This is a genomic window from Paenibacillus sabinae T27 (genome assembly GCF_000612505.1).
GTDB classification, from domain to species: domain Bacteria; phylum Bacillota; class Bacilli; order Paenibacillales; family Paenibacillaceae; genus Paenibacillus_AQ; species Paenibacillus_AQ sabinae.
In genome coordinates this window covers 5,023,357-5,081,027 of sequence record NZ_CP004078.1, presented here as the reverse complement: position 1 = coordinate 5,081,027, position 57,671 = coordinate 5,023,357, and the positions used below count along the sequence as shown (strand labels likewise).

The window sequence follows — 57,671 nt, the reverse complement described above, 5'->3', positions numbered from 1 at the left end:
CAGTTTTTGTCGTCGGAAAAACGTTATACGCCCGCCAGCAGCGTCTCTTCGCCGGAATGCTCGTCCGTGTAATGTACGGTGAAGGTTTTTGCCGCAAGGTCGGCGCGCAGTACGGCCCGTAGCGGACCGTTCGTCCAGATCAATTCTAACTTAGAGGCCTCGCCTGTGTCCATTACGGTCAGGTCGCCGTCAAAAGCGCGATAGCTGTTGCGGAACTTCATCAGCGCGAACAGCCGTTGCAGCACGGGACGCTCCAGATTCTCTACGACTTCTTCCTTTGTATAATAGTGGCGGTTGATATTGCGGCCGACCTTTGTCTGCTCCAGCAACTCGATATCGTTCTTGCCGGCCAGCAGCCCGACGTAATACACCTGCGGAATCCCTGGCGCGAAGAACTGGATGGCGCGGGCCAGCACGTAGGCGTCGTCATCGTCGCCTAGAGCCGAATAGTAGGTGCAGTTGAGCTGGTAGATATCCAGGTTGTTGTATGCCATCGTATTGTAGACCCGCTTCACATTGGCGCCCTGCGAGAACAGGTTGTTCTTCGTTTCCTCGATTTCCTCGGGAGTCATCAGATCGGCGGCGTCGACCACGCCAATGCCGTCATGCGTGTCCAGCGTGGTGAACTGCTTGCGCGGGCAGATGTTCAGCCAGTGCTTTAGCCGTTCCGCTTTTCCGCTGTAGAGCGCATGGAGCACAAGCATAGGCAGCGCAAAGTCATAGACCCAGTAGCCCTTGTCCGCCAGCTTCAGCTGAATGCTGTAATGCTCGTGAATCTCGGGGAGAAGCTCGGTTCCGTACGGCTCCAGTATGGCTTTTACTTCATCAAGCATTTCCCACGTGTCCGGTTCGATGAAGAAGCAGCTTGTGCCCGGCTTTTTGGTAGCGTATGCAAAAGCATCCAGGCGGATAATCGAAGCGCCCCGCTCGGCCAATCCCTGAAGTTGTTCCCTCACGAACTTTTTCGTCGTTTCCGTATACAGATTAAGGTCGATCTGCTCCTCGTCGAACGTGCACCAGATTTTCTCGGCCGTTCCGTCCGCGAAGGTTACATCGATATAAGGCGCGCGCGGCTTGCGTTTATAGATCGCGTCCACATCTTCCTGCGTAGGCTCGCCGCCCGGCCAGAAGTCCTTGTAACGGATGAACAGGTCGCGGTAGGGAGAGGCATCCTTGTTCTGCTGAAAATCCTTGAAATACGCAGAGCTGCGCGAGATATGGTTGATCATGAAGTCGTACATCAAATAGAAACCGTTTGCAATCTTGGCGACGTCATCCCAGTTTCCAAACTCGGGATCGACCTCCTCGTAAGTAAGCGGAGCGAATCCCCGGTCGGCGGAGGAGGGGTAAAAAGGCAAAATGTGAACGCCTCCAACAATATCCTTGAAATGGGCGGAGAGCAGTTCGGCGGTCTCGTGCAGGTTCTTGCCTAGGCTGTCGGCATACGTAATCAGCATAATTTCGTTTTTGATGGTCAATTCAATCGGCTCCTGTTCAATTGGAATGGTGGGCAGATCGCAAGACTAATGAAGACATCTTCAGTATAAGAGCCGTATATTGCATATGTCAACCGGTTAGCATACCCTGATTTCTGGGTTGTTATAAATATTTTTCTCGCCTTCTCTCTACAAATATGTAAAATTACAGACTTTCTTCCGACAATAGAAGGAAGGGAGAGGTGAGCCTAGAATCTATATATTGTCGAAATTTACCGAAAAATTTTCGCAGCTGGATGCAGGCATTTCGAAGCGGGGTGAGGATATGGGATCAGAAATGGCATATATAACAAAGCAGGGAGTCTGGCGGTTATTACTGCTCGTTCTGTTCTTGATGGGCCTCTGCCCGCCATTGGCCGAAGGAGCGGCGGAAGCTCCCCAGCAGAATGTCCTGATCCTGCATTCCTACCATAAAGGATTCTCTTGGACGGACGACCAGAACAACGGCATTGAAGAGCGGCTCAAGAGCTCGAAGGTTCCTCCTGTCATTTATACGGAATACCTGGACTGGAAAAGGTATCCAAACGAGGAGAATCTGCAGCACTTTTACGAATTGATCAAAGGCAAATACGCAAAATTACATATCGACGCTATTATAACGACAGATGACCGCGCGTTCGATTTTGCAGCCAAGAACCGAAAAGAGCTGTTAAGCGACGCGCCCATTATTTTTAGCGGCATAAATGAGGTTGGCTACGATCAAATCAAGAACCAGAAGAACATCACTGGCGTCATCGAGAATATCGACCCTTCCGAAACGATAAAAATGGCGCTTTACATTAATCCCTCCATCCGAAATGTCTATCTTGTATACGATAACTCGGAGAGCGGCTTGTCTACTGCCCAACTAGTCATAAAGAAACTGAAATCGATGAACCTTGACTTGAAGCTCCATAGCATGAACCGGATGTCAGAAGAAGAAATCAAACGGACGGCATCGTCGCTTTCTTCCGACAGCATCCTGCTGGCGACAACCTTTTACAGCGATGTTACCGGCAAAATTACCGAGCTTGACCGGTTTTCGAGCGAACTTTCGGCCATTAGTACAGTACCGCTTTACTATATGTATGAATACGGACTCAATCACGGCGCATTCGGTGGAAACTTGCTCAGCGGGAAGCTCCTGGGGGAGAAAGCTGCGAATGTGGCGCTGAGTGTCCTGGGCGGAGAAAATCCGGACACCATCCCCGTCTCTTACGCCGGCACGAGCCGCAATGCGTTTGACTACAACCAATTGGAGCACTTTCATATTAAAGTGAAGGACCTCCCGCCGGGCAGCGAAGTGATTAACAAGCCGTTCTCTTTTTATGAGACCTATCGGAGCCTTGTGCTTATCCTTATCGCGGTGTTCTCCGTATTGATTGTATTCATCGCCATTCTGCTGTTCCATGCCGGGGTGGTCAGAAGAATCCGCAAACAGCTGATGGAGAGTAACGAGAGATTTTCCTTGGCGGCGTTCGGCGCCGACGCGGTCATCTGGGACCTGGACATGACGACGATGATCTATTACTTCTCGGACCGGTGGTACGAGCTTCTGGGCTATGAAATCGGGGAGATTGACGAGCATTATATCGGCTGGAGTAACATTATTCATCCCGATGACCTCGAGCAGGAGGAGCGGCAGCGGAAGGATCATCTGTCCGGAAAGACGGTCTATTATTACAGCGAATACCGGATACGCGCCAAGTCCGGGGAGTACAAGTGGTTTCAGGCCAGAGGCAAGGTGCAGCGGAACGAGGAGGGCGGTTACGTCCGGTTCGCCGGCTCGATGACGGATATTACGGACCGCAAAGGGTATGAGAGCAAGCTGCAGATGAGCTATCAGGAGCTGGAATCGACGTACGAGGAGCTGACCGCCCTTCAGGATGAACTGCTGGAGCAGTACAACAAGGTGGTCGAGAACCAGACGCTGCTTCAGGCGAGCGAGGAAAAATACCGGGTGCTAGCCTTCAATGACGAGCTCAGTGGATTGCCGAACCGGCTGTCGCTGACGGAGGAGCTGAAGGCGTTCATCGAGAAGAATGAGAGCGGACAGGCGGCATTGTTCTTCATGGACATCGACAATTTCAAATATATTAACGACACGATGGGCCATACATTCGGCGATCTGCTCCTTAAACAGGCCGGTGAGCGGCTGCTCGCGCTGTCCGCCGGCAACAGCAGGCGCTACCGTTTCGGCGGAGACGAATTTGTCATTCTGCTCAAGGACACGGAGCAGCCGGAGCAGACGGTTTTTTACGCGGAGGCACTGATTCAGAGCTTCAAAGAGCCGTTTCAGCTGGGCGACAGCACCGTGCATGTCTCCATCAGCGTCGGAATCGCCCAATACCCGCGTGACGGCAGGACCGCCGAGGCGCTGCTCAAGAACGCCGATATTGCCATGTACCGGGCCAAGCAGGCGGGCAAAGGGACATACATGCTGTATGGACAGAATATGCAGCAGTATTTTGACGAGCGGGTAATCATCGAGAAGCATCTGCGGGAGGCCATCGATAACAACGAGCTGTCTTTGCAATACCAGCCCAAGGTGACTCTTCCCAACGGAGAACTGTGGGGGTTCGAGGCGCTGATTCGCTGGAACAGCCCGGTACTGGGCTTTGTCTCCCCTTTGTCTTTCATTGGGATTGCGGAGGATTGCCGCCTGATTATCCCGATAGGGGAATGGGTGCTGCGCAAGGCTTGTCTTTTTCTTGCCGGACTTCATCGTCAGGGGCTGGGACCGTACCATATTTCGGTCAATATATCGGTCATCCAGCTGCTGATGGACGATTTCGCGGAAACCGTGCTGAAGATTTTACGCGAAACGGGGCTGAACCCCCGGTACCTGGAGCTGGAGATCACCGAGTCCATCATTATGGAGTCTTTTGAAGAGATCAGCATCAAGCTGGAGTATTTGAAGCAGCGGGGCATCGGCATCGCTTTGGACGATTTCGGGACAGGGTATTCTTCCCTCAGCTATCTGAAGCAGCTGCCGATAACGACGCTGAAGATCGACAAATCATTTATCGACGGCCTCCCGGGTGAAGGAAGCAGCATGCCGCTGGCCGGCTCCATCGTCGCAATCGGTCACGATATGGGGCTGATCGTTACGGCGGAAGGAGTCGAGACGAAGGAACAGCTCGAATTCCTAAGACGGGTGAACTGCGACAAGGTACAGGGCTACTACATCAGCCGTCCGATTGCAGAGGGCCAGGTACAGGCTTGGACCCGCCAATATGCCCGCCAAATGATCAATGTAGAAAAGTGTTGAAAAAATGCCTAATAATCCGTCGATTTATGCCCGTTCTTTAACGGATAAAACTGGTAAACGGCAACCTTCGATACTATAATTAAACTGAAATTCAACCCATTCGCGGAAGGAAAGTGGACATGGTAAAGAAGCTATTGGCAAGCGGCTTGATCTTTATGCTGGCTCTTCTTATGGTTACTGGCGCGGTCTTCGCATCGCCGGCGACCGACAATCTCACTCAAGATCAACAGACTGCACTCTCAATTATTGAGAAGGCCAACCAAGAAATTGACGAAAAGATTGAAAAAGCTGTCGCAGAAGCCGATAAACTACAAGAGGATTACTTGAAAGATATTCAGGCGATCAAACAGCTTCAGGCCGCGGCCGAGCTGAATCCGGACACTGCCCAAATCTCGGCTGAGGTTGCGGATGTAAAGACCGCTTCCGACGATCTGGTGGAACAGTTGTTCACCCCGGGCGGGGGAGATTCGAAAGCAGCGGATGATCAAATCGCCGAATTTAACGCGGACGCCGCTTCGGAAGGCACTTTGATTGCTGAACGCACCAAAATTTATACCAGCGCACTGGACAAGCTGGTTACGGATTTGTATAACGAAACCTTGCAAATTGCCGACACAGCGATCGCTCAAGCGGCCGAACTGGGTGTGGTTGCCGAACGTTTCTGGAAGCTTGTGAAGATTGCGGATCGCGAGGTTTGGATCGATCCTATCGCTGTGGAAATATAGGAGGGACTGAAAATTATGAAGGGCCTGAACTTGGGAAGGGAAGGAGACAACATTGCACAAGAACATCAAGGATCCTCTGAATTTTTCCTGTTGGCTAGAGGTGACGGCTCCGAAATAATTTTACAGACTATTCAGAAAGATAAAATATTCTATGTTTATCCCGGCGAAGAAGCCGATACGATGGAGTTCTTCTACATACTGGAGGGTGAGTGCAGTTATAAAGGCGATAATGGGCATATCATCTTGGGTAAAGGTGACTATTTCTACACCCATTATCTCCAGGAAGCCGTCTATTTCAGCACTCTGACAGAGATGAAGCTGCTGTGGCATACAACCAAGCCTGCGTTTCACCTCATCAGCCACCGATTGAGAAAGCTGGAGAATATTCTTAAACAGATAGAAGAAAAGGATAACTATACATTCAAGCACAGCGGCCGGGTACAGAAATACTGCCTGATGATTTCCAGGATGATCAAAATGCCAAAGGACAAGCTGGAAGATTTATATTTTGCGGCCGCATTTCACGATATCGGGAAGATTCATACCCCCGAAGAAATTCTGAACAAGCCGGGGCGCTTGACGGCAGAGGAATTCGAGATTGTGAAGCGTCATTGTTATGACGGCTATGTCATGGTTAAGGATTTATATTACAACAATATTAGCGATATCATTCTGCAGCATCATGAGCGCCTTGACGGTTCCGGTTATCCCTACGGGATTAAGGAAGAAGAGATTTTGCTCGAAGCCAAAATTATCGGCGTTGCCGATACTTTTGATGCGATGACCTCCGACCGGCCATACCGTAAGGGGCTTCCGGCGGAAGTCGCGATGGACGAGCTCAAGCGGCTGTCGGGCATCCATTATGACGCCGAACTGGTCCGGTTGTTTGAACAGGCTTTAATTGCTGACGGGATACTGAAGCCCGGAGAGAAATGACCTTCCTTATAAGGAGGGTCTTTTTTTCATCTCTATCGCATACTCGGCAAACGCCTGCGGCTGCTCGAAGCATTATTCTTCCCGCTCCATAATCCCCTCCAGCTTCTTCCGGTCCAGCAGCGTGACCGTGTTTCCTTTGAACGAAATCCAGCCATTGTCGCGCAGCAGCCCCATTTCCCGGGACAGCGAAGGACGCGCGGCATTCAGATGCTCGGCCCATTCCTTGCGGCTGAAGGGCAGCCGGAGGGTATCCGTCCCCTGCTGGTCCGCCTGTTGCAGCAAATCATGCACAACCCGGCGGCGCAGCGAACCGGCCGACAGGATTTCAAGCTTGCGGTTAACCATGACGAGGCGTTCAGACAGATTTTCCATATACCTGGACAGCATGTCGGTATCGGCGGCGAACAGGCGCAGCAGCTCCTGCTTGCCGATGAACATGACGGTGCTTCGCCCCGCTGAAATAATGGTGGCCGGATACACGTTCTCCCGCCGGAACAGCACCGCCTCCCCGAAGGTCTGCCCCCTCCCCAGCCTGGCAATGGTTATGCCGCCTCCGCCCTGATGGATTTTGTGAACTTCCACCACTCCGGATAGCACAATTCCCAGCCGGTCGGCGGTCTCGCCTTCGCTGATAATCATTTCCGACTTGCTGCAATCCCGGACGGTGTAGCGCATCGTATCCAGCATGGCGTCAAGCTCCTCGATGCTCTTTCCCCGAAAAAATAGACAGGTCTGCAGCACGGCAGGCTCCGGCTTCATGGAATTCCTCCAATTTTTAAAATAATTTTAGATAAACGGTAACATCCGTTACCGATTGTTCGACGTCAGTCTACTACAATCGGTAGTAACTAGTAAAGACACAGACGGCAGACGAATGACATGAATATTAAGGAGAGATGATTCAATGAGCAGTATGTTTTGTTTTCAGTGCCAGGAGGCGGCCAAAGGAACGGGCTGCACGATTCAGGGAGTCTGCGGCAAGACAAGTGATGTCGCCAATCTGCAGGACCTTCTGCTCTACACGGTAAAGGGCATCTCCATTTATGCGGCAAAGGGCCGCGAACTCGGAGTGACTGACATTGCTTCAGAGCATTTCATCATCAAGAGCCTGTTCGCAACGATCACCAACGCTAACTTCGACCGCGACGGATTTATTGCGAGAGTCAGAGAAGGGATCGTCATTCGTGACGGCTGGAAAAAACGGCTGGCCAGCTCGCTTGCAGACGTGGCGCTCGGAGGCCATGACGCCGCGCAATGGACGCCAGGCACGGACGAAGAGCTGGAAGCCAAGGCAGCGGCGGTTGGTGTGCTTGCAACCGAGAACGAGGACGTTCGCTCCCTGCGCGAGCTGCTTACCTACGGCCTGAAGGGCATGGCCGCCTATCTGGAGCATGCCGCGGTGCTCGGCTATCATGAAGCCGGCGCGCAGGCTTTCCTTGAGCGCGGACTTGCCGCTACGCTGAACGATGAGCTGACCGCGGAGGAGCTGGTTGCTCTCGTTATGGAATGCGGTAAGTACGGCGTTGACGTTATGGCGCTGCTTGACCGTGCCAACACGGAGACGTACGGCAACCCGGAAATTACGAAGGTGAACATCGGCGTCGGCGACCGCCCGGGCATTCTGATCAGCGGCCACGACCTGAAGGATATGGAAGAGCTGCTCAAGCAGACGGAGGGAACGGGCGTCGACGTGTACACGCACAGCGAAATGCTGCCAGCCCACTACTACCCGGCTTTCAAAAAATACAGCCATTTTGTCGGCAACTACGGCAACGCATGGTGGAAACAAAATGAGGAATTCGATAGCTTCAACGGTCCGATTCTGATGACGACCAACTGCGTGGTGCCGCCGAAGGACAGCTATAAGGACCGTCTGTACACGACAGGCAACACGGGCTATCCCGGCATCAAGCATATCGGGGAAGGTAAAGACGGCGCTCCGAAAGACTTCTCCGCCATCATCGAGCAGGCTAAGACCTGCGTGGCTCCGGTCGAAATCGAGAGCGGGGAGATTGTCGGCGGCTTTGCCCATGCGGCTGTGATGGGAGTGGCCGACAAGGTGGTCGACGCGGTGAAGACCGGCGCGATCAAGCGCTTCTTCGTAATGGCCGGCTGCGACGGAAGGATGAAGAGCCGGAACTATTATACCGATTTTGCTCAGGCGCTGCCTAGCGATACGGTAATCCTGACGGCTGGCTGTGCCAAATACAAGTACAACAAGCTTGACCTTGGCGACATCGGTGGCATTCCGCGCGTACTCGATGCGGGCCAGTGCAACGATTCCTACTCGCTGGCCGTAATCGCGCTGAAGCTGAAGGAAGTATTCGGCCTGGAAGACATCAACGACCTGCCGATTTCCTACAACATTGCCTGGTATGAGCAAAAAGCGGTCATCGTGCTGCTGGCGCTGCTCTACCTGGGTGTCAAGAACATTCACCTCGGCCCGACGCTTCCGGCCTTCCTGTCCCCGAATGTGGCGAAGGTGCTGGTCGAGACGTTCGGCATCGGCGGCATCACAACCGTGAATGAAGATGTGGAGCGTTTCCTGTCGGTGGTGTAATCGAACCGTCAAGGTTAGAAAAGAGTGGACCTCAAGTCCAAACCTAAGCAAAGCAGGCCAGCCGAAATTCCGGCTGGCCTGCTCCTGTTTTAGGACCTATAAATGATTTTATTCCCTCACCCGAAGAACCGTTCCATCACAATATAATCTTTGCCGCCTTTTGTAAACGTGCTTGCAGTTGGGATTAATCCAAACCTTTCATAGAACGAAACTTTTCCGCTCCTGGCATTGCAGTAAATCCGTTTCACGCCGGCCTGCTCTGCTTCTCCGAGGATATGGAACAATAATCGGCTCCCGCACCCCTGATTCTGATGCGAGGTTAACGTCGCAAACTTGCGGAACTGCGCTTCCGATCCATGTACAAAAAGAGAGACGGCTGAAATCAGCGCTTCCCCTTCAAAAAGCCCGAAGTGAGTCCCCTCATCATCGTCTTTAAGCTTTACATAATCGAGATCCTTTTCCGGCCACATGACTTCATGGCGCAGCCGCCAGGCTTGCTCTTTGTGAATGATCTTAATATCCAAAATATAGTATCCTCTCCAGGATTAATGGCTTAATGCATTGAAGATATTGGCTTCGCCCGAGCCGAACAGCGGGTCCTGCCCCGGCTTTCCTAAATCGCTGGCCGTCTGCTTGATGAGCGCTTGCACCTGGGCCGGTGTATATTCCGGATGCGCGGCCTTGATGACACCCGCAATGCCCGCAACCTTCGGTGCTGCCATCGAAGTACCGTGCAGCAGCGCATAGCCCCTCAGATTCGAGGTGAAGTAGGGCTCGAGGTAGGTTGGCCATGTGCTGAGCGTGCGGTAATGGAAGTCCCGCTCATCGAGATTTCGGCTTGCGTCATAGACCGGGCCGTTGTCCCCGCCGGGAGCCGCGACGTCGATTGTGCTGCCGTAGTTGGAATAGAACGCGATCTTGTCCGAAGACCACTTATTCGACGAAGATACGTTGATGACGCCCGGCAGTGTGCCCGGTACTTCTTTCACAGCGCTTTTGAAGGTCAGGCCAAGGTAGCCGTACGTTTGGTTCATATAGTCGACAACAGCATTCGAGTCATTTAGATTCAGCGACTCGTTGCCAGCGGCCGCGACTACTGTAACGTTGCGGCCAACGGCATACTGCAGCGCGCGCTTCCAGAGGAGCATGTCCGCCACATCATTGTATTTGAGGCCGTCATAAGTGTATCGGGCAATGCCGTCGTAACCCCCGATCGACATGTTGATGACGTCGACCTTGTCCTTGGCCGCCTGAACGACGGCTGCGGCGATCCATGAGGTCGGGGCGCCGCCCTCTGCCGCGAATACGCGGTACGACCGGATGCCGAGGCCGGGACCTACGCCTTTGACCTTGCCGTCCGCCGCTATGGAGCCGGCCACATGCGTGCCATGGCCTTCGCGGTCCCTGATGTCGCTTGGATCGCCTGTTTCACTGGCGTCGACACCTGCTGGGACAAAGTTCACGCCCCCGAGGAAGTTGGCCTTCAGGTCGGGGTGGTTGGCGTCGATTCCCGTATCGATGACGCCTACAACCGCCTTGTGCTTAACCGTTCCATCCGAATTAACTGTGCCGCCCGTTTCCAGCTTGTAGGAGGCTCCGTTATTCGTAATCCGCTGGATATCCCATTGATAGGGCCAATACGTATCGGCATCCTGCGGAATATCGGTTACCGGCTGGCCGTCGGCCGCCGCGGTATCTTCATCAAGCTTGTACTCCAATTCGGGATTAGCCGCTTGTATGCCGGAAACCCCGCTCAGATTCGAAAGAAAGTCCGCTCTTTCGGATTCTGCTTCGAGTCCGCCCAATTCCGGGAGGGCGCGAAGGACTTTGCCGCCCGCTTTCGTTATTAATGTTTCGTAGTTTGCCGGAAGTGAAGATTGAAACGCGATCACATACTTTTGCTTCTGACTCGCCTGACCCGCCTGACTCTGACTGGCTGGCTTGGCATACCCGGACCCGGCTAACAGGCTAGTGGCAATCAGCATAGAACCTACGACAGCGGCGACCTTTGTTCTCAAATTCTGTTCCTCCCCGAAATGGTATAAACCGGACAATAGCCGATTTTGACTTGTAGTATATCAGCTTTGGAGTAAATAACTTGTCCTAATTTGTCGATGGGAAAAGGGAATTTGTATCGGATTACCAATAAAGAATCCTTTGAACAGGTCGCTTAAACTGTGCAGCAGGCGAAGTATAAGCCCGGGCAGTTCGCTGATGCCCGCCGTTTACTCCGGCAGCCGATACACCGCAAACGGTTCGCTGTGGATAAAAGGTTGACTAATAGCGTCAAGCTTCTCCAGCGTCTCGCTGTTCAGGGCAAGGGAGACGCTCTTCAGGCTCTCTTCGAGCTGCTCCGCCCGGGTAGCGCCGACAATGACAGTGGACACTGCCGGACGGCTCATGAGCCAGGACAGCGACAGAGCGGCGGGAGTTGTCTGAAGCTCCGCCGCGAGCGACGCCGTCTCCCGCCCCAGGGCGATCCGTTCATCGGTCAGGAACCGGGCGAAGTTCGGATCGGTGTCGGCTCTTGAGCCTGCGGGGGCTTTATTCCCCTCGCCGTATTTGCCGGTCAGGATACCGCCGGCAAGCGGGAAGTAAGGGATGATGCCGACGCCCTGGTCCAGGCTGAGCGGAACGAGCTCCCGCTCCGGCGTGCGGTCGGCCAGCGAATAGCTGCACTGAAGCGATACATAGCGCTCATAGCCTGCCCGTTCGCTGATGCCGAGCGCCTTCATCAGCTCCCAGGCGGCATAATTGGAGGCGCCGATATAGCGCACCTTGCCGGAGGATACCATATCGTCCAGCGTGCGCAGCGTTTCCTCCAGCGGCGTATAGGGATCGAAGGTGTGAATCTGGTACAGGTCGACATAGTCCGTCTTCAGGCGCCGGAGGCTGTCCTCCAGCTCCCGCATGAGATGAAATCTGGACGAACCGCTGCCACCGGGGCCGGGGCTTCGTACCAGCCCGGCTTTGGTCGCGAGCACGGCTTCATGCCTTCTCCCCGCGAGCGCTTCCCCAATAATCCGCTCCGATTCCGTTCCGGCGTATATATTGGCGGTGTCGATGAAGTTGATCCCGTTATCCAGCGCGGTATGCAGCACCGCCGAGGAAGCGGCCTGGTCCGCCCGTTTGCCGAAGGCGTTGGTTCCAAGTCCCAGCTGCGATACTTGCAGCCCGCTTCCTCCAAGCCGTTGATATTTCATACCCCAATCTCTCCCTTTGTTCACATATGAATTCGGTCTATTCCCGCCTCCGGCTTAAGGTCTCCTTCTTCGCCTTCCGCAAACAGCTTCAGCGCCGTGTCGATAAAGAGCCTGACCGCAATCGAGCATCTGTCGGCCGAGTGCACTGCAAGGCGGATGTCCCGGTACGCCGGAGGCTCGAGCTCCCGGATGGCGACGCCGTCCGGTGGTGACAGCAGGGACAGCTGGGCCATAACGGCAGAGGCCAAACCCTCCCGCACCATATTGAGGGCGGTGTGATAGCTGTTGATCACGTATTTCACGTTCAGATTCACTCCCGTTCTCTCGAACAACTCGACGACGGGAGGCTCGTAGCCCGATTTGCAGATCAGCATCGATTCCTTCTCGAAATCCCGTACCTTGACGACAGACTTCTTCGCAAGCGGATGCCCGGCAGGAAGAACCGCGTACAGCTTCTCGCGGAACAAAGGAAACGAATCGAATTCGTCGGTGGGCGGTATCAATATACCGACATCGATCACTCCCGTCTCCAGCCATTCCTTCACTTCGGCAATCGTGCCCTCATGGAGACGGAATTCAAGCTGGGGATATTGCCGGTTAATGGCGCCGATAATTTTCGGAATGAAATAGGACGAGGCCGCGGGAAAAGCGCCGATGGTAATCAGGCCTTTTTCGAGCCCTTTTTCCGCTGCGATTTCCTGCTCCACCTTGCCGAATCCCTTGAGAATGTCGCGAAAGGCAACGAGAATCCGCTTGCCCACCTCCGTCAGCGAAATACCGCGCCGGTCCCGCACCAGCAGCTGCACATCCAGCTCGGCTTCGAGCGTAGAAATCGCCCGGCTGACCGCAGGCTGGGTCATGTTCATTTCCTGTCCGGCCCGTGTGAAACTGCCGCTTTCCGCAATTTTGACGAACAGCTCAATCTGCACTTTGTTCATAACAAATTTGATATGCTCCTTATAATAAAAATTCATTATATTTATGCTTGGAAGTATTGTATCATCAGGAAAGGTTCAAAAACAAGGGAGAGTACCATATGACACGTCAAAAATCGGGTGTTCTATTATTGGCTTTTCTCGTCCTCGTCTGGGGCATTAATTGGCCTTTATCCAAAATCGCGCTGGCTTACGCGCCGCCACTGCTATTCTCGGGTATCCGTACCGTAATCGGAGGTGTGCTGCTGATCCTGATCGCGCTGCCCAAAGCGCGGCTGCTCCGGTTTAAGACACTGTGGCCGGTATATTTGGGCTCGGCCCTGTTAAGCATAGCGCTGTATTACGGCGTACAAACGATCGGGCTGCAGTACGTGCCGGCGGGACTGTTCTCGGCGATCGTCTTTCTTCAGCCGGTGCTGCTCGGGATTTTTTCCTGGTTGTGGCTTGGGGAAGAGATGCATGGGCAAAAAATTGGGGGGCTCGTGCTCGGTTTTCTGGGCGTGGCTTGCTTGAGCGCGGGCGGCCTGACCGGCAGCATTTCGCTTCTTGGTATCCTTCTCGCGCTGGCTACCGCCTTGTGCTGGGCACTTGGGACGGTGTATATGAAGCGAAATGCGGTGCGGGTCGATATGCTGTGGATGACGGCCATGCAGATCACACTCGGGGGGCTGATCCTGCTTGTGGCCGGCAGCGCGGCCGAGCCATGGAAAGCCATCAGATGGAGCACCGATTTTGTCGCGGTCACGCTGTTCATTTCCATATTTGTGATTGCGCTCGGCTGGCTCGTATATTTCAAGCTGATTCACGAAGGGGAGGCCGGAAAGGTGGCTTCTTATACTTTTCTGGTCCCGCTCGTCTCCATCGGTTCCAGCGTCCTCTTCCTAAATGAGAAGATAACGATTAATCTGGTGATAGGCCTGATTCTGGTCGTAATCAGCATCATACTGGTCAATGTCCGGTTCCGGCGCAGCCCGGCGTCTGCAGTGGCAGAAATCAGAGCCTTGGAGGAGGGGGACTATGATTTTTAAAATGAACGAACAGACAGCCCGTGACAATTACAAGCTGCTGATTGGCAGCGTGGTCCCAAGACCCATTGCGTTTGTCACCTCGGTGAGTGCGGAGGGGGTCGTCAATGCGGCTCCATTCAGCTATTTTAACATTGTGAACAATGATCCGCCGATGCTCATGTTCTCCTGCGGGCGGCATGCGGACGGCACGCTGAAGGATACGGCGCGCAATATTCTGGCGAATCAGGAGTTTGTCATCCATGTCACGGACGAGGACAACATTGAGGCGATCAATCATACGTCCATCAATGCACCCGCCCATATTAGCGAGCTTACGCTTGCGGGACTGACGGCCGTTCCCGGTACCACGGTGTCTGTGCCGCGGGTGCAGGAAAGTCCGGTTGCGATGGAATGCCGCCTTGCGCAGATTGTGGAGCTGGGCAAATTTGATGTTATTATCGGCGAGGTGCTGAGCTTCTATGTGCGGGACGACCTTGTTCATAATGGCCGGATCGACATCGGCAAGCTGAAGCCTATCAGCCGCCTGGCGGGATCGTCATACAGCGCTATCGGGCGGATCTTCGATCTGGAGCGGCCGGTCTACGAGGAGAAATGAGAACGGAGAAGTATAGATGGTACAAAAAAAGGGACGCTCCCAAGCTTATAGCTTGTGGGAGAGTCCCTTTTTGACGACGCGTACGGCCCGGCTCGCATGAGCCCGGGCACGCTGCGGAGCGGCGGAGCAGACCGCGAAGTCGGCGCGCTCCACTTCATCCAGCAGCCGGTTCAGGTGCGAGAAGACCGCGCCGAGGTCGCGGATGGCGGTCAGCGGGCAGCTGCCCTGAAGCTCGGCGAAGCTGGTGAGCTGAAGCTGGCGGGCGCGGCGCAGGGCATCAGGCAGTGAACCGTCGCACTCCGTGTTCGACAAAGTCTTGGCTCCGAAGATGGCAATGCAGTCCGATGTTGCAGTCAAAGTCTGCTTCATCCAGTCGGCGGCGGCGTAATGCGGCGGCAGCAGGCGCAGCTCGGTTGCGATTTCTTTCACATACCCGTGCATCGTTTGTAAATGGGTGATCGATTGCTTCATGACGGACAAATTGTTCCGGCAGGGAATATGCGACAGGGTAAAAAGCATCTCATTTTGTTTCTGGGCGCTGTCCTTCAGCAGCTCTCCGGCCCGCTTGAGCGCTTCGCGCTGATCTTTCTCATCCCGTCCTGGCGCAAGTCCGCTCAATCCGTCGGCTAACAGCAGAGTGCCGGCCAATGCAGTGTTCTTCACATTGACGAAGCCTTTAGGCGGCACGATAACGATATTGAAGAGTAAAGCGAAGGCTACACCAATCAGCGTATCTGTAGCTCGGAATACGACATAATGATCCTGAAAGAAGGTCAGAGCCAGCACCGAAGTGACGCCAACTTGCGTAATGGCCTGAAAGTTAATCCGGCAGGCGGTCGCCACGCCGAGGCCGATCAGCAGGATCAGCAGGATGGACAGCGGCCCGACATCGAAAAAGTGCCCGATCGTCAGACTGACGCTTCCGCCGAGCACAATGCCAAGCAACCGGCACAGCCCCTTCTCGAGCGAAGCCTTCACCGTGCCCTGGGTAATCAGAATCGCCGCCAGCGGCGCGAAGTACGAGAACTCGTTGCCGTACATGGCGTGAACAACCATCCAGGACAGCGAGGCTGCGAGTGTAACCCGTATCATATAAAGTGAAAAACCAAACTTTTCAAGGCGCTCCTGCAGCCCCTCGTCCATGTGTTGTCATCTCTTTTCGAAAAAATTTTAGAAAAAATATAAGGTTTTCAGTTATTTTCATTATAGCACCTTGAAGACAGAGGGACGCGGGGCAGTTTTTACAACATTACGAACTCGAAACAGCTAAAGCGCCTTTGCCAAAGCAAAGCCTCCGAAAGTGCGAATGACGCGCGGCCGAAGGCTTTATCCCTGTATCCTATTTGATTCCGAGTTTTATACGGTAGCTTAACAGCGTCTCCAAAGTGCGGCCGTCAAAATAACGCTCGACCTCTTCCCGGTAAACGGCTATTGTCTCATCAAGCTCCCCTCCGCCGAGCCGAAGCACGGTCTGGACGCCTCCCTGGCTGAGCGTGAGGCCGACATACCGCTCCGCGTCGCAGCGCTCGGTGTTGTGGAAGACGACTTCGCGGGCGAAGGCAAATTCACCGCTGTCCTTAATCCGGCGCAGATGCTCATCCTTATTCCACTTAAAGGCCCGCTCCTCCGCCGGCAGCCGGCGCCCGATAATCGCTTCGGCCTGCTCGATCAGTTCGTGGTAGAGGGTTTCAATCGACGGTTCGAGCACCGGCGGCCAGTCGCAGTCGTAGGCGGCGAAGATTCCTCTAGCCTTAAGTACCCGCCCCGCTTCCTTGAGCGTGCTTACGGGCTCCATCCAGTGGAAGGACTGGGAGCAGGTCACTATGTCGGCGCTCTCCGGCGGCAGGCCGAGCGAATTGGAATAACCCGGGATGAACGAGATCCCCTCCGGACTGCCGAGCGCTTTCCACTTCTCCAGCGCCTTGCCGCGCATATCGTCGCCTGGCTCTATGCCGATGACCGAATCGGCGGCCGCCAGCCATAGGAAAGTAGACAATCCGGTGCCGCAGCCAAGGTCCACAACAAGGGCGGGCCTGCGCTTCAAATAGCCTGTAAGCAGTTCGGTCACGAGCCTGGGCGCCTGAGGCCGGTAACGGTCGTATTCATTCTGAAATCCCTTGAATCGTACAATGTTGGATTGATGATTTCCTTCGGGGATCATGGTTCCACTCTCCATTTCCCAAGTATTTTGATGGATATTATACCAGTTTATGCCGGAAGCCGCAGTAAATGTGCGGCGGTTGTTCAGCTTCATATAAAAAAGTAAGATTGGGTTATGCAGCACAACTAACGTGCCGAAGAATGGAATGATTCAAGCTTGAACAACCTAAACCAAGACTTTACAACCCTTGAGTATTTGGCCCGGGGTACAGAGAGGCAAAGAAGTGCTTATGAGACGTTAAGCAAACTGAAAATAATGGATGTGCTGCACGGCTACGACCCCATTTTGGTTGGCACGATTCCCATTCATATTGATCTTCCGGATAGTGATCTGGACATCATTTGCGAAGTTCACGATTTTAACGGTTTTAAACAATGGATGGTATCGGAGTTTGGCGATCTGCAAGATTTTCGATGTGTAACCCGAACGGTAGACGGGATTAGACGAATTGTTGCAAATTTCAGGTTCCAGGGATGGCCCATTGAAATATTCGGTCAACCGGTTCCGACTAAAGAGCAAAATGGCTACAGGCACATGCTGATCGAACACCGAATTTTAACCATACTGGGAGACGAGGGTCTGAGCGCGATTCGGGAATTAAAAAGCAGGGGGTTAAAAACCGAGCCCGCATTTGCCAAGCTGTTGAAGCTTGAAGGAGACGCCTATGCCCGATTATTGGAGATGGTTCACTGGAAAGAAGCTGAATGGATAGATTTTACAGAGGCATGGATGGGACCAAAGAGAGCATTTCCGAATTAATGGATTCGGAATATGCAGCAACTGGTGGCTGCCGGTCAAACCAAGATAGAGGCATTTGCAAAAAATCCCCGGGAGCTTCGAAAGAAGCATTCCCGGGGATTTATCGTTCGGTGGCAGCCCGCTTGCAACTAGCGCAGCAGCGCGGGGTCGACCGATGGAACGAGGCCTTCGGCTGCGGCTCTGCCCAGCAGGGCCGTAATGGCGGCATAGCCGCTGTCGCCCAGATCCATCGTAAAGTCGTTTACATAGAGATCGATATGCGATTTCGCCACCTGCGGCGACAGTTCCTGGGCATGCCCGAGAACGTACTCCCGCGAAGCCTGAGGGTTGTCCCAGGCGTGCCGGAGCGAGCTGCGAATCCAGCCGCTGATGGCGTCCGCGTCAAGATCACGGCGGGCGACAATCGCTCCGAGGGGGATGGGAAGTCCCGTGTCGCTCTCCCACCAGCTTCCGAGATCGACCAGCATATGCAGCCCGTAGGAAGCGTAGGTGAACCGGGCTTCGTGGATGACAAGTCCGGCGTTAATCTTCCCGTCCCGCACCGCGGGCATAATTTCATTGAAGGGCATGACGACAATTTCGCCGACGCCGCCGGGGACATGGCTTGCCGCCCACAGCCGGAACAGCAGATAGGCGGTGGAGCGCTCGCTTGGGACGGCGACCCGGCGGCCCGACAGCGCCGCGGGGCTCTTGGCATCCAGCGGCCCGCCCTTGGTCAGCAGGAGCGGGCCGCAGCCGCGGCCCAGCGCGCCGCCGCAGGGCAGCAGCGCATACCGGTCCAGCACCCAGGGCAGGGCGGCGTAGGAGATCTTGAGGATGTCGAGGCCCGTCCCTTCGGCGGCAAGACCGTTCGTAACGTCAATGTCGGCGTAGGTGACATTGAGCTTCGGGGCGCCTGGTACAAGGCCATGCGCCCAGGCATGGAAGACAAACGTATCGTTAGGGCAAGGGGAATAAGCAATATTCAATTCTGCGGTCATTTCAGCACCTCCGATAGGATGGGCCCGGCGGCGGCGAGCGCTTCCAGCGCCTCGCCGATGCGCCAGGCCGCCCGGTCGCGGGGACCGACCGGGTTCGAGATCGCGCGAATCTCCAGCACCGGGAGATTCCGCGCCGCAGCGGCTGCGGCGACCCCGCAGCCTTCCATGGCCTCGGCGGCCGCGCCCGGCACGCGCGCCGCCAAAGCGGCGGCCGTCTCCGCGGAGCCGGTCGCCGTCGACACCGTGAGCACCGGTCCCGTGCTCACGGCCAGCCCCGCCGCCGCAAGCCCGGCGGCGAGCTTCGCTACCCGGCCCGTATCGGCCGGGTACGTCACGCGGCCGAAGCCGAGGTCGGCCGCGCTGCGGAAGCCCTCCGGCGTCTCGGCCCCGAGGTCGGCGAAGATCAGCTCGCTGGCGATGACCAGCGAGCCGACCGCCGCCCTGCCGGGGAAGCCGCCACCGATCCCGGCGCTGACGACGCAGCCGTAGGAGCCGGCTGCAAGCGCAGCGGCGGTGCCGGCCGCCGCCGCCGCCGGGCCCGCGCCTGCGGCGATGACGGTGAAGCCGGCTGCGCCGCCGAGGCCGAGGCGGACCGCTTCCGCTTCGGCCTCGACCGCCGTAACGATAAGGACACTCGGGAAGGCCGGTTCCTGCTCCTTGTGGGTTTCCTCTCCGGCATGGCCGGGGTCCAGGGGGGAAGTCACAGCGAGAATCCTCCTTATTAATAGAATGTATTAAGAAATGGATTCGGCAACCCGGAACGGCCAGCCCGTTCGATTGCCGAAATCAATAGAAATGTATAGCAAAGAAAAGGATACGCCCTTTTCCAGATGAGGTCAATTTCCCCGGCGGACAGGCGATTACCGTGACGTACGTTTATTTTTAAGAAAGTGTTGACAGAATAAAAATAAGGGTGTATATTTATCTTAACTTAAAGATAATTAACTTAAAGATACACGAGGAAAGATGGAGGTGATGGAAATGAGCGGATCGAAAGAGGAACTGATCGTAGCCGGAGATGTACGCGGCCGGGATGAAGCGGCGTCGCTGAAGCTGTTCGTCGTCCTGTCCAAAGCTTACCGGAGTCTGATGGACCGGGCCGTCAAGGATATGAAGAACTACGGGCTGTCGTCCGCCGAGTTTATGGTGCTTGAGGTGCTCTATCACAGAACCCGCATTCCGCTGCAGCAGATTGGAGAGAAGATTCTGGTCACGAGCGGAAGCATCACCTATAACATCGACAAGCTGGAGAAGAAGGGGCTGCTGAAGCGTGTTCCCTGCAGCGAGGACCGGCGCGTAACGTACGCCGAGATTACCGATGAGGGCCGGAAGCTGTTCGACGAGATTTTTCCGAAGCATGTATCCATGCTGCACGGGATGATGGGCGGACTGAATACGGAGGAGAAGGAGCAGGCAACCGAATGGTTGAAGCTGCTGGGAAAAGGGGCCGGTTCCTAGCTTATTGCCGGGAGGCCCGCAATTTTTTGCCTAATATCTTAAAGTAAAGATTATTAAAGACAAGAGAATGGAGAGGATTAAAAATGATTAGTGTAGGATTGCTGTTGATTCGTTTGTTTATCGGTGTTGCGTTTATCGGCCATGGGGCGCAAAAGCTGTTCGGCTGGTTCGGCGGCTACGGCCCGAAGGGAACGGGCGGCTGGATGGAATCGGTTGGCATTAAGCCGGGTGTGGCGATGGCGGTGCTGGCCGGAATTCTGGAGCTTGGCGGCGGACTCTTGTTCGCGGCGGGCCTGTTCACACCGGTTGGGGCCGTGATGCTGATCCTGGCGATGGCCGGTGCGATGAAAGTGCATTTGTCGAACGGTTTCTGGGCTACTGCAAACGGTTATGAATATCCATTGACCTTGCTTGTTGTAGCGGCTGGCGTAGCGTTTGCGGGTCCGGGTTCCATTTCGCTGGATCATCTGTTGTTCTAATCCGATTGACCTTCTAATTTCTAGTTTCTAATATCGAGAGGAGAATGATTATTATGACACTTCAAACTGCAGGTATTCACCATATTACAGCGTTCGTTCAGGACGCTCAGCGGAACGCGGACTTTTATGCAGGCATTCTTGGTTTGCGGCTCGTGAAAAAAACAATCAACTTCGACGCGCCGGAGGTCTATCACCTGTACTTTGGCAACGAAAACGGCGCGCCGGGCACAATCATCACGTTCTTCCCTTCGCCTATCGGACGTAAGGGAAGAATCGGCAGCGGCATGGTCGGCGTGACAACCTATGCCGTGCCTGCCGGGTCGCTTGGATTCTGGGAACAGCGGTTGAACGCCTATGACATCCCGTACACCACCGTTCATCGGATCGGGGAGACCTATCTTTCCCTGGCTGATTACGACGGCCTGCGGGTCGAACTGGTAGAGCGTGAAGAGGGGCCTTTAAGCGCTTGGTCGTTCGGTGGAATTCCGGTAGAGCATGCCATTAAGGGATTCGGCGGAGCGGTGCTGTACAGCATAAATCCGGCGAGCACGGAAGATACGCTGGTCAATACGCTCGGTTTTGAAAGAATCGCCGAAGGAGACGGTTATGTGCGCTTTAGAGCGGCGGGCCCGTACGGCAACATTGTGGATATCAAGACCGACCCGCTGCCTTTTGGGGCGGGGGGAAGCGGTACGGTGCATCATATTGCGTGGCGCGCCAAGGACGACGCCGAGCAGCTGGAGTGGAAAGACTTCGTAGAGAGCCGGGGCTTTCATGTGACTCCGGTGCAGGACCGGAATTACTTCAACGCCATCTACTTCCGTGAAGAAGGCGGCATCCTGTTCGAGATCGCGACAGACCCTCCCGGCTTTGCAGTTGACGAGGACTCCGAACATCTGGGCGAGAAGCTGATGCTCCCGGCATGGTATGAGCCGCACCGGGCGGCGATTGAGACCAATTTGGCACCTTTTGAGGTGCGGGAAATCGAGGTGAAGTCAGAATGATTCATATTTTCCGCCAAGGTACGGATGCCTCCAAACCGACGCTGGTGCTGTTTCACGGAACGGGCGGCGACGAGCATGATCTGATTCCGCTCGCCGAGATGCTCTCTCCGGGCTCTTCCGTCCTCGGGATACGCGGCAGCGTGCTGGAGAACGGGATGCCCCGTTTCTTCCGCCGCCTGGCGGAAGGCGTGTTCGACGAGGCGGATCTGATTGCCCGAACGCATGAAGTTAAGGCCTTTCTGGACGAGGCGGCGATGAAATACGGCTTCGATCCGGCCCGCCTTGCCGCCGTCGGGTATTCCAACGGAGCCAACATTGCAGGCAGTCTGCTGCTGCATTACGGAAATGTATTTTCTTCCGCGGTGCTGCTGCATCCGATGGTTCCGCTGCGGGGGCTGACATCGCCGTCCTTAAGCGGCGTGTCCGTCTTCATCGGAGCTGGGGTCAACGACCCGCTCATTTCAAAGTCGGAGACCGAAGAGCTTCAGGAGCTGCTGGCCGGTGCGGGCGCGGACGTAACCGTGCAATGGAGCAATCAGGGGCACCGGGTGAGCGCCGCCGAAGCGGAGGCCGCGAAGAATTGGCTGGATCGCCAAAGCTTCCAGGCTTAAGCCGGATGCTTGCTTAACGGGCAATTCCGGGACGAAGCAGGCGCCGCTTCTATCCCGTTCATCATAACGGAAGGACGCAGAATTACGGCGGTATGCCGGGTTCTGCGTCCTTTTTTTAATGACAAAATCATGATATTGATATTGGTTTTATGTACCTTTATGTTATGATGGGGAACACAAGGGGGGAATGATGAGCGGTCGACATGGCTTTAAAATGACAGAACGATTGCTCTTCTTAATTGATATGACGAACGAATCGCCGTTGACGAAAGAGATGATTTTGGATGCCGCGGAACAGGTGCTGCGGCGTTATGGGCCAGATAAAACTTCCGTTATCGATATAGCCAAATTCCTTCAAGTCAGTCACGGAACGCTGTATCGGCATTTCTCGAGCAAGGCTGCGTTGAGGGAGGCCGTTACGGAGAGATGGCTGGATATAAGCATTGCCGAACCTTTGCAGGAGATTGCGGATGGGGCTGAGGGGAGTGCCGCGGAGCAATTGCGCTTGTGGGTGGAAACGCTCATCAAGAAGAAGCGGATGCATGCTTCGGATGATCCCGAAATGTTTGTCATGTACGCAGACGTTACGGTGAGAATAGGCGACATGATCGAGATGCACATCAATCGCCTGATAAAGCAGATTGCATCGATTATCGAACGCGGCATGCAGGCGGGCGAATTCAAACCGGATTCGGCAGATGCCATTGCAAAGGCTGTGTTCATGGCAACAGAAAGCTTTCATCATCCTGCCCATGCCCAGGAATGGTCGTCCGAAACGATCGACGATGACTTCGAAACGGTATGGCGATTGATTCTTTCCGGCCTTAAGTAAAATACGCCTTTTAGAAACAGAACGGGTTATTCCGCTTGTTCGTTTCTAAGAGGCGTATTTTTTTGTTAAATACAAATAACAAAATTATAATATTGTCAGTTGACATTTGTTTTATGTCATTCTATAATCGAGTCATCAAGTACGGCAAAGACACACAATACCAAAAAAGGATGGGGATTTACGATGGAACAGAAGCTTGCGGGGAAAGTAGCGCTGGTTACGGGCGGATCGCGAGGCATCGGGCAAAAAATCGCTGAGGAGCTGGCAGCGCACGGGGCAAAGGTTATCGTCAACTACGTGAGCAGTCCGGCGAAAGCGGAAGAAGTGGTTGCCGGGATCAAACAGAGCGGCGGAGAAGCGGTGGCGATACAGGCGGATGTCAGCAAGGTGGCGGAAGTCGAGAGCCTGTTCAAGAAGACGCTGGACGCTTACGGGCAGCTGGATATTCTCGTCAACAACGCCGGGATTATTGTTACGAAGCCACTCGCGCAAATTACCGAGGAGGATTTCGACAAGCAATTTGCGATTAACGTAAAAGGGACGTTCTTTGCCATCCAGCAGGCAGCGCTGCATATGAAGGAGAACGGGCGAATTATCAACTTCTCCACATCGGTGATTGGCCATATGCTCCCGACTTATAGCACCTATGCCGGAACGAAAGGAGCCGTGGAGCAGTTCACCCGCCAGCTGGCCAAAGAGCTCGGACCGAAAGGGATCACTATTAACGCGGTTTCTCCTGGACCGGTGAACACGGAACTCTTTACTGTAGGCAAAACGGAGGAGCAGATCAAGGCGGTGGGCAGTGCCAATTCATTCGGACGCCTGGCTGAGCCGGAGGATATTTCGAAGGTTGTGCTGTTCCTGGCTGGTCCGGAATCCCAATGGGTGACGGGACAGACCTTGCGCGTGAACGGCGGATTTATTTAACCGGACGGAGAGCGGGACAACGGCACGGGCGAGGCGGAATGATTTCAGCACAAAAAAGCAGCGGCGGTCCCGGGACGTCAAATCTTCGTCTCGGGGAGCGCCGCTGCTTTGCGTTAGCAGGACCCGGCCGGGGGTGAGGTTACAGCGGCTCCTGAAGGAGGGCCTGTGCATGATTTGTCTGGGTCTGCCGCCGCGATCGGTCCTGCATCACTTTGACGAGCAGGATGCACATGGCAATGTTGAGCAGCGCCGAGAAGAACAGCAGAAAGCCGACATGGCCGTCGCGGCTCGCGTAGCCGTAGTAGACGGCATACGTATTGAGGAAGATGGTGGCGCTGTAGCCGAAGGACATCCACAAGAGGCGGCTGTCTTTGAAATAGACGTAGGCCAATAGCGCCAGCGATGCCGCCGGGAACAGGTATCGCTCATGCATGCTTGACGAGAAGGTGAATACGCCCGATATTAGGAGCAGGGCGGACAGCGATGCGAATGCGGCGCTTCGGCTGCGCAAGTAATACCAGCCTGACAGCAGCGTAGTGGCGAATATAAAGATCAGGCCCCAAATATGGCAGCTGAAGAGCAGGAGCGTAGACGAAGAATCCTCGTAATTTGCCCCGAGCAGCCCGAACAGGTTAAAAGCGTTCACCGAAGCGTAAGGGTACTCGTTCACCGTGCCGCTGTAGAGCTCATAAAGCCACAGCGGACTTTTGCCCGAAGAGAATGGCAGCGCGACGATAACAACGGTCACGGCGAAAATGGCCGCCGCTTTGAGCCAAGGACCCGGCTTCCCCGTACGCAGAAGCGCGAACAGCAGCACCGGCGTATAGATGATGCCCTGCGGCTTCATCAGAATGGACAGGGTCAGGAACAAAGCCGCCCAGCCGAGCTTCCGGCGGGTCATCGCAAGCACGGACAAGACCACGAGCATGGTGAAAAAGGAGTCGACCTGCCCCCAGAACGTGGCGTTAATCAGCACCGCCGGGTTGAACATGTAGAAACCGGCGATCAGAAAGGCCGTCTCGAACTTTAGATAGCGGCTGGCCGCTTTATACAGCAATACGGCGGTAACCGCATCCGCGAGGATCGAGGGCAGCTTGGTGAGCGTGAGAAAATAGGGCTCGATCTGCGGCAGCGTCACGATTTTGCCGGTAACGTACAGAATGTACACATACAGCGGCGGATAGTCGCTCGAGCTGGTGTCATAAAAAGTGCCGAGACCGTTTGCCGCCGCCTGCGCCCAAGTTGTGAAGAAGCGGATGTCGCCCCGGTACCCTGAAATCCAGGGGGCGGCGGCAAGCTTCAGGCACAGGCCCGCGGCCAGCAGCAGGAAGACTGCGAGCCCCCTGCGGCTTTCGTTCAAGCGCAGCTTGCCGGCCTTCGTATAATAGAAGGCTGCCGCCAGCAGCCCGGCGAACAGCGCCGCGTAGACGGCCAGCGCCGTCCTGTACTGGCCATCGCTTCCGAAGCCGCCTCCAGCGAAACCGCGGCCGCCGTTCATTCCGGACGGGCGCGAAAATCCGGAGCCGGCAGCTGCGCCTTGGCCGAAGCCGGGTGCGGTTCCGCCCGGCGCGTTCTGCGCAGCGCCCGCCGCATCGCTCCCGGAACCTGCTGCCGCACTGGCTCCGCGGCTGCCGTCCGTTGCGCTCTGCTGTCCGCCGCCTGCGCCTGCTTCTGCAGAACCGCCGTCTGTCGCGTTCTGCCGCCCGAAGGGCAGCGTTCCGTTCCGGTTCCCCGGGAACGATCCTCGCTCCCCGCTTCGGAACGAGGCTCCTTCGCCGCTGCGCCACTGCATGCCGGCGCCGGTTTCGACTGAGGCCCCGCTGCCGCTCACTTTTGCCAGAGAATAGATGCAAATCCCCAGAGATAGCACCAGCATCAGGGTCAGGCCTGCGATCCATTTATGATTTTTAATCCGGTTCATGGGCTTCTCCTCTCATTGTATATATGGAATGCTGGCCTCATTATAAAAGCGTGACCTTAAGATATGCTGAATGGCCGATGGGATTAGGGTGAATGCGAAACGGCCCGCCCGGCGGCATGATTCTTGGTATTGAACTTTTTGGATGGCATCCTTTAGTATTAAGAGATACAAAACTTTAGTATGATGAGGTACAAGACAGCTTGCGTGCCGCTGCAACGGAAAGGTAGAAAAATGGATATAACCTCTAAAGTAAACGGCCTTGAACCGGCCGACATCCGGTCTTCCCGGAAGCTGAGAATTCAATTGGCCGTGATTCTGGGCGCCGTCGCCACGATCGGCCCGCTGTCGATCGACATGTATTTGCCCGCGCTTCCCGGGCTGGGGAGATCGTTCGGGGCTTCGCCCGCGCTCGTTCAGCTCAGCCTGAGCTGCTTTCTGATCGGCCTGGCGCTCGGGCAGCTGCTATCGGGGCCGCTGAGCGATGTGTACGGACGCCGCCGCCCGCTGATGATCGGCATGGCGGTATATGCCCTGTCCTCGCTGCTCTGCGCGTTTAGCCCTTCCATCGGATTTCTGGTCGTGATGCGCCTGATCCAGGGACTGTCCGGCTCGGTGGGAGTCGTCATTTCACGCGCCGCCGTACGCGATTTATTCTCCGGTTCCGAACTGACCCGGTTCTTCGCGCTGCTGATGGTCATTAACGGCCTGGGGCCGATCGCGGCTCCGGTAATTGGCGGGCAGATGCTGCGGTTTACAACATGGCAGGGTGTTTTTTTCGTGCTGTTCGCTGCCGGCGTTCTTTTTTGCCTGACGATCTGGCTGCGCCTGCCGGAGACTCTGCCGCCGGACCGACGTTCCAAGGGCGGGCTTAAGGAAACGCTAACGACCTTTGGGAAGCTGCTGCGCAATCCCGGGTTTATGGGGTATGTCTTGTCGCAAAGCTTTGTCTTCGGGGCGATGTTCGCCTACATTTCGGGCTCATCCTTCGTGCTGCAAAATATGTTCGGCGTATCTCCGCAAATGTACAGCCTGATCTTTGCCGTGAACGGTCTCGGCATCATCATTGCCGGGCAAGCCGCCGGCCGTCTGTCGGGACGGGTCGGGGAGAGAGGCGTCCTTATATGGGGACTTATTCAATGCTTAGCGGGCGGTCTGCTCCTGCTGTATTCGATTTTGACCGAAGGCGGACTTCTTCTGCTGCTGATTGGGTTGTTCGCTGTCGTATCCAGCGTGGGACTCGTGGGGACGACCACCTTCTCGCTGGCGATGCAGGATCAGGGGGAGAACGCGGGCAGCGCATCGGCGCTGCTGGGTCTGCTTCCGCTTCTTATGGGCGGACTGGTGTCCCCGCTGGTAGGCCTGGGAGGCGGAGAAACGGCGCTGCCGATGGGAACGGTAATCGCGGGCGCAAGTCTGTGCTCCGTCCTGTCGTACACTCTGCTGGCAAGAAGGAAGGAGCGCAGATCATGAGCAGAAAAGATTTGTCCGCGCTGCTGCTGCTGGCTCTCGTTTGGGGCGCCTCCTTTCTGTTTATGCGCATCGCCTCGCCGGTCTTCGGCCCGGTCGTGACGACCGGTCTTCGGGTCGCTATCGCGGCCGGCGCCCTGCTGCTGTACGCCGCGCTTACGCGCAGCCCCATCGGGTTGCGCAAGCGCTGGAAGCCGTTTCTGCTGCTGGGCGGGTTGAACGCCGCGCTGCCGTTCTCGCTCATCTGCGCGGCGGAGCTGCATCTGAGCGCTTCCCTGGCCGCGATCCTGAATGCGACCACGCCGATCTTTGCCGCCCTGGCGGCCTGGGGCACCGGCGGGGAGAGACCCGGCCTTACCAAGGCGGCGGGACTTGTTCTGGGGCTGGTCGGCGTTGGAATTCTGGTCGGCTGGAGCCCCGAGCCGATGGACAAAACGATGCTGTATTCCGTATTATTCTCGCTCGGAGCCGCGCTGGCCTATGGCTTCGGGGGCCTATACGCCGCCCGGGTCGGCAAGGGAGTACCGCCGCTGACACTGGCCATCGGCCAGCAGCTTGGAGCGACTGTCTGGCTGCTGCCGCTGGTCGCGGTGTTTCCTCCGCCAGAGCGGCCTACGATGGCGGCGGCACTGTCGGTGCTCTGCCTTTCGCTCGTATGCACCGCCTTTGCCTACCTGCTGTATTTCCGGCTGATCGCAAGTGTGGGTGCGGTCAAGACGGTGAGCGTCACCTTTCTGGTCCCGGTGTTCGGATTGGTCTGGGGCGTCATTTTTCTGCATGAACCGGTCTATCTGAATACAGTCGCCGGTTTGGCGATCATTCTGCTGAGCATTGTGCTGATTGGCGGGCGGGTTAGGAAAGCCGTGGAGCAAAAAGGGACTTCGGCGCGTCATCTTGCAAAGGCCGAAAGTGAAATGCGGAGTTATAAGAACTGAAGCTTATAAAAATGCGTTAAGCCGCGGCATGGTGCCGCGGCTATTTTTAAAGATTACTAATCAGCTATTCCGTTCTGCCGGGTGAACCTTCTACTTTGAAGTAGAACGCTTGGTTAGGATGTCACCCTTGCCCAAACTCTTAAAGCCGACCGCTGCTCCGCCATTAAAAGAAGAAGATTCCACCCGATATTCGAGCGCGGTAAGCAATTTGCCTTGGCGGTCCATATAGCCGAATTTACCGCCCGAATCGGAATTGGATGTAATTCCAACCAAAGCCACGCCTTCTTTAAAATCAAATGCTCTATTGTATTGCTGATAGGCAATAATTAATTTGCCATTTTTATTAATAAAACCAACATTTCCACTTCGATTATACGTAATGGCTAATCCCTCACTGAATGTTCCGGCACTCTTATATTTAAAGGGAATAGCAGTCTTCCCGCTTGTATGGATATATCCCCATCTCCCCTCGGTGTTCTTCACAGCCGCCATCCCTTCGGAGAAGTCGCCCCCGTCCTCGTACTTAAAAGGAATAACCGTTTTGCCTGCCGCATCAATATACCCGTATTTCCCTTTACGGTTTTGAACTAGGGCTAATCCTTCGGAGAACCCGCGTCCACGGGTGTATTGATAAGGAATGGTCAATTCGCCGGACATATTGATAAAACCCAATTTACCGCCTTTCGGCGCGTAGGCCACGGCCAAGCCGCTGGTGAAGTAAAAGTCGGAGTCGTATTTCTTAAAGAAGACATGCACTGTTTTTCCCGACCGGTCGATTATAAGCTGTTTATCCGTATCGGGAATGGACACATGAGCCACGCCCTCCGAGAAATATCCCCCGTCCGCATACTTGCAGGGAACCGCCAATGCGCCTTTGGTGTTAATGTAGCCTATTCGTTTGGTTGTCTTGTTTATCACCAGTGCCCGCTGCTCGAAGAAATCGCTTAATGGTTTAATGTTGTCAGGCAGAATAAAGGCTTCTTGTCCTTTGGTGTTGTAGTAGGCAAGCGTGCCATCCGATTGTTCGGCGAAAAGTAAGCCATCATGGAATTGTCCGTCACTTGCGGGCCGTACGGGGCTGTAATCTATCGGCGTTTTTGACAACTCCATCCGCTTTACGGATGAATCTGCAAATCCTGTACCCGAAATGAGGATTGCAGTACATAGAACCAATAAAGCCCAACGTTTTCTCATCCTACTCACCACTCCTTATTATGGAAAAAGGATCCAATGATAAAGACGATCGGATGGCAGATAAAGTTTCGCGCATTCCGGATTACGGACAGCGAAAGGCTTTTATTCTTGTGTCCAATCCGTAACTTCCTTAAGGAGCGGCTGTCCGAATGACGGTGTTGGTTTTTAACGCGGAAGCTCGTATGATACACTAGAACAAGTCGGATTCAGCTTTTAAAGGCAGGTACGAAAAATGCATACAAACAAACATAGACAGGAACAGATAAAGCTGGTAAGGCTGCTGGTGTCGATTTATCGCGTCAAGGCGGTTCGGGCGCTGTTTCCGGTAATCATTATTGCGCTTGTGTACTTAGAGGGGCAGCATGAACTGAAAGGGGTCAAGCTTGCCCGGACGCTGCGTGAACTCAGGCATGTTCCGGTGCCGGATATTCTGCGGATGATGGCGGCGGCGCTGGCGGCGGTTGCGGTGATGAGCGCCTACGATTTTCTGATCCGTGCCCACTTTCGGATGAAGACCGGGGTATGGAGCACCTTCCGCTATTCGTGGATCGCCAATACCTTTAACAATTTGATCGGCTTTGCCGGTCTTGCGGGAGTCGGTCTGCGCACGCTGCTCTATAAAAAAAGCGGAGTGCCCACGGCGGTCCTGACTCCGGCCATTGTCTTTTTGTCTCCGCTGATGATTACGGGCCTGTCGCTGCTGTCCTGGGCCAACCTCTTCGGCATCCTGCCGGCGGAGGAGCTGCTGCGCGAGCACCGGTGGTTGGTGTTCGCCGTTTGGGGCATGGCGCTCTATCTGCCCTTTTTTATCATGGTCCAGCGTTCCTCCTTGTTCGCCAAATGGATTAACCGGGGAGAAGGGAGAACGCCGTGGATGACGGTATACGCCTCGGTCGCTTCTTCGCTGCTGGAATGGCTGGGCGCCGGATTTACTTTTGCGATGATCGCGAGGTATATGCTGGACGGCGCTCCTTTTCAGCCGATGATGAGTCTGTACGTCATTGCGGCGATTGCGGGCATACTCAGCATGGCCCCGGGAGGCATCGGCGCATTTGATCTGATTGCGCTGCTCGGATTGCAGCAGATGGGGTATGCAAGTGAGCGGGCGATGGCGGTGCTCGTCATCTTCCGGCTGTTCTATTATGTCGTTCCCTGGCTGATCGGGCTGGTGCTGGCGGCGTTCGAAATCGGACAGCAGGGCATCCGGCTGCTGCGTGGCACGGCTATGGAGACGTCTCTGAACACTTGGCAAAAGATTTGGGGCTGGCCCGGACAGTACACCTTTCTCAGCGATCTTGGCGGATGGGCGCTCGGCAAGCTTGTGCTTGTGTCCGGCCTGATTCTGCTGCTGTCGGCGGCCACGCCCGAGTTAATGTACCGGCTGCGCTTCACGGAGGAGCTCCTGTCGCTTCCGATCATGCGGCTCTCGCATCATTTGTCGGTAGTGATCGGCTTTATGCTGGTGCTGCTGTCGAGAGGGATATCGCTGCATGTCCGCAGAGCCTATATCGGGTCGGGCATTCTGCTGGCTCTTGGAGCGGTGTTCGCCTTCGCCAAAGGGTTCGATTACGAAGAGGCGATCTTTCTGCTGCTGGTCGCCTTTCTTCTGTGGATTTCAAGGGCGCGTTTCTACCGGATCAGCGCGCCGATCTCACGGCAGAGCCTGCTGGGATGGCTGATGCTTACTTCTTTCATCGCTCTCAGCTATTATCTGCTGGCAAGCTATTCGCACCGCGGCTTCTTCAAAGCGCTGCGGCCCGGCGAGGCGACCGAGTGGCTGCAGCAGCACGGCCATTTTGCCTATACGGCTGCGGGCGGGTTGGCGGCCGCCTGGCTGCTGCTCTCCCTGGCCGCGGTGCTTCGGCCCAACCGGCGGGCGGAGGCGCTGACCGCGCCGCCGGATATGGAACGGCTGCGGCGGTATCTGGAGATGGAATCCGGCAACGCCCTGACCCATATGCTCTTCACGGGCGACAAGAGCTTCTACTGGGCGCAGGACGGCAAGGTTATGCTTCCCTTTGCCAGGGTGCGGGACAAGCTTGTCGTGCTCGGTGACCCGCTGGGCCCCAAAGAGCTGGTGAACGACGCGATCAGTGAGTTCCGGACAGAGGCCGACAGGTACGGTCTTACCGTGGTCTTCTATCAAGCGACGCCCGCCTACTTACCGATTTACCATGAGCAGGGCTACCGCTTCTTTAAACTCGGTGAAGAGGCGCTGGTGCCGCTGGAACGGTTCACCCTCAGTGGCAAAAGAAACAGCGACTTGCGGAGCGTCGCCCGCCGGTTCGAGCGCGAAGGCAGCACCTTTGAACTGGCGAAGCCTCCGTACGGGGCGGAGCTGCTGCAGGAGCTTCGTTCGATTTCCGACGAATGGCTGAGAGGCCGGGCGGAAAAAGGCTATTCGCTCGGATGGTTCGACGAATCGTATCTGCAGCTTGCGCCGCTGGCCCTGCTGCGGAATGCCGAAGGCGCCGTCATTGCCTTTGCCTCGCTTGCGCCGGGCTACGACGACGGGGTTACCGTATCCATCGACCTGATGCGCCATCGCCTGAAGAGCCCGAACGGAACGATGGACTTCCTGTTCATCTCACTCCTGGAATGGGCCAAGGCCGAGGGGTATGTAAGGTTCAACCTCGGTAATGCGCCCCTGTCCAGCGTCGGGCGAAATCCCGGCTCGCTGCGGGAAGAGAAAATCGCCCATCTGGTCTTCAAGCGCGGAGGGCATTGGTACGGCTTCTTAGGCCTCCGCCGGTACAAGGAGAAATTCTCGCCGGAGTGGGAGCCCCGCTATCTGGCTTATCCCGTCTCCCTGTCCCTGCCCGTGCTGACGCTGGATCTGGTAAGGCTCGTTTCCCGGCAGCCGAAAGTACGGAAATAGTAAAAAGCTGTCCCTTGAAGCCGCCAAGAGCGGCTGAGGGACAGCTTTTTATTTTCATGGAATGTGCAGGAATTTGCAATTTTGTCTTCATTTTAAACGGTGCTACTGCTTTTTTCCTAAAATACTGTAAATAAATACACGAAATGGACTTCAAATGTTAAAATAAGGATGTGAAAAAAATAACATAACTGGGGGTTATGGAATGAAAAACACAAAGAACTTGTCCCTGCTCATTTTGATGCTGACGCTTACCCTGACAGCCTGCGGAAATTCGAATAACAACTCGGCTGCGACTGAAAGTCCGAGCAGCGAGCCAACGGCAGCGGCAACCGGTACAGCGGATTCTTCTCCGGCGCCGGCTGCGGGTGCTTTTAAAGACGGAGTCTACAAAGCGGAGTATGACCGCAATGATGTGCGGAACTGGAAGGCTTATGTGGAAGTGACCGTAACCGGAGGCAAAATCGGGAAGGCCTATTATGATTACACTAACGAAGCAGGCGAGCTCAGAAGCAAGAACGAGGCCTATATCAAAGGATTCTCGGAAGCGAATAAATTCACGCCCCGCGAAGCCTTCGACAAGCTGGGTCAAGAGCTGGTAGCCTCACAGGACGCTGCCAAGGTCGATGCGGTTTCCGGCGCGACTCATTCGTCCAGAAACTTCAATGAGCTTGCCGCCGCCGCTCTGGTCAAAGCGGAAGCCGGAGACACGGCGACCGCCGTCGTTCCGCTGTATGAGGACGGCACGTATAAGGTAGCAGCCGATGCCTTCGACAGCCACGGCTGGAAGCCGCAGATTGATCTGGAGATTAAGGACCACAAGATCGCAAGCGTACAATTCGATTATGTCAACGAAGCCGGAAAGCTGAAGACGGAAGACGCCGGATACAAGACGGCGATGGAAGCCAAGAGCAAGACCTATCCGGCCAAATATACGGAAGAATTGGAGAAGCAGCTGGTAGAGAAGCAGTCCATCGGTTCCGTGGACGCGGTAAGCGGGGCGACGACCTCCTCGAATAACTTCAAGGCGCTTGTGGAGTACGCGCTGGATGATCTGGCGGAAGTCGGCGATACGAAACCAGCCGCAATCAAGATTGAAGAATAAGGACATCATAATAGCATAATGCCAATAAGCCTGCCGTAGCCCTTATGGGCTCTGGCAGGCTTATTTATCTGGTATACGACGGTCCGGGTCTCCAGTCGAAACGGAGGGGACCCTTGAGGATTTCGAAGGCGGCGACAGACTACTTGCTAATGGCCTCAAGCGGCAAAGCGGCGGGGCTTTAGCTTCGGGAGAGCCCCCACAGCAGCGCCGCCGCGAACAGGACGAGCAGCAGCGCGGCCGTATCCCGTCGCCCCCAGCTCAGAACAAGCCAGGGCGTCCGCGGCTTCGAAGGGTCATAGCCGCGGGCTTCGATGGCGGTGGACAGCTCGTCGCCCATGCCGATGACCTGCAGAAGCAGGGGAACCGCCATCAGCGAGATCTGCCGCGGCGTCCAGCGCGCTAGCCCCCGCTTCCGGTTGCCCCGGGAAGCGAGCGCCATCTGCAGCGCGGAGATTTTTCGCAGAATCCAGGGAATAAACTGCAAGGTTACGGACACGGCGAGCGACCAATTCCGCGTTTGGACGCCCAGTCTTCCAAGCGGCTTGATGGCCCACTCCAGCCCCTCGCGCAGCGGCGCTCCCGAGGTGGTCTCGGTGAACAAGAAGCCGAGCGAAATGAGCAGCCCCAGCCGGAGGACGGAGAGACCGCCGGTCAGCGCGCCTGCGGGAGAAAAGGCGAAGGAGGCGCCGCCGCTCCATGAAAAGGCCGACAGAAGCCACAGCAGCAGAAACATCGGCAGGAACGGCCGGTAGAACCAAACGGTCCGTTTCCGCGTTATGCCCCCGCAGGCGAGAAGTACGGCTACCAGCACCGAGGCGGCCCCGAGCGGAAGCGCGCTCGTCATTCCGAGAATGACGAGCGACCATAGCGCCATCGCCAGCCATTTGACGCGCGGATCGAGCTTCCGCAAGGCCGATCCGGCCGGGCGGCTGGCGCTGCCGAACGCGTCGCTCTCGGCAGGGGCGGCGAGTGCGCCGGCGCCAGCCGCCACGGCAGCCGTTGTGTTGGCGGCGTCGGCGATTGAGTTGGCGGCGTCGGCATCCGCCGGAAGCTGCGAAGCGCAGCGGTCGCCTGCGGCGGCGCGCCGTCCGCTTTCGGCCACCCGGGCGCCGTCCGCTGCCGTCAGCCCGCGGGCCTCCGGCAGGGCTGCGCTGCCTGCCGCCGCAGCTGCGCCAGCGGCGGAGAGGGAGCGGCCAGCTGCAGCAGGCCGCTCACCGCCACCAGCCCCCGGACAGGCTTCGCCTCCGGGATAAGCAAGGCGAAGCGGGTCCAGCTTCGCCAGCAAATCCCCTGCGCCGGCGGGCAGCGCATCCAGCCCGCCTTGGCGCATGAGCATCCGGCCGATCCGGATATAGGCCGGAGGTTCCAGGCCCGCGTCTTCCAGCACGCGGGCACCGTTCCACAGGCCGTCCGGCGGCCCGCTGTAGCGCAAGGTTCCTTGCGCCAGCACCGCGACCTGATCGGCCAGTGGGAAGAAGCAGTCCAGATCGTGCGTGGCGACCACGATCGTATAGCCGCCGCGCTTCAGCTCCGCGGCGGTCTCCAGCAGCGCGCGGACGGCGGGCGGGTCGAGCCCGGCCGTCGGCTCGTCCAGCAGGAGCAGCCGCGGCCGGGGGGCGATCGCACCAGCGATGCAGACCCGGCGCTTCTCGCCGCCGCTCAGCAGGAACGGCGAGCGCGGCCCGTAGCGCTCGGGATCGAGCCCTGCATGCCGCATCGCCCGGTCCGCCGCCTCGCTGCGCCGGGGCACGGGGATGGCCCGCTGCTCCAGGCCGTACTCGACATCCTTCCTGACGCTGCCGGCGAAGAGCTGGCTCTCCGGCTGCTGGAAGACGATTGAGACGGATGCGGATGAGTCTCCGCTCGTATAGTCAATGCGGCCTGCGTCCGGCTGCTCCAGCCCGGAAAGCAGCCGCAGCAGTGTGGACTTGCCACTGCCCGTTACGCCGCACAGGACCGTAAGGCCGCCCTCCGGGATCAGCAGATCAATGCCGCGCAGGGCGGGGAACCGGCCGTAACGGAAGGACACGCCCGTCAGCTGTACCGGCATAGCGCCTCCTCCAGCTGCTGCTCCGTCAGCGGCAGCAGATCAGACGGCCAGCCGTTCTCCCGCATCATCCGGCCGATGCCGATGACGGGTGAATCCTCCCAGCTAAGCGCGGCCGGCAGCCCGGAGTCGTAAAAGAGCGTCCGGGGATCGCCGTCGTAGACCAGCCGTCCATGGTCCATGACGGCCACGCGGTCCGCCGCCGCCAGCTCTTCCATCCGCTGCGTTACCCACAGCACGGTTACTCCCCGCCGCCACAGTTCACGGCTCAGCTCGAAAATTTCTTTGCGGGAGACGGGGTCCAGCATCGAGGTCGCCTCGTCAAAAATAATCATTTCCGCTTCCAGCGCCAGGCAGCAGGCGATGGCCAGGCGCTGCCGCTCGCCGCCCGACAGCTCGGACACCGGCGCTCCGGCTTTGTGCCCAAGGCCCGTCTGCCGCAGGGCGTTTAGCGTCCGCGCCTTCATTTCCTCCCGGGAGATCCCCCGGTTCTCCAGACCGAAGGCGACATCCTCCTCCGGCGTCGAGCCGATACTTTGGGCTTCCGGGTTCTGAAAGACGAGCTGGATGCTCCGTTTGACGGCGCTGCGGCTTTCGGCGTACCGCAAATCGAGCCCCGCCGCCGTCAGATGGCCTGAGGATGGAATGAGCAGTCCGTTGAAGGTCCGGACGAGGCTGGATTTGCCGCTGCCGTTGGCCCCCGTCAGCGCGATCCATTCCCCTTTTTTGATATGTATAGTAATATCCTGAAGCACCGGCAGGCTCTGGTAGCCGTCCCGCAGTGTCAGGTTCAAGTGACTGGCAAGAATCATGATGACCGCTCTCTTTCTTGTAAGACTGACACTCGCTTGCGTTAACGATTATATCAGATTAACGCGTTGCTGTATTCGGGATTAGATGTTATATTGGTCTAAAAAAATGGAGGATGTTTATCCCATGAACAGATGGTCCTTGCGCGGACTTATTTTCAGTGCGCTCTTTGCGGGCGTGATGATCGCGTTAAGCTCAATGAAAGTGTCGCTTCCTTTTTCAACGGTGCCTATTACTCTGCAGACGCTGGCTGTTATGCTGGCCGGTTCCGTGCTGGGCGCCCGATATGGAACTATCGCCGTCCTGATCGTTATCGGCCTCGCCGCCGCCGGTTTTCCCGTGTTGGCGGGAAGAGGAGGTCTGTCCGTCCTTGTCGGTCCGACCGCCGGTTACATCTTCGCCTGGCCGGTTTCAGCCTTCCTGATTGGATGGTTCGCCCAGCGGATGTCGAAGGGCAAGTTCACCGTCGGCAAGCTGCTCCTGGTGAACTTCCTGTTCGGCTCTCTGCTGGTCTACCCGAGCGGCGTCGCCTGGCTGGTTCACTCGATTCCAAGCCTTGATACGCTGCCCAAAGCGCTGACCGCGGGCATGCTGCCGTTCCTTCCGGGGGACTTCCTCAAGGCTGCGCTGTGCGCATCGGTTGTGACCGCCGTATGGAAGGTCTATCCGATTGAGCGGATTGTGGGCGGGTCAAGCGGAGCTTGGCTCGGTAAGAACGCGTACGAAGAAAAAGCCTAGACTGAAGCGTCTGAATCATATATACACCGCAGAAGTCCGTTCTCATCAATAATACAGCAGCCCAGCCGTCCGCATGCATCTCGCGGATCGCTGGGCTTGTTGTGTTTGAAGCGTGGGTTTTGTCTGTATGGAGCCCGGCGCCGATTCGCCGGTTATATAAAATGAACTTGAGATTTTCCCATTTGGGTATCGTGTATAACTGCGAGGAATGTTTGGACTTCCGGCCGCTGCCCATCTCCAGATTTCTTGATTACACCGCTCTTCACGGATGAAATCCGGAGACAGCCTATGCTTTCGAAGCGAGCTTTCCTCCGGAAAGCTTTCGGGCGATCGCTATCGCTCCTACAGTTCCAAACTTCCCCTTCGTTACTCTCACCCTGATGTCATTTTTTTAAGTTCATTTTATATAGCTCTTCTTTGCCTGTTTATTGATTTTTGCGGCCTTTTCAGTCCGGGGAGCGGCTTCGGAGCGGACCTCGTCGCCGTCACCGCCCGGCTGCTCCAGCGGCAGGGCCCATACGGATACGCCGCCGCCGTTTACCGGAAAGACGGCCCATCCGTCTTCGCCGATTTCAACGGTGTCTTCCCGGCTCAGCGTCAGATCGGCCCAGACCTCACCGGCGCGTTCCTCGCCGACGAACATGCTCTTCTCGCCGTCGTCTCCGTTCGATACCACGACTGCGCAGCCCGAGCCCGGGATCTCCTCGACTCCCCGGCGCACCCAGCCGATCGTGTTCGGATGATCGAAGTAATCGTTCTGTTCACCGTAGGCTTTATGGTAGCGGGCGGACAGCAGCCGGTCGATGTCTTCGCGCTTGCCGGGAATCTCCGTCGGTCCGCCGATGCCGTAATAATCGCCGTAAAATACAACGGGATACCCGTCCCGGCGAAGCAGGATCAGCGCATACGCGCTCAGCTTGAACCAGTCGCCGACCCAGGATTCCAGCGACTCGTGGGGCTGGGAATCATGGTTGTCGACAAAGGTGACGGCATGGGTGGGATGTGTCTGCACCAGCGTATCATCGAATAGGGTGGTCAGATCGAAATCCCGGCCGCTGAGCGACACGGCATGGAATTTATAATGGAGCGCCACATCGAACAGGTCGATCTGATAATCAACGGTGTCCAGAAACTGGCGGCAGGCTTCAACGTCTGGATTCCAGAATTCGCCGACAATATAGAAATCCTCCCCGCGCTTACGGGTCATTTCTGCCGCGAATTCGCCGATAAATTCATAATTGATGTGCTTGATGGCGTCCAGCCGGTACCCGCTGCATTGGAGGGTATCGACGAGCCATTTTCCCCATTCCAGCATTTCCGACCGTACAACGGGGTTGTCGTAATCAATATTGGCGAACATCAGGTAGTCGTAGTTTCCGAACTCGTCGTCCACATTGCGGCTCCAGTCCTTGTTCTCCCCGATAATCTTGAAGATGCCGGTCCGGTCTTCCCCGGCGTCATAGTCCGTACCGTTAAAATGCTCGTGGTTCCATTTAAAGGAAGAGTACTGGTCGCCGCGCCCGGGAAACGTGAATTTCGTCCAGCCTTCAATTTCGAACGGTTCGGATATGACCTCCAGCCGGTTCTCCGGGTCGACTTCGACGACCTGGAACACCTCCGTTTCATCCGCGCCGGCTTTGTGATTCATGACCAGATCGACATAGACGGCAATTCCATTCCTGACGCATTCGGCAATCGCGTCGATCAGATCCTGCTTTGTTCCGTATTTCGTTCGGACGCTCCCTTTTTGATCGAACTCGCCCAGATCGTACAGATCGTATACACCGTACCCGGTATCTTCGTTCGATTGGCCCTTCGTCACCGGCGGAATCCAGACTGCATCGATTCCCGCCGCTTTCAGGTCCGGCGCAAGCTTTACCAGCCGCTTCCAATGCTCACCGTCGGCGGCGACATGCCACTCGAAGAACTGCATCATCGTATGATTGCGTTTCATCATGATTTGCCTCCCTATTCCTGCTTCATTTCCAGCGGCGCACAGATTGAGTCCATTATATGTAAATCATGATGGGTTGTTGAACAGATCGAGCTGCAGCGGCGCAAGACCGCTGTCGTCTCCGCCAAGCAAAGCCTGCAGCTCCTTGGCATTCGGGGTAGCGTCCCCCGCTGAATTATTGTTGAAGACCACATATACGTTCCGAGAGTCCTTCTCCAGCTCTTTCAGCCGGTCCCGCCATTCCGTCAGTTCTTCCGTGCTGTAACGGTACAGATAGCGAAGACTGCGCCAATCTGGGCGGCTGCTCTGATGCCACCCTTTGGCGTTCCGTCCATGCATCCGCACATAGGTCGCCTCCGGCGAAGTCGCCACGGACACGATCGGAATGGACCCTGTTCCAGCCTGCGGCTCGTCGACCACCGTATGAATCCAGCCTTCTTTTTTCATAAAAGCAAGCGTCCGCTCCCGGTATTCTGCGCTGTACCAGGTGGAGTTGCGGAATTCCAGCGCGCAGGGCACATCTTTCATCCGTTCCCTGGTCTCGCGCAGCGTATCCACGTTCTCCTTCGTACAGTCGAACCACGGCGGGAACTGAAAGAGCGTCATGGTCAGCTTGCCTGCTGCAATGACGGGCTCTATGGAAGTATGAAACGCCTGGAACATGTCCTCGGCGGTATCGAAGTAATTCTTTTTGCCCCGCAGATGTCCGGTCATTCCCTGATAGGCTTTGACAATGAACCCGAAATCGTCAGGCGTCTGGCTTACCCATTTAACGTAATTTTTCACCGGCTGAACGGCATAGAAGGAGCTGTCGATTTCCACTATGGAAAAATGCGCGCTGTACGCGGGCAGCCGGTCGGCGGGCTTGATTTTGCCGTACAGCTCTTCATGGTCGCCGAATCCCGTCAAACCGATCCTGATCACAAGGCTCTCCTCCTATTCTTCCCATTGTTAGCCAAAATGTGTCCGGCCAGTCCCCGGATATCTTCTATTTAAACTGAAATGAACGGCGGAAAAACAACAAAAAGATTAAAGTCCCGCCGGCCCTCATCATAAAGGCGAATATACAGAAAAGGAACCGCCTCCCATAACAGGGGCGATTCCTTTTGTCTTATCCGTCGGCAGAGGCTCCGATGCAAGCAGCGGGGTCCGCTTGAAAGCGGACCATTTCGGAGCCAGCCGACAGATGCACGGCATTGCGACCGCCCCGTTTGGAGGCGTACAGGGCATGGTCGGCTTCCGTAAGCAGCGCCTCTAGCGTACTGCCGGGCACAGCCTCCGTGACGCCGAAGCTGACGGTGACGTTGATGCGGCCGTTAGGCGACTCCAGGCTTGCGGCCTCGATCGCCCTGCGGATACAGTCGGCCAGCCTCGCCGCCTCATCCAGTGAAGTGTTCGGCAGGCACAGCACGAATTCCTCGCCTCCGTAGCGTCCGAACACATCGCCCTCACGAAGATGACCGCGGCAAATATCCGCAATATGGCGCAGTGCCGAATCCCCGCACCCATGGCCATAGCGGTCATTAATGCTCTTGAAGTGATCGACGTCAAACAGCGCGATCGACAGGCGGCCGCCCTCCTTCAAGCAGCGCTCCAGCAGCTCGCTGCTTCGCTCCATAAAGTAGGTGCGATTGCAAATGCCCGTCAGGCTGTCCATCGTGGCCAGCTGCCGGAGCCTGTCCTGAAGCAGCGTACGTTCCGTCACATCGATCAACACGATCATCCGCCCGGCCACTTGCCCGCCGCGCTTGCGAACGAGCGAGGAACGGATTTCGTAATAGTAGATGCTGTCTCCATTCTCCCATTGCAATTCCCGTTCCTCCTGAACGAGGGGATCGGCCTCCATAGCATAGGCTATCGCGTCCTTGCCGCCGGGGAGAAAGATCCGGGCCAACTGATGGCCGATGGAGGCGGCATCCAACCCCTGAATCATTCCGGCCGCGGCCCGGTTGAAGTCGACGAGCCGGTCGGAAAGGTCCATCACGAGCACGCCGTCGCGCATGCTTTCGAACAGGTTGCTGCGTGCGATCGGCGCGGCGGTCAGCATGCTTCTGGAGAGAATGGCCCAGATGTAAAGCGCGGAGGTCAGGCTCATAATGACCGGTACCGGGTCCATGCCGTAAGGTGTCTTACCTATCAAGTACATAAAGGAGCCTATCGTAGGCAGCGTGAGCCCAAGCAGGATGGTCAGGAACTGCCGGCGGTACACCCGCTTCATCTTGTTCCACTGCGCCAGCATGAGGCAGGCAGCTGCCAGCAGGCAGCCGAAAGTAAAGCTGCCGTGAACGATATAGCCGGGCCCCATGACGAAATCAACCAGCGGCGCGGGCGATAACGGACGCAAATACATTGATCGGTAGAACAATTGGTGATAGTCATTGGTCCAGACCATGACGGTGGTCAGACAGGGAATGAAGCCGAGAACGATCAACCGTGCTCTTGTAATCAGCCGTTCCATTCCCAGAAAATGAATGACCATAATCAGGCTGGCGGGCGCAATGAACGGCATGCCCAGGTATTCGATTTTGAGCCACAGATTAATTTCCGCAAGCGAATGGCTGGACAGCTCCAGGGCGAATCCGAAGGTATAGATAGCGGAAGCGCATGTGCTGACGATGAACGCTTTGACACCCGCGAAATCCGTTTCCTTGAAATAGGCGAAGAGGGCGAGCAGCGCGCTCAGTACGCCGGATAAGGCGACGATGACAATGTAATTTGAGATAAACGACCCCATCCGGAGCACCTCCTTTCAATAGATAAACAGACCTTTACCCGAAAAATCAGCCTTTCTGTTTCATTATATATCGGCAAATGAGCGGAATTTTGACAATCCAATTAGCTGGCTGGACAAAATGACGGAAATTCGCCGAAGCTATTTTACTTTTTGTCTAGTGTCGATAAGAGGGGAGCGGTGTAACATGTTAGTTAAAGCTACATCGGAAAGGTAAATTTGCTGTTAATGTTAATTTTGGTGTTAACTAACATCACATTTTATAAAAAATTCAGGGATAGGGGGAATATTGATGTCACTTATTGCGACAAAAGTTCCTGAAATTCAATTCGAAAATGTGGAGATGCGCTATCAGACGGATACGGCGGATGTATTGGCGCTGCATCAGGTGAGTCTGGATATCGCCAAGGGGGAGTTCGTCTCGCTGCTCGGGCCGTCCGGATGTGGAAAGACGACGCTGCTGCGGCTCATGGCCGACCTGATCGAGCCGACGAGAGGCAAGGTTACCGTAGCGGGCAAAAGCGCCAAGGAGGCACGGCTCGCCCAGAAATACGGCATCGTGTTTCAAAGCCCCGTGCTGTACGACTGGCGCAAGGTGAAGGATAACATCACGCTGCCGCTCGAGCTGATGGGCGTCAAGAAGGCCCGCCGCGACGAGAAGGCGCTTGAGCTGCTTGAGCTTGTCGGCCTCCAGGGCTTTGCCGACAAATATCCGTGGCAGCTGAGCGGTGGGATGCAGCAGCGGGTGGCCATTGCCCGGGCGCTGTCCATGGAGCCGGAAATTCTGCTCATGGATGAGCCGTTCTCGGCCCTCGACGAATTCACGCGCGAGCGGCTGAATGAAGAACTGCTGTCCGTATGGAGCAAGGTGGGCAACACGGTCGTATTTGTAACTCACAGCATTCCCGAATCCATCTTCCTGTCCGACCGGGTCTTCGTGCTGTCTCCGCATCCGGGACGCCTGTCGGCTGTCGTTGATATTCCCCTGCCGCGTCCGCGGACGGCCGAAATGAGAAACAGCCCGGAATTTTTTGATCTGATCGCGGGCATCCGCGACAGCTTTGAGGGAGTGTAACTAATGAAAGGAAACAGCATGCTGGTCAAGGGGCGGTTCCTGCCTCTGCTCGTCTGGATAGCAGGGCTGCTAATTGTCTGGGAGGCCCTTTCGTGGGTGCTGCTGAATGTCGCGCATACGCCGCTGGCCCAATCGAAGCTGCCCTATGTGCATGAGCTGATCGCCACGCTCTTTCAGTACGGCGGAACGCTTCTGAAGGAGGGGGCTGCAACCTTCGGGAACGCTGCCGTCGGCTTTCTGCTCGGCGCCGCCGCAGGCGTGCTGCTCGCGGTGCTGATGAGCGTGTCGAAGACGATCGAGCAGCTTACCTTCCCTTATGCCGTCGCTTCGCAGATGATACCGATTCTGGGGCTTGCCCCGATCATTTACGGTATTGTTCGCGATGAACAGATTTCGCGGATTATTATCTCGGGTTATATTACGTTCTTTCCCGTATCACTCAACATGCTGCGGGGGCTGCGAAGCGTCGATCTTTCGGCGCTGGAGCTGATGCATTCCTACGCGGCGAAGCCTTGGGCCGTTTACACGAAGCTGCGGCTCCCCGCCGCTCTGCCCGGCTTGTTCAGCGGCCTGAAGATCGCCGCTCCGCTTGCGGTTACCGGCGCGATTCTGGTCGAGCTTATGGGCGCGCAGCACGGCATCGGCGTCATTATGCTGCGCAACCTGTACTACGGCCCTTCCCATACGTACATGTTCTGGTCGACCATTATCATCGGCGCGTTTCTCGGCATGGCCAGCTATGGGCTGATGAGCCTGATCGAGCGTCTCGTCTCCCCTTGGCAGCCTGAATTCCGTCCGAAAGGAGGGGGACGCTGATGGAAAGCAATACCGTTCGCGAAGCCTCATTCGTCTCACCCCACGGCCAGGAGGACGGAAGCCGCCCGCAGGCCGCTTCCGGGGCCGCGACTCCCTCGCAGGAGCGCAAGCCGAAGCGGCGTTCGCGCAAGCCCGCCGTCTTCCGCGTCATTCTGCCTGTGCTTGCGGGCGTTCTGTTTCTGGCGCTGTGGGAGCTGCAGGTCATCCATAAAATATTCGATCTGAAGAAATACCAGCTGCCGCTGCCGTCGGCGATTGCACGGGCGATGGGTGACAACATGAGCCTGCTGCTGTCCTATACGGGCTACACCCTCACCGAAGCCGTGCTGGGCATGCTCGCCGGTTCGCTGATCGGCTTCGTCATTGCGCTGGTCGCCACGGCCTGGCCGAGATGGGGCGGCGGAAGCCTTACGCTGGTCGCCGCGCTCAACGCCGTTCCGATCGTGGCGCTCGCGCCGATCATGAACCTGTGGTTCGGCGACGGGCTGGGCTCCCGCATCGCCATTGTGACGGCGACGACGATGGCGGCGATGGCGATCAACGCCTACAAAGGGATGGCCGCCATCCATCCGCTGGCGCTGGATCTTATGCATTCCTACGCTGCGCCCAAATCGGCGGTGTTCCGTCATCTACGGATCAAGAACAGCCTGCCCTACGTCTTCACCGCGCTGAAGATCAACGCGACGGCCAGTATGATCGGAGCGATCGTCGGCGAATTTTTCTTCTCGTCGAGAGGTCTGGGTTACCTGCTGTCCAATTCGATCAAAGTCGCCAAGATGCCCCTCGGATGGGCGTGCATCGTGCTGGCCGCGATCGCCGGCGTGATTTTCTATCTGGTGGTGGAGAGGCTGGAGAAGGTGTTTATCCGCTGGCATCCTTCGCGCCGGGCTTCATAAGGCAACAGATTAACCGGTACAACCGGCCGTTAGCTTCAGGATACAGCACCTTGGTCTTCAGGCCGTTTGCATACAGCACATCATGATGGCAGCCATATTGCTTTCAGTAATCGATTAACACATGCATTTCAAATTTTATCAGTGGGGGGAATTCGATTGATGAGCGTAAAAAACAGAAAATTTCGCGGTGTGCTGTTATTGGCGGTAATGGCGTTGGTTTTGTCGGTCCTTGCAGGCTGTGGAGGAAACAATAATGCTTCTTCCGGAGAAGCTCCGGCGCCTTCGGCGGGAAGCTCGGCTGCTCCCGAAGCAAGCACGGCACCTGCGGAGCTTGTTCCGGTCAAGCTGCAGCTGAAATGGGTGCCGCAGGCCCAATTTGCCGGGTACTACGTGGCACTTAGCAAAGGCTACTACAAGGACGAAGGTCTGGACGTTCAAATCCTGCCGGGCGGACCGGATATCGTTCCCGAGCAGCAGGTTGCGGGCGGATCGGCCGATATCGGCGTCGATTGGGTAGCGAGCTTGCTGACGAGCCAGGAGCAGGAAATGCCGCTGGTGCAAATCGCGCAAATTTTCCAAAAGAGCGGTCTCGTGCTCGTCTCCAAGAAATCGGCCAATATTAACACGCCTGCTGATCTGAAGGGCAAACGGGTCGGCAACTGGATGGGCGGCAACGAGTTCGAGCTGCTGGCGCTGTTTGACAAGTACAAGCTTGATTCTAACAAAGATATCAAATTCACGAAGCAGGGCTTTACGATGGACCAATTCCTCGGCGGCGAGCTGGACGCGGCTTCCGCGATGACGTACAACGAGTACCAGGTTGTGCTGGAGTCAGGCGTCAAACCGGAAGAGCTGAACGTCATCGACATGAACGACGAAGGCGTCGCCATGCTGGAAGACAATCTGTTCGCCAACAAGGAATGGCTGGAAGCCAATAAAGAGACGGCGGCCAAATTTGTCCGCGCTTCGCTCAAAGGCTGGAAGGACGCTATTGCCGATCCGGCTGCGGCGGTGGACATTGTGATGGCACAGGCCGAAGCGGGCAGCACGACGAAAGAGCATCAGCTGAAAATGATGGAGGAAGTCGCCAAATTGATTCAGCCGGAAGGCTTCGACATCGCCAAGCTGGGCTACACGGACGAAGCTGCATTCAAGCAAACCGCGGACATCGCTCTGAAGTTCGGCGTTATCAAGAAAGAGGTCAATCTGTCCGAAGCGTACACAAACGAGATTATGGACATGGCTTCAAAATAATCCGACCGCTCCGGTCAACGTATTGACGTATTTGTGAATCCTGCGGCCTCCGTGAAATCCCTGACAACCCACCTTAACCTGTGCGGATCTGATTTTGCGGGGGCGGCTTTTTACCCAAAAATATGGAAAAATTTATAAGTTTTACGTTTAATCCGGAAGCTTAGAAACAGATACTCCGCTTTGCGAGAGGTACTTTACAGGAGAAGAGGTGACTTGCATGTCTCTTTTGGTCAAACAGACCGAAAAGGTGAGAAATTTTATCAACGGGCAATGGGTAGAGTCGACTTCCGGACGGGAGGAGGAAGTATTCAATCCCGCAACGGGCGAAGTGCTCGCTTACGTGCCGCTGTCCAGCCGTGAAGAACTGGATGCCGCGGTCACCGCGGCGAAATCGTCTTTTGCAAGCTGGAAAAAAATTGCCGTGCCCCGCCGGGCCCGCTATTTCTTCGAATATCAGCAGCTTCTGCTGAAGCATACGGAAGAACTGGCGGAGCTGATTACGCTGGAGAACGGCAAGAGCCTGGAAGAAGCGCGCGGCGAGGTGCAGCGCGGCGTCGAATGCGTGGAGTTCGCCGCTGGCGCGCCTACCTTGATGATGGGCAGCCAGCTGCCGGACATCGCTACGGGCATCGAGTCGGGAATGTACCGCTATCCGCTCGGCGTAGTCGGCGGGATCGCGCCGTTCAATTTCCCGATGATGGTGCCGTGCTGGATGTTCCCGCTGGCCATCGCCTGCGGCAACACGTTTGTGCTGAAGCCGTCGGAGCGGACGCCGCTTCTTGCGAGTCGTCTTGCCGAGCTGTTCGCGGAGGCGGGGTTCCCGCCGGGCGTGCTGAATATCGTTCACGGGGCGCATGAAGTCGTGAACGGCATGCTGGAGCACGAAGATATCAAGGCGATCTCCTTCGTCGGCTCCCAGCCGGTCGCGGAATACGTCTACAAGAACGGCAGCGCGCACGGCAAAAGGGTGCAGGCGCTGGCCGGAGCGAAGAATCACTCGATCGTTCTGCCCGATGCCGACATGGACAACGCGGTGAAGAACATTACCGCCGCCGCCTTCGGCTCCGCGGGCGAGCGCTGCATGGCCTGCTCGGTCGTGGTCGCCCATGAGGCGATCGCCGACGATTTGGTGGCGCGCCTTCAGGCTGCCGCCGACAATCTCAAGATCGGCAGCGGCCTGGAAGCCGGGGTGTTCCTCGGACCGGTCATCCGCCAATCGAATAAGGAACGAACGGTGTCGTATATCGAAGCTGGAGTGCGGGAGCAGGCGTCGCTTGTCCGGGACGGCAGGAAGGACGCCGCCGCCGAAGGCGCAGGCTACTTCATCGGCCCGACGATATTCGATCATGTGAAGCCGGGAATGACGATCTGGCAGGACGAGATTTTTGCCCCTGTACTGGCCGTCGTTCGCGTCAAGGATCTGGCCGAAGCGATTGAAGTCACCAATCGTTCGCCGTTCGCCAACGGCGCCTGCATCTACACTGACAGCGCCAAGGCGATCCGCGAGTTCCGGGAAGAGATTGATGCCGGCATGCTCGGAGTTAATCTGGGCGTGCCCGCGCCGATGGCCTTCTTCCCGTTCTCGGGCTACAAGAAGTCGTTCTATGGGGACCTGCATGCCAATGGACGCGACGGCGTAGAGTTTTATACACGCAAAAAAATGATTACAGCCCGCTACTGACCGAAAAGAAACGGCCGCGGGGCTTGAGAGGGGATAAACGTCAATGCTCAACACGGGGATAGAGGGCGAGCTTGCACTCAGCAAAGACCGGAAATATCTGTGGCACCACATTTCGCCTTACAGCGAAGCCAATCCGCCGATGATCGCCGCGTCCGCGAGCGGTTCGTGGATTACCGATATTGACGGAAAAAAATATCTGGACGGCATGTCGGGCCTGTGGTGCGTCAATGTAGGCTACGGCCGCAAGGAACTGGCTGAAGCTGCATATAATCAACTGCTGAGCCTTCCTTATTTTCCGCTGACGCAGAGCCATATGCCGGCTATTCTGCTGGCCGAGAAACTGAATGAATGGCTGGGAGACGAATACGTCATCTTCTTCTCCAACAGCGGTTCGGAAGCGAATGAAACGGCGTTTAAAATGGTGCGTCAGTACCAGCAGCAGATCGGCCAGCATTACCGGCACAAGTTCATTGCCCGCTACCGGGGGTATCACGGCAATTCGTTCGGTGCCCTGTCCGCGACGGGGCAGGCCCAGCGCAAATACAAATACGAGCCGCTGAGCGGCGGCTTCCTGCATGTGGCGCCGCCGGACAGCTACCGCCGTCCCGCTGGGCAGTCCGTGGAGGAATTCAATCTGCTGATGGCCCAGCAGATCGAAGACACCATCATCTGGGAGGGCGCGGAGACGGTGGGAGCGGTCATCATGGAGCCGGTCATCACCGGCGGCGGCGTCATTGTGCCGCATCAGGTCTACATGGACCGGGTGCAGGAAATCTGCAAGAAACACGGCGTGCTGCTCATTATCGACGAAGTCATCTGCGGCTTCGGCCGGTCGGGGCGCCGGTTTGGGCATCATAACTTCGGCGTGAAGCCGGATATCGTGACGATGGCCAAAGGGCTGACCAGCGCCTATCTTCCGCTGTCGGCGACCGCCGTCCGCAAAGAGATTTATGAAGTCTTCAAGGATAACAGCGACGACTACGGCTATTTCCGCCATATCAATACGTTCGGCGGCAATCCCGCCGCCTGCGCCCTGGGCCTGCGCAACCTGGAGATCATGGAGCAGGAGAAGCTCGTTGAGCGCGGCGATCTTCTCGGCAAGCGGCTGAGCGCAGGACTATCCGAGCTGCTCGGGCACAAGCTGGTCGGCGACGTCCGCAGCTTCGGACTGATCACCGGCGTAGAACTGGTGGCGGATAAGCAGACCAAAGAGCCGGCTCCGCTTGATACAGTTAAGGGCATCATCGCCGAATGCAAGGCCAAAGGCCTGATTATTGGCAAGAACGGCGATACAGTCGCGGGTTACAACAACGTGCTGACATTCGCCCCTCCGCTCGCCTCGACCGATGAGGATATCCAGTTCATCCTGGATACCTTCACAGAGGTAATGAACGGGAGCTGGGCACAGTAAGCTTCTCCGGGTATAGGAACTGATAAGCCCGCAGAGCGACCTGGATCGATATGCGGTTCTCCGGCGACATGAAGTCTTCGCCGAGGAGCTCGGTGATTTTATCCAGGCGGTAATATAGGGATTGTCTGACGATGAACAGCTTCTTTGCGGCGATCTGCTTGGAGCCGTCGTGATCCAGATAGACGCGCAGCGTTAGCAGCAGCTCGCTGCCCTTCTGCTGGTCATGGTCGATCAACGGGCCGAGATAGGTGCGGATAAAGTTCTGCAGCGTCTTGCCGTCGTTGAGGTTCAGCAGCAGCTGGAAGACGCCAAGCTCTTCGTAGAACAGGATCGCCTTCTGGTGACAGGGATAGAGCGAGAGCGCCTGTACCGCTTCGCGGTAGCCGGAAGGGGCCTTCTTCAGCTGGGTGTGCGATTTGCCGACGCCGATCATCAGCTGAAGATCCTTCAGCTTCTCGTCGGAGCGGATGTTCTGCAGGGCTTCGAGCGCCTGCTGCAGCCGGGTCCGGCCGGGCGATTTGGACTGAATGTCCAATGCGATGACGGTCAGGCGGTTATTTTTCAGCGTAATCAGCGGCCGGAACAAGTATTTCTCGAAAATGGAACGCAGGACGAGCGAAAGGTGAAACGTAATTGATTCCCATTCGTTCTCCGAGCTGTTCCATTTTACGTTTCGGGGGTTTTCGATCTCGATCAGGCACACACGGTAGGGCAGCTCGTTGACGATGCCGAAGTCCGGGCCGATCAGGCTCTTGAGCCGGTTCTCGTCGTCGATGCGCCCGTTGATCAGTTCGTCGACCCACAGATTCTCGGAGAACAGCTTGCGCTCCTCCATATAGCGCGTGCGCAGCAGCTCCTGCGCGATGGACAGCGATGCGGAATCGAGCAGCAGGCAGTCGAACTCCTGCGGCTTGTGCGGGCAGACCATCAAGAGGTAGGCCCACGTCTGGTCGAGGGCGCCGACCGGCTTCAGCACGACGGTCTTGCCGCCGAATTCGCGGAAGATGGGGGCCGCGTCCGGCTGGTGCACTCCCTCCATCTCCTCGTAAAAGGCCGAGAAGAAGCGCAGCAGCGGCCCCTGCTCCTCCGGCGACAGCGCGGGGAAGAATTGCGGTTTGCCCTGGAGCTGCATGTAGAGAATTTGCGTCCGCGTGCTCTTGGACAGCAGCTGCAGCACCTTAACCGTGCCCTGCGAGGTCAGTGTCAGCCGGTGGAACTCACGGGAGATGCTCTCCAGTTCCTCCAGCATGCGGTGGTGGCGGTTGATGATCAGCGAATGCAGGTCGAGCGTGATGTCGACGAACCGGACCGTGCGGTTGAAGACGATGAGCGGGAAATCATGCTGGTTCGCCAGCGCGATCAGTTCCTCCGGTACGGAGTTGAAGTATGTGCCCAGCTCGATGCATAGACAGGCGGCGTTCTTTTGGATCAGGTATTCCAGAAATTCCAGGGAGGAAGGGAGATCGACGCTCATCCCGATGCCCGTTGTAAGTATCATTTCCTGGCCGTGAATCAGGCTCTCGACGCTGGCGCTTTCCAGCACATGCACCCAGCGGATTGCCCGGTCCAGCCCGGTGGCCCCTCCGACGACGGCCGCATCGGCAAACAGCGGTCTTTTCAGCGCTTCCCGAATAGTAAATACAAGTTCCCAGTCCATACTCATCCTCCTTCTCTATGACAGCGTGGCGCCTTTCTTCTTCTATCGCAGCAGCTATTCTAAGACGTTTCTCGCCCGTAAAAAAAACACTTTTGAAATTAGACAATATGTCTAATGTAACGAAAAAATGAATTGACTATGATTTGAATATAGAATGTCAGGATAATTAACCTGATCAGGCAGAAATGAGCACATATTTTTAGGTATACAGCTTATTTTACTATATTAATCTGCCAAAGTAAGTAGAATTTTAAGGCAAAAATCGTAATTGTGTTATATTATATAACATATACTGGAGGGATCACCGATGGAACAAACTTCTTCGTTGACTGCTTTTACACCTGACATGTTCATGCGGAATTTCGCCGAGTCCGAGCCGGGTCTTACCCGCAAAGGCGCTGCCGAAGAGTCCAACCGATGTCTCTACTGCTACGACGCCCCTTGTATCAAGGCTTGTCCGACGGGAATCAACATTCCTTCCTTTATTAAACGCATTGCTACGGACAACCTGAGAGGCGCCGCCCAGACAATTATGGAGTCCAACCCGGTAGGCGCAAGCTGCTCCCGTGTCTGCCCGACCGAGGAGCTGTGCGAAGGAGCCTGCGTGCTGAATGACGCTTCCGAGCCGATACAAATCGGCCTGCTTCAGCGTTATGCGACAGATTGGGCGATGAATCATGATGTGAAGCTGTTCGAGGCCGGTGCTCCGACTGGGAAAAAGGTTGCCGTGATCGGCGGCGGTCCGGCCGGCTTGTCAGCCGCCAGAGAGCTGGCCCGCGAAGGGTTCTCCGTCGTGATCTACGAAGCGAAAGAACAGGCCGGAGGCCTGGACACACACGGCATCGTTTCCTTCCGTCTTCCGCAATCCGTCTCCCTGTGGGAGGTGGAGCAGGTCGAGAAGCTCGGTGTGGAAATCCGCACAGGCGTCAAGGTGGGGACGGATGTAACGGCGGATGAGCTGAAAGCCGAATACGACGCCATCGTGCTCGCAGCCGGCATGGGGTATGTGCCCGAGCTGGGCATCCCGGGCGAGGAGCTGGCCGGCGTGTATGACGCCATCAAGCTGGTGGAATCGACCAAGACGGGCGTTTTCAATCCGGAGCTGATCGGTCAGCGGGTCGCCGTCATCGGCGCCGGCAACACGGCGATTGACGCCGCAACCTGCTCTGTGCGGCTCGGAGCGTCCAACGTGAAGATGGTCTACCGCCGCACCCGCGAGGAGATGACGGCCTACGACTTCGAGTTCGAATTCGCCAAGCAGGAAGGCGTCGAGTTCAGTTGGCTGACGCTGCCAAAGCGCATTATCGGCGACGAGTCAGGCAAGGTGACCGGCCTGGAATGTGTAACGATGAAGCTGACCGGTGAGGCCGGCAGCGACGGCAGGCTGAAGCCGATGCCGGTGGAAGGCTCCGAATTCATCATGCCGGTGGAGGCCGTCGTGCTGGCGATCGGGCAGAAGCGCCATACCAGCCTGATCGAGCATCTTGGTCTTGAGCATGAGTGGGGCGTCGTTGCCATCGACGAGGAGACCCACCGGACCTCCGATCCGAAGGTTTATGCGGCGGGCGATATCGTCTTCGGCTTCGGCAAAGGCGAAGCCATGGTCGTATCGGCTGCTCAGCAGGGCAAACTGGCCGCACACGCTATCATCAAGCAGTTCTCGCCGCAGCAAGGCAGCGTTGTCGGCTCTGCGGTGTAATCATATATTTTTCCAGGGAGGGAATTAACAATGGCAGATTTGAGAGTCGATCTCGCAGGAATCAAGTCCCCCAATCCGTTCTGGCTGGCCTCGGCCCCGCCTACCAATACAGGCTATCAAGTGCAGCGCGCTTTTGAAGCGGGCTGGGGCGGAGCCGTATGGAAGACGCTTGGCGATCCGATCATCAATACATCCGCGCGTTTTGCGGCCGTTAATTTTAACGGACAGCGCGTGGCGGGCTTTAACAATATCGAGCTGATTACGGACCGTCCGCTTGAAGTCAATCTGAAGGAAATCTACGAGACCAAGAAGCGATTCCCGAATCACGCCGTGGTCGCCTCCCTGATGGTGGAGCCCAAACAGGAGAAGTGGCATGAAATCGTCAAAAGAGTCGAGGATGTCGGCGTGGACGGCCTGGAGCTGAACTTCGGCTGTCCGCACGGGATGGCTGAGCGCGGCATGGGCGCCGCTTCCGGCCAGCAGCCCGATCTGGTGGAGGCGCAGACGTATTGGGTAAAAGAAGTGGCGACAACACCCGTCATCGTCAAGCTGACTCCGAACATTACCGACATTACGGTTACGGCTCGCCACGCCGTCAAGGGAGGCGCCGACGCGATCAGCCTGATCAACACGATCAACAGTCTCGCGGGAGTGGACATCCATACGTGGAACACGATCCCCCACATCGGCGGCAAGGGAGCTCACGGCGGTTACTGCGGCCCGGCCGTCAAGCCTATCGCACTGAACATGGTGGCCGAATGCGCCCGCCACCCCGAGATCAACGTTCCGATCTCCGGCATCGGCGGCATTTCTACCTGGCAGGACGTTGTCGAGTTCATGCTGATGGGCTCCACCGCGATCCAGATATGTACGGCGGCTATGCATCACGGCTTCCGGATCGTAGAGGAAATGATCGATGGCCTGAACAATTATTTGGATGAGAAGGGGCTTGCATCCGTCACTGAACTGACCGGCAAATCGGTGTCCAAATACTCGAACTGGGGCGACCTTGACCTCAACTATAAAGTAGTGGCCCGAATCAACGAGGACAACTGCATCAACTGCAACAAATGCCATATTGCCTGCGAAGACACTTCGCATCAATGCATCGACATGCTGACCAATGCGGAAGGCAAGGCGATTCTGAAGGTGCGCGAGGAGGATTGTGTCGGCTGCAACCTGTGCTCCATCGTCTGCCCGGCGGAAGGCGCTATCGACATGGTGGAGGTGGACAGCGGCCTGCCGCCGATGACGTGGAACGAGCGTCAGCGCGTCGTGGGCAGCTTGGGCGGTGCTTATTCCAAAGCGGAGGTGGTATAAGGATGAAGAAGATCATCAAGAACGGAACGATTGTAACGGCAGCGGACACGTTTACCGGGGATGTCGCGATCGAGAATGGCATCATTACGGAAATCGGGCTTAACCTGCAAGCGGAAGCCGCCGAGATCGTCGACGCTTCCGGCTGTTATGTCTTCCCGGGCGGGATCGACCCGCATACGCATCTGGATATGCCGTTTGGCGGCACCGTGACAGCCGACGACTTCGAGACGGGTACCATCGCCGCCGCCTACGGCGGAACGACAACGGTGATCGACTTCTGCCTGACGAGCAAGGGGCTGCCGCTTCAGCAGGCGGTGAATACCTGGCATGAGAAGTCGCAGGACAAAGCCGTGATCGACTACAGCTTCCACCTGATGGTGTCCGAGCTGAACGACCAGGTGCTCGCGGAGCTACCGCAAATTATCGAGAACGAAGGCATCACTTCCCTTAAAGTGTTCATGGCTTACAAAAATGTGCTTCAGGCCGACGACGGCACGCTCTACAAGACGCTCCAGGCCGCGAAAAAAGAGGGCGCGCTCGTCATGGTCCACGCCGAGAACGGCGATGTGATCGACTACCTCGTCAGCAAAGCGCTGGCCGAGGGCAACACCGATCCGATCTACCATGCGCTGACCCGGCCGCCTGAGCTGGAGGGCGAGGCCACGGGCCGCGCCGCCTATTTGACCGAGCTTACCGATTCGCAGCTGTATGTGGTGCATGTAACCTGCGCCGAAGCGGCGTGGAAGATCGAGGAGGCCCGCAAGAAGGGGCTGCGCGTCTACGGCGAGACCTGCCCGCAGTATCTGGTGCTTGACCAGACCGCGCTTGAGAAGCCGAACTTTGAGGGCGCCAAATATGTATGGTCCCCGCCGCTGCGCGAGCAGTGGAATCAGGACGTGCTGTGGAAATCCCTCTGGAACGGCAGTCTGCAGACGATCGGCTCCGACCAATGCTCCTTTAACTTCAAGGGCCAGAAGGAGCTGGGTCTCGGCGACTTCTCGAAAATTCCGAACGGCGGGCCGACGATTGAAGACCGGTTCACCATTTTGTACTCGGAGGGTGTGGAAAAAGGTCGCATCTCCCTGAACAAGTTCGTGGACATTATCTCGACGACCAGCGCGAAGCTATTTGGCCTGTTCCCGCAAAAAGGAACGATTGCCGTCGGCAGCGACGCCGATATCGTCATTTTCGATCCGTCGGTGCAGCGGACCCTTTCCGCCGAAACCCATCATATGAACGTCGACTATAATGCCTTTGAAGGCTTTGAGGTGAAGGGAGAGCCGGTATCCGTACTGAGCCGCGGCGAGTTCGTCATCCGCGACAAACAGTTCGTGGGCAAGGCGGGCGCCGGCAAGTATTTGCAGCGTAAACGGTTTGGAACCGCACCGGTGGTGCCGGCCAAAGCCGAGATCAGTGGAGGGGTGGTTTAATGTCCGCATACGATGATTACGCCAAAGAGAAGCAGGATATCGACGCTCTGCTAGATCAAGGCTATACCGTTACCGGTATGCTGGAAACGCTGGACGGAGCCAAAGTGAAATTTGACGGAGGAGAGCCGGGGAGCGGAAGCGTTGAGCTAATGTTGTTGACGGCGGATGCCCGAAAATATGTGACGACGCTCGTTTTTGCGGGCTTGCAGAAGGCGCAGTAGACGTCTCACCATACATGAAAAGCGTACACCCGAAAGCCTTGGGGGTGCGCTTTTTTTGAAATATAAGACTTTATAAGCTTCGCCCCTATCGTTTGGTCTAGCTGAAAATGGGGATTGACATCAAATAGCGGGTATTCTATATTATTAATTAACAATTAATCTCATTGATTTAATAGGAATTATGATTGATTGACCAGTTGACTGGAAATCAAGCCAAAGTGACGCCGTTCAGGCGAAGTGGCTTGATTTTTTTATTTTTTGGAAAGAAGGCGGTTCGGGCATGATCACCGTTACTAATCTGAACAAGAGCTACCGGACGCGCAGCGGAACGGTTCCGGCGCTTCAGGATATTAATCTTCAGATCGAGAAAGGTGAGATATTCGGCATCATCGGCTTCAGCGGTGCCGGGAAGTCCACACTGATCCGCTGTCTGAACCGGCTGGAGGAGCCGGATTCGGGCCGCATTGTGATCGGCGAGACGGTCATCACCAACCTTAAGGAGCGTGAACTTCGGCTGGCCCGCCGCAAGATCGGGATGATTTTTCAGCAGTTTAACTTGTTCGATTCCAAGACGGTATTCGAAAATGTCGCGTTTCCGCTGAAGGTGGCGGGTTATCCCAAGTCGGAGGTGAAGCGGCGCGTCGGGGACATTCTGGAGCTGGTGAAGCTTGCGAACAAGGCTAGCAGCTATCCTTCCCAGCTGAGCGGGGGGCAGAAGCAGCGGGTAGGCATAGCCAGGGCGCTGGCCGGAGAGCCGGACGTGCTGCTGTCGGACGAAGCGACCTCGGCGCTGGATCCGCAGACGACCTATTCCATTCTGGAGCTGCTCGGGGATATTAACCGCAACCTCGGCCTTACGATCGTGCTGATTACGCATGAAATGGATGTTCTCCGCCACATTTGCAGCGGCGCCGCCGTGATAGAGGGAGGACGCATCGTCGAGAGCGCTCCCGTCCGCCAGCTGTTTCAAGACCCGCAGAGCGATACGGCCAAGCGGTTCGCCGGAATTTTCGACTTCTACAAGAGCGGGCAGCACGGCGACACTCCGGAGCAGGAAAAGGAGGCTGTGCTGCGATGAGAGACGATCTGGCCGAATTGCTGTGGGAAGGATTGCGGGAGACGCTGTACATGGTGGCGTGGTCGTCGGTCTTCGCGCTGTTTCTGGGAACGCTGCTTGGGATTACGCTGGTCGTTACGGAGAAGGGAGGAATCCTCTCCGCTCCCGGAGTCAACCGGGTAATCAGCACCGCCATCAACGGCGTGCGCTCGATCCCCTTTATCATTCTGATTGTGATTTTGCTGCCGTTATCACGGCTGATTGTGGGCACAACGCTCGGCCCGACAGCGGCGATTGTCTCATTATCCATCGGCGCCGCCCCGTTTCTGGGAAGAATTATCGAGAATGCCCTGCGCGAAGTGGAGGACGGCAAGATCGAAGCGGCGAAATCGGTAGGCGCGGGGCCGTTCACCATCATTCTGCAGGTGCTTATACCCGAAGCTCTGCCCGCTCTGGTCCGGGGGATGACGATCGCCGTCATATCTATTACCGAATTCACGGCGGTGGCGGGAGCCATCGGCGCGGGGGGACTAGGGAGCCTGGCGATCCGCTTCGGCTATCAACGGTTCCGGACCGATATTTTGCTCGGTACAGTCCTTCTTATCATCTTGATTGTGCAGCTTATCCAATGGTCCGGCGACTATATCGCCCGCTCCATTGACCGGAGACGCTGCAAGAACGGCTAAAGCGTAGTAATACTTTTTTACATACATATTTCAGAGAAAGCAGGGATTGGGATGGCGAGAAAAAGAAACATATGGTTTGCGGCGGTCATTGTGGCGACAGGAATCCTGGCCGGCTGCGGATCGCAGAACGGAAACGGGGAGGCGGCGGCTCCGCAGGCCAGCACGGCTGCAAGTGAAGCGCCCAAGGAAGTAACAATCAAGGTAGGGGCGTCGGCTGTGCCGCATGCCGAGATTCTGGAGTTTATCAAGCCGAAGCTGAAAGAAGAAGGCGTCAATCTGGAGGTCGTTACGCTGGATGATGACGGACAGCTAAATCCTGCTCTCCAGGAGAAACAGATTGATGCCAACTACTTCCAGCACGTTCCTTATCTGGATTCCGTTAAGGGAGAGAAGGGCTATGATTTCGTAGTTACGGCTAAAGTTCATGTGGAACCGATCGGCTTCTACTCGGAGAAGCTGAAGAGCAAGGACGAAATCCCGCACGGCGCGAAAATCGGCATTCCGAACAATCCTTCCAACGAATACCGGGCGCTTGTCCTGCTTCAGCAGCAGGGGTTTATCAAGCTGAAGGATGGTATTACGACTTACGAGGCGACTCCCAAAGATATCGTGGATAACCCGCATAATCTGGAGTTTGTCGAAGCGGATGCCGCCACGCTGCCGCGTTCGCTGCCCGATCTGGACGGAGCGATCATTAATACCAACCTCGTCCTCGAGGCTAAAATCGATCCCAAGTCGGCGCTGTTCCGCGA

General features: G+C 56.4%; 49 protein-coding genes and 1 pseudogene (1 of these 50 running past the window's edge). 31 read left to right on the top strand and 19 right to left on the bottom strand.

Going from position 1 to position 57,671, the window contains the following annotated elements; genetic code table 11:
• Positions 1 to 23 precede the first annotated feature (23 nt).
• Positions 24 to 1,478, bottom strand: coding sequence for a sucrose phosphorylase (gtfA, locus tag PSAB_RS23385; RefSeq protein WP_025336981.1), 1,455 nt, complete (start codon positions 1,476 to 1,478; stop codon positions 24 to 26).
• Between the two features lie 295 nt (positions 1,479 to 1,773).
• On the opposite strand from gtfA, the gene PSAB_RS24815 reads away from it, so the two are divergent.
• The 3 genes from PSAB_RS24815 (at position 1,774) to PSAB_RS23365 (ending at position 6,407) form a co-directional block, all read left to right on the top strand.
• Positions 1,774 to 4,746 carry an ABC transporter substrate binding protein gene (locus PSAB_RS24815; RefSeq protein WP_158442616.1) on the top strand — a complete coding sequence of 991 codons (2,973 nt, stop codon included), beginning with the start codon at positions 1,774 to 1,776 and terminating at the stop codon, positions 4,744 to 4,746.
• Positions 4,747 to 4,865: 119 nt separating this feature from the next.
• On the top strand, positions 4,866 to 5,471 hold the full coding sequence (locus tag PSAB_RS23370; RefSeq protein WP_025336979.1) for a hypothetical protein: 606 nt from the start codon (positions 4,866 to 4,868) through the stop codon (positions 5,469 to 5,471).
• 15 nt (positions 5,472 to 5,486) lie between these two features.
• Positions 5,487 to 6,407, top strand: coding sequence for an HD-GYP domain-containing protein (locus PSAB_RS23365; RefSeq protein ID WP_025336978.1), 921 nt, complete (start codon positions 5,487 to 5,489; stop codon positions 6,405 to 6,407).
• A 72-nt stretch (positions 6,408 to 6,479) separates the two neighbouring features.
• Here PSAB_RS23365 and PSAB_RS23360 read toward each other — a convergent pair whose 3' ends face one another.
• A complete protein-coding gene (locus PSAB_RS23360) occupies positions 6,480 to 7,166 on the bottom strand; it encodes a Crp/Fnr family transcriptional regulator (RefSeq protein ID WP_025336977.1) in 687 nt (228 codons plus the stop codon).
• Between the two features lie 145 nt (positions 7,167 to 7,311).
• Here PSAB_RS23360 and hcp point away from each other — a divergent pair, with 145 nt between their 5' ends.
• Entirely contained in the window at positions 7,312 to 8,967 is a 1,656-nt protein-coding gene (hcp, locus tag PSAB_RS23355; RefSeq protein ID WP_025336976.1) for a hydroxylamine reductase, read from the top strand.
• 116 nt (positions 8,968 to 9,083) lie between these two features.
• Here the strand turns inward: hcp and PSAB_RS23350 are convergent, their stop codons facing one another.
• From PSAB_RS23350 to PSAB_RS23335, 4 genes are all read right to left on the bottom strand, one after another.
• Positions 9,084 to 9,491: a GNAT family N-acetyltransferase gene (locus PSAB_RS23350; protein WP_025336975.1), complete on the bottom strand. Its 408-nt coding sequence runs from the start codon at positions 9,489 to 9,491 to the stop codon at positions 9,084 to 9,086.
• Between the two features lie 21 nt (positions 9,492 to 9,512).
• Complete coding sequence (locus PSAB_RS23345; protein WP_025336974.1) at positions 9,513 to 10,985, bottom strand: S8 family serine peptidase; 1,473 nt, start codon at positions 10,983 to 10,985, stop codon at positions 9,513 to 9,515.
• Between the two features lie 207 nt (positions 10,986 to 11,192).
• Entirely contained in the window at positions 11,193 to 12,170 is a 978-nt protein-coding gene (locus tag PSAB_RS23340; RefSeq protein WP_025336973.1) for an aldo/keto reductase, read from the bottom strand.
• 20 nt (positions 12,171 to 12,190) lie between these two features.
• Positions 12,191 to 13,108 (bottom strand): LysR family transcriptional regulator, encoded by a 918-nt coding sequence (locus PSAB_RS23335; RefSeq protein ID WP_025336972.1) that lies wholly within the window; start codon positions 13,106 to 13,108, stop codon positions 12,191 to 12,193.
• Positions 13,109 to 13,206: 98 nt separating this feature from the next.
• Here PSAB_RS23335 and PSAB_RS23330 point away from each other — a divergent pair, with 98 nt between their 5' ends.
• Both PSAB_RS23330 and PSAB_RS23325 read left to right on the top strand, forming a co-directional pair.
• Complete coding sequence (locus PSAB_RS23330) at positions 13,207 to 14,133, top strand: DMT family transporter (RefSeq protein ID WP_025336971.1); 927 nt, start codon at positions 13,207 to 13,209, stop codon at positions 14,131 to 14,133.
• Complete coding sequence (locus PSAB_RS23325; RefSeq protein WP_025336970.1) at positions 14,123 to 14,728, top strand: flavin reductase family protein; 606 nt, start codon at positions 14,123 to 14,125, stop codon at positions 14,726 to 14,728. Before PSAB_RS23330 ends, PSAB_RS23325 begins: the two co-directional genes overlap by 11 nt.
• Positions 14,729 to 14,773: 45 nt before the next feature.
• Here PSAB_RS23325 and PSAB_RS24810 read toward each other — a convergent pair whose 3' ends face one another.
• Both PSAB_RS24810 and PSAB_RS23315 read right to left on the bottom strand, forming a co-directional pair.
• A complete protein-coding gene (locus PSAB_RS24810; protein WP_025336969.1) occupies positions 14,774 to 15,871 on the bottom strand; it encodes an FUSC family protein in 1,098 nt (365 codons plus the stop codon).
• A gap of 196 nt (positions 15,872 to 16,067) precedes the next feature.
• Positions 16,068 to 16,889, bottom strand: coding sequence for a class I SAM-dependent methyltransferase (locus PSAB_RS23315; protein ID WP_025336968.1), 822 nt, complete (start codon positions 16,887 to 16,889; stop codon positions 16,068 to 16,070).
• A 156-nt stretch (positions 16,890 to 17,045) separates the two neighbouring features.
• Between PSAB_RS23315 and PSAB_RS23310 the strand changes: the two genes are divergently transcribed.
• Complete coding sequence (locus PSAB_RS23310; protein ID WP_025336967.1) at positions 17,046 to 17,648, top strand: DUF4269 domain-containing protein; 603 nt, start codon at positions 17,046 to 17,048, stop codon at positions 17,646 to 17,648.
• A gap of 128 nt (positions 17,649 to 17,776) precedes the next feature.
• Here PSAB_RS23310 and PSAB_RS23305 read toward each other — a convergent pair whose 3' ends face one another.
• Together PSAB_RS23305 and PSAB_RS23300 are read right to left on the bottom strand one after the other, a co-directional pair.
• Positions 17,777 to 18,616: a 1,4-dihydroxy-6-naphtoate synthase gene (locus PSAB_RS23305; protein WP_025336966.1), complete on the bottom strand. Its 840-nt coding sequence runs from the start codon at positions 18,614 to 18,616 to the stop codon at positions 17,777 to 17,779.
• Between the two features lie 8 nt (positions 18,617 to 18,624).
• Entirely contained in the window at positions 18,625 to 19,320 is a 696-nt protein-coding gene (locus tag PSAB_RS23300; RefSeq protein WP_051529901.1) for a futalosine hydrolase, read from the bottom strand.
• 289 nt (positions 19,321 to 19,609) lie between these two features.
• On the opposite strand from PSAB_RS23300, the gene PSAB_RS23295 reads away from it, so the two are divergent.
• The 6 genes from PSAB_RS23295 to PSAB_RS23270 all read left to right on the top strand — a co-directional run bounded on the left by PSAB_RS23295 (position 19,610) and on the right by PSAB_RS23270 (position 23,939).
• The gene (locus PSAB_RS23295; RefSeq protein ID WP_025336964.1) at positions 19,610 to 20,086 is read left to right on the top strand and encodes a MarR family winged helix-turn-helix transcriptional regulator; all 477 of its coding nucleotides are present in this window, start codon (positions 19,610 to 19,612) and stop codon (positions 20,084 to 20,086) included.
• An 83-nt stretch (positions 20,087 to 20,169) separates the two neighbouring features.
• Complete coding sequence (locus PSAB_RS23290) at positions 20,170 to 20,565, top strand: DoxX family protein (RefSeq protein ID WP_025336963.1); 396 nt, start codon at positions 20,170 to 20,172, stop codon at positions 20,563 to 20,565.
• A 53-nt stretch (positions 20,566 to 20,618) separates the two neighbouring features.
• Complete coding sequence (locus PSAB_RS23285) at positions 20,619 to 21,569, top strand: ring-cleaving dioxygenase (protein ID WP_025336962.1); 951 nt, start codon at positions 20,619 to 20,621, stop codon at positions 21,567 to 21,569.
• The gene (locus PSAB_RS23280) at positions 21,566 to 22,180 is read left to right on the top strand and encodes an alpha/beta hydrolase (protein WP_025336961.1); all 615 of its coding nucleotides are present in this window, start codon (positions 21,566 to 21,568) and stop codon (positions 22,178 to 22,180) included. The genes PSAB_RS23285 and PSAB_RS23280 overlap by 4 nt, the downstream gene beginning before the upstream one ends.
• A gap of 190 nt (positions 22,181 to 22,370) precedes the next feature.
• The gene (locus PSAB_RS23275; RefSeq protein ID WP_226991741.1) at positions 22,371 to 23,012 is read left to right on the top strand and encodes a TetR/AcrR family transcriptional regulator; all 642 of its coding nucleotides are present in this window, start codon (positions 22,371 to 22,373) and stop codon (positions 23,010 to 23,012) included.
• A 183-nt stretch (positions 23,013 to 23,195) separates the two neighbouring features.
• A complete protein-coding gene (locus PSAB_RS23270) occupies positions 23,196 to 23,939 on the top strand; it encodes an SDR family oxidoreductase (protein WP_025336960.1) in 744 nt (247 codons plus the stop codon).
• A gap of 139 nt (positions 23,940 to 24,078) precedes the next feature.
• On the opposite strand, the gene PSAB_RS23265 is transcribed toward PSAB_RS23270, so the two are convergent.
• Positions 24,079 to 25,860 (bottom strand): glycosyltransferase 87 family protein, encoded by a 1,782-nt coding sequence (locus tag PSAB_RS23265; RefSeq protein WP_025336959.1) that lies wholly within the window; start codon positions 25,858 to 25,860, stop codon positions 24,079 to 24,081.
• A gap of 231 nt (positions 25,861 to 26,091) precedes the next feature.
• Here PSAB_RS23265 and PSAB_RS23260 point away from each other — a divergent pair, with 231 nt between their 5' ends.
• Both PSAB_RS23260 and PSAB_RS23255 read left to right on the top strand, forming a co-directional pair.
• Positions 26,092 to 27,330, top strand: a complete 1,239-nt coding sequence (locus PSAB_RS23260; protein WP_025336958.1) for a multidrug effflux MFS transporter — start codon at positions 26,092 to 26,094, stop codon at positions 27,328 to 27,330.
• Entirely contained in the window at positions 27,327 to 28,262 is a 936-nt protein-coding gene (locus tag PSAB_RS23255; protein WP_025336957.1) for a DMT family transporter, read from the top strand. The genes PSAB_RS23260 and PSAB_RS23255 overlap by 4 nt, the downstream gene beginning before the upstream one ends.
• Positions 28,263 to 28,352: 90 nt before the next feature.
• Here the strand turns inward: PSAB_RS23255 and PSAB_RS23250 are convergent, their stop codons facing one another.
• Positions 28,353 to 29,456: a WG repeat-containing protein gene (locus tag PSAB_RS23250; RefSeq protein ID WP_025336956.1), complete on the bottom strand. Its 1,104-nt coding sequence runs from the start codon at positions 29,454 to 29,456 to the stop codon at positions 28,353 to 28,355.
• A 232-nt stretch (positions 29,457 to 29,688) separates the two neighbouring features.
• On the opposite strand from PSAB_RS23250, the gene mprF reads away from it, so the two are divergent.
• Together mprF and PSAB_RS23240 are read left to right on the top strand one after the other, a co-directional pair.
• Entirely contained in the window at positions 29,689 to 32,334 is a 2,646-nt protein-coding gene (mprF, locus tag PSAB_RS23245) for a bifunctional lysylphosphatidylglycerol flippase/synthetase MprF (RefSeq protein ID WP_025336955.1), read from the top strand.
• Positions 32,335 to 32,536: 202 nt separating this feature from the next.
• Positions 32,537 to 33,436, top strand: coding sequence for an FMN-binding protein (locus tag PSAB_RS23240; RefSeq protein WP_025336954.1), 900 nt, complete (start codon positions 32,537 to 32,539; stop codon positions 33,434 to 33,436).
• A gap of 178 nt (positions 33,437 to 33,614) precedes the next feature.
• On the opposite strand, the gene PSAB_RS24805 is transcribed toward PSAB_RS23240, so the two are convergent.
• The 3 genes and pseudogenes from PSAB_RS24805 to PSAB_RS23230 all read right to left on the bottom strand — a co-directional run bounded on the left by PSAB_RS24805 (position 33,615) and on the right by PSAB_RS23230 (position 36,295).
• The gene (locus PSAB_RS24805; RefSeq protein WP_476739334.1) at positions 33,615 to 34,940 is read right to left on the bottom strand and encodes an energy-coupling factor transporter transmembrane component T family protein; all 1,326 of its coding nucleotides are present in this window, start codon (positions 34,938 to 34,940) and stop codon (positions 33,615 to 33,617) included.
• A gap of 42 nt (positions 34,941 to 34,982) precedes the next feature.
• Positions 34,983 to 35,486: pseudogene (locus tag PSAB_RS26655) on the bottom strand (energy-coupling factor ABC transporter ATP-binding protein); the annotation flags it as partial.
• A complete protein-coding gene (locus PSAB_RS23230; RefSeq protein WP_025336952.1) occupies positions 35,471 to 36,295 on the bottom strand; it encodes an energy-coupling factor ABC transporter ATP-binding protein in 825 nt (274 codons plus the stop codon). The gene PSAB_RS23230 and the pseudogene PSAB_RS26655, both read right to left, overlap by 16 nt.
• Positions 36,296 to 36,419: 124 nt before the next feature.
• Between PSAB_RS23230 and PSAB_RS23225 the strand changes: the two genes are divergently transcribed.
• Positions 36,420 to 37,031 (top strand): biotin transporter BioY, encoded by a 612-nt coding sequence (locus tag PSAB_RS23225; RefSeq protein ID WP_025336951.1) that lies wholly within the window; start codon positions 36,420 to 36,422, stop codon positions 37,029 to 37,031.
• Positions 37,032 to 37,428: 397 nt separating this feature from the next.
• Here the strand turns inward: PSAB_RS23225 and PSAB_RS23220 are convergent, their stop codons facing one another.
• The 3 genes from PSAB_RS23220 to PSAB_RS23210 all read right to left on the bottom strand — a co-directional run bounded on the left by PSAB_RS23220 (position 37,429) and on the right by PSAB_RS23210 (position 41,719).
• Positions 37,429 to 38,985, bottom strand: a complete 1,557-nt coding sequence (locus PSAB_RS23220) for an alpha-amylase (protein WP_025336950.1) — start codon at positions 38,983 to 38,985, stop codon at positions 37,429 to 37,431.
• A gap of 66 nt (positions 38,986 to 39,051) precedes the next feature.
• Complete coding sequence (locus tag PSAB_RS23215) at positions 39,052 to 39,909, bottom strand: DUF72 domain-containing protein (protein WP_025336949.1); 858 nt, start codon at positions 39,907 to 39,909, stop codon at positions 39,052 to 39,054.
• Between the two features lie 187 nt (positions 39,910 to 40,096).
• Complete coding sequence (locus PSAB_RS23210; RefSeq protein ID WP_025336948.1) at positions 40,097 to 41,719, bottom strand: histidine kinase N-terminal 7TM domain-containing diguanylate cyclase; 1,623 nt, start codon at positions 41,717 to 41,719, stop codon at positions 40,097 to 40,099.
• Between the two features lie 289 nt (positions 41,720 to 42,008).
• Between PSAB_RS23210 and PSAB_RS23205 the strand changes: the two genes are divergently transcribed.
• From PSAB_RS23205 to PSAB_RS23180, 6 genes are all read left to right on the top strand, one after another.
• Entirely contained in the window at positions 42,009 to 42,791 is a 783-nt protein-coding gene (locus PSAB_RS23205) for an ABC transporter ATP-binding protein (protein ID WP_025336947.1), read from the top strand.
• A gap of 3 nt (positions 42,792 to 42,794) precedes the next feature.
• Positions 42,795 to 43,607, top strand: coding sequence for an ABC transporter permease (locus tag PSAB_RS23200; protein WP_025336946.1), 813 nt, complete (start codon positions 42,795 to 42,797; stop codon positions 43,605 to 43,607).
• Positions 43,607 to 44,503 (top strand): ABC transporter permease, encoded by an 897-nt coding sequence (locus tag PSAB_RS23195; RefSeq protein ID WP_025336945.1) that lies wholly within the window; start codon positions 43,607 to 43,609, stop codon positions 44,501 to 44,503. The genes PSAB_RS23200 and PSAB_RS23195 overlap by 1 nt, the downstream gene beginning before the upstream one ends.
• A 159-nt stretch (positions 44,504 to 44,662) precedes the next feature.
• A complete protein-coding gene (locus PSAB_RS23190) occupies positions 44,663 to 45,757 on the top strand; it encodes an ABC transporter substrate-binding protein (RefSeq protein ID WP_025336944.1) in 1,095 nt (364 codons plus the stop codon).
• Between the two features lie 217 nt (positions 45,758 to 45,974).
• The gene (locus PSAB_RS23185; RefSeq protein WP_025336943.1) at positions 45,975 to 47,438 is read left to right on the top strand and encodes a CoA-acylating methylmalonate-semialdehyde dehydrogenase; all 1,464 of its coding nucleotides are present in this window, start codon (positions 45,975 to 45,977) and stop codon (positions 47,436 to 47,438) included.
• Between the two features lie 43 nt (positions 47,439 to 47,481).
• Positions 47,482 to 48,849 carry an aspartate aminotransferase family protein gene (locus tag PSAB_RS23180; RefSeq protein WP_025336942.1) on the top strand — a complete coding sequence of 456 codons (1,368 nt, stop codon included), beginning with the start codon at positions 47,482 to 47,484 and terminating at the stop codon, positions 48,847 to 48,849.
• Here PSAB_RS23180 and PSAB_RS23175 read toward each other — a convergent pair.
• Positions 48,815 to 50,506, bottom strand: coding sequence for a PucR family transcriptional regulator (locus PSAB_RS23175; protein ID WP_025336941.1), 1,692 nt, complete (start codon positions 50,504 to 50,506; stop codon positions 48,815 to 48,817). The two genes, PSAB_RS23180 and PSAB_RS23175, sit on opposite strands and share 35 nt — an antisense overlap.
• Positions 50,507 to 50,813: 307 nt before the next feature.
• On the opposite strand from PSAB_RS23175, the gene PSAB_RS23170 reads away from it, so the two are divergent.
• From PSAB_RS23170 to PSAB_RS23140, 7 genes are all read left to right on the top strand, one after another.
• Positions 50,814 to 52,205: an NAD(P)-dependent oxidoreductase gene (locus PSAB_RS23170; RefSeq protein ID WP_025336940.1), complete on the top strand. Its 1,392-nt coding sequence runs from the start codon at positions 50,814 to 50,816 to the stop codon at positions 52,203 to 52,205.
• A 30-nt stretch (positions 52,206 to 52,235) separates the two neighbouring features.
• Positions 52,236 to 53,525: an NAD-dependent dihydropyrimidine dehydrogenase subunit PreA gene (gene preA, locus PSAB_RS23165; protein ID WP_025336939.1), complete on the top strand. Its 1,290-nt coding sequence runs from the start codon at positions 52,236 to 52,238 to the stop codon at positions 53,523 to 53,525.
• A 2-nt stretch (positions 53,526 to 53,527) separates the two neighbouring features.
• Entirely contained in the window at positions 53,528 to 54,955 is a 1,428-nt protein-coding gene (gene hydA, locus PSAB_RS23160; RefSeq protein WP_025336938.1) for a dihydropyrimidinase, read from the top strand.
• Positions 54,955 to 55,176, top strand: a complete 222-nt coding sequence (locus PSAB_RS23155; RefSeq protein ID WP_025336937.1) for a hypothetical protein — start codon at positions 54,955 to 54,957, stop codon at positions 55,174 to 55,176. Before hydA ends, PSAB_RS23155 begins: the two co-directional genes overlap by 1 nt.
• 280 nt (positions 55,177 to 55,456) lie before the next feature.
• Entirely contained in the window at positions 55,457 to 56,254 is a 798-nt protein-coding gene (locus PSAB_RS23150) for a methionine ABC transporter ATP-binding protein (protein ID WP_025336936.1), read from the top strand.
• A complete protein-coding gene (locus PSAB_RS23145; protein WP_025336935.1) occupies positions 56,251 to 56,919 on the top strand; it encodes a methionine ABC transporter permease in 669 nt (222 codons plus the stop codon). The genes PSAB_RS23150 and PSAB_RS23145 overlap by 4 nt, the downstream gene beginning before the upstream one ends.
• Positions 56,920 to 56,970: 51 nt before the next feature.
• A protein-coding gene (locus PSAB_RS23140) for a MetQ/NlpA family ABC transporter substrate-binding protein (protein ID WP_025336934.1) crosses the window boundary here: on the top strand, positions 56,971 to 57,671 show its 5' portion. 154 nt of this gene lie beyond the right edge of the window; the window shows 701 of its 855 coding nt (coding positions 1–701); its start codon is at positions 56,971 to 56,973; the stop codon falls past the right edge of the window.

Bases quoted from the DNA above. Each gene is read 5' to 3' on its own strand.
- PSAB_RS23170 (WP_025336940.1), top strand. From the start codon at position 50,814: ATGGAACAAACTTCTTCGTTGACTGCTTTTACACCTGACATGTTCATG.
- PSAB_RS23340 (WP_025336973.1), bottom strand. From the start codon at position 12,170: ATGAAATATCAACGGCTTGGAGGAAGCGGGCTGCAAGTATCGCAGCTG.
- PSAB_RS23365 (WP_025336978.1), top strand. From the start codon at position 5,487: ATGAAGGGCCTGAACTTGGGAAGGGAAGGAGACAACATTGCACAAGAA.
- PSAB_RS23315 (WP_025336968.1), bottom strand. From the start codon at position 16,889: ATGATCCCCGAAGGAAATCATCAATCCAACATTGTACGATTCAAGGGA.
- PSAB_RS23275 (WP_226991741.1), top strand. From the start codon at position 22,371: ATGAGCGGTCGACATGGCTTTAAAATGACAGAACGATTGCTCTTCTTA.
- PSAB_RS23190 (WP_025336944.1), top strand. From the start codon at position 44,663: ATGAGCGTAAAAAACAGAAAATTTCGCGGTGTGCTGTTATTGGCGGTA.
- PSAB_RS23175 (WP_025336941.1), bottom strand. From the start codon at position 50,506: ATGGACTGGGAACTTGTATTTACTATTCGGGAAGCGCTGAAAAGACCG.
- PSAB_RS23370 (WP_025336979.1), top strand. From the start codon at position 4,866: ATGGTAAAGAAGCTATTGGCAAGCGGCTTGATCTTTATGCTGGCTCTT.
- PSAB_RS23180 (WP_025336942.1), top strand. From the start codon at position 47,482: ATGCTCAACACGGGGATAGAGGGCGAGCTTGCACTCAGCAAAGACCGG.
- PSAB_RS24810 (WP_025336969.1), bottom strand. From the start codon at position 15,871: ATGGACGAGGGGCTGCAGGAGCGCCTTGAAAAGTTTGGTTTTTCACTT.
- PSAB_RS23280 (WP_025336961.1), top strand. From the start codon at position 21,566: ATGATTCATATTTTCCGCCAAGGTACGGATGCCTCCAAACCGACGCTG.
- PSAB_RS23225 (WP_025336951.1), top strand. From the start codon at position 36,420: ATGAACAGATGGTCCTTGCGCGGACTTATTTTCAGTGCGCTCTTTGCG.
- PSAB_RS23265 (WP_025336959.1), bottom strand. From the start codon at position 25,860: ATGAACCGGATTAAAAATCATAAATGGATCGCAGGCCTGACCCTGATG.
- PSAB_RS23270 (WP_025336960.1), top strand. From the start codon at position 23,196: ATGGAACAGAAGCTTGCGGGGAAAGTAGCGCTGGTTACGGGCGGATCG.
- PSAB_RS23325 (WP_025336970.1), top strand. From the start codon at position 14,123: ATGATTTTTAAAATGAACGAACAGACAGCCCGTGACAATTACAAGCTG.
- PSAB_RS23240 (WP_025336954.1), top strand. From the start codon at position 32,537: ATGAAAAACACAAAGAACTTGTCCCTGCTCATTTTGATGCTGACGCTT.
- PSAB_RS23260 (WP_025336958.1), top strand. From the start codon at position 26,092: ATGGATATAACCTCTAAAGTAAACGGCCTTGAACCGGCCGACATCCGG.
- PSAB_RS23195 (WP_025336945.1), top strand. From the start codon at position 43,607: ATGGAAAGCAATACCGTTCGCGAAGCCTCATTCGTCTCACCCCACGGC.
- PSAB_RS23285 (WP_025336962.1), top strand. From the start codon at position 20,619: ATGACACTTCAAACTGCAGGTATTCACCATATTACAGCGTTCGTTCAG.
- PSAB_RS23155 (WP_025336937.1), top strand. From the start codon at position 54,955: ATGTCCGCATACGATGATTACGCCAAAGAGAAGCAGGATATCGACGCT.
- PSAB_RS23360 (WP_025336977.1), bottom strand. From the start codon at position 7,166: ATGAAGCCGGAGCCTGCCGTGCTGCAGACCTGTCTATTTTTTCGGGGA.
- PSAB_RS23205 (WP_025336947.1), top strand. From the start codon at position 42,009: ATGTCACTTATTGCGACAAAAGTTCCTGAAATTCAATTCGAAAATGTG.
- PSAB_RS23295 (WP_025336964.1), top strand. From the start codon at position 19,610: ATGAGCGGATCGAAAGAGGAACTGATCGTAGCCGGAGATGTACGCGGC.
- PSAB_RS23200 (WP_025336946.1), top strand. From the start codon at position 42,795: ATGAAAGGAAACAGCATGCTGGTCAAGGGGCGGTTCCTGCCTCTGCTC.
- PSAB_RS23150 (WP_025336936.1), top strand. From the start codon at position 55,457: ATGATCACCGTTACTAATCTGAACAAGAGCTACCGGACGCGCAGCGGA.
- PSAB_RS24815 (WP_158442616.1), top strand. From the start codon at position 1,774: ATGGCATATATAACAAAGCAGGGAGTCTGGCGGTTATTACTGCTCGTT.
- mprF (WP_025336955.1), top strand. From the start codon at position 29,689: ATGCATACAAACAAACATAGACAGGAACAGATAAAGCTGGTAAGGCTG.
- PSAB_RS23335 (WP_025336972.1), bottom strand. From the start codon at position 13,108: ATGAACAAAGTGCAGATTGAGCTGTTCGTCAAAATTGCGGAAAGCGGC.
- PSAB_RS23210 (WP_025336948.1), bottom strand. From the start codon at position 41,719: ATGGGGTCGTTTATCTCAAATTACATTGTCATCGTCGCCTTATCCGGC.
- PSAB_RS23290 (WP_025336963.1), top strand. From the start codon at position 20,170: ATGATTAGTGTAGGATTGCTGTTGATTCGTTTGTTTATCGGTGTTGCG.
- PSAB_RS23255 (WP_025336957.1), top strand. From the start codon at position 27,327: ATGAGCAGAAAAGATTTGTCCGCGCTGCTGCTGCTGGCTCTCGTTTGG.
- PSAB_RS23330 (WP_025336971.1), top strand. From the start codon at position 13,207: ATGACACGTCAAAAATCGGGTGTTCTATTATTGGCTTTTCTCGTCCTC.
- preA (WP_025336939.1), top strand. From the start codon at position 52,236: ATGGCAGATTTGAGAGTCGATCTCGCAGGAATCAAGTCCCCCAATCCG.
- hydA (WP_025336938.1), top strand. From the start codon at position 53,528: ATGAAGAAGATCATCAAGAACGGAACGATTGTAACGGCAGCGGACACG.
- PSAB_RS23145 (WP_025336935.1), top strand. From the start codon at position 56,251: ATGAGAGACGATCTGGCCGAATTGCTGTGGGAAGGATTGCGGGAGACG.
- PSAB_RS23220 (WP_025336950.1), bottom strand. From the start codon at position 38,985: ATGAAACGCAATCATACGATGATGCAGTTCTTCGAGTGGCATGTCGCC.
- PSAB_RS23250 (WP_025336956.1), bottom strand. From the start codon at position 29,456: ATGAGAAAACGTTGGGCTTTATTGGTTCTATGTACTGCAATCCTCATT.
- PSAB_RS23185 (WP_025336943.1), top strand. From the start codon at position 45,975: ATGTCTCTTTTGGTCAAACAGACCGAAAAGGTGAGAAATTTTATCAAC.
- hcp (WP_025336976.1), top strand. From the start codon at position 7,312: ATGAGCAGTATGTTTTGTTTTCAGTGCCAGGAGGCGGCCAAAGGAACG.
- PSAB_RS23230 (WP_025336952.1), bottom strand. From the start codon at position 36,295: ATGATTCTTGCCAGTCACTTGAACCTGACACTGCGGGACGGCTACCAG.